Origin of the sequence: Tistrella mobilis KA081020-065, from assembly GCF_000264455.2 — a bacterium.
GTDB lineage: Bacteria > Pseudomonadota > Alphaproteobacteria > Tistrellales > Tistrellaceae > Tistrella > Tistrella mobilis.
The window spans coordinates 417,501-475,171 of sequence record NC_017956.1 but is presented as its reverse complement, the minus strand read 5'-3'; the positions used below and the strand labels follow the sequence as shown (position 1 = coordinate 475,171).

45 protein-coding genes (2 of these 45 cut by a window edge) are annotated in these 57,671 nt (G+C 69.0%); 14 read left to right on the top strand and 31 right to left on the bottom strand.

Going from position 1 to position 57,671, the window contains the following annotated elements; translation table 11 throughout:
* On the bottom strand, positions 1-358 hold the 5' portion of the coding sequence (locus tag TMO_RS02205; RefSeq protein ID WP_014743948.1) for a GntR family transcriptional regulator. The gene continues 284 nt to the left of window position 1, outside the view; only the first 358 of its 642 coding nucleotides appear in the window; the start codon lies at positions 356-358; its stop codon lies off the left edge, out of view.
* Between the two features lie 152 nt (positions 359-510).
* Between TMO_RS02205 and bioB the strand changes: the two genes are divergently transcribed.
* The 4 genes from bioB to TMO_RS02185 are packed head-to-tail and all read left to right on the top strand — an operon-like array spanning position 511 to position 4,596.
* Positions 511-1,497, top strand: a complete 987-nt coding sequence (bioB, locus tag TMO_RS02200) for a biotin synthase BioB (RefSeq protein ID WP_051045289.1) — start codon at positions 511-513, stop codon at positions 1,495-1,497.
* On the top strand, positions 1,494-2,630 hold the full coding sequence (locus TMO_RS02195; protein ID WP_014743946.1) for an 8-amino-7-oxononanoate synthase: 1,137 nt from the start codon (positions 1,494-1,496) through the stop codon (positions 2,628-2,630). Before bioB ends, TMO_RS02195 begins: the two co-directional genes overlap by 4 nt.
* Positions 2,627-3,265, top strand: a complete 639-nt coding sequence (gene bioD / locus TMO_RS02190; RefSeq protein WP_014743945.1) for a dethiobiotin synthase — start codon at positions 2,627-2,629, stop codon at positions 3,263-3,265. The genes TMO_RS02195 and bioD overlap by 4 nt, the downstream gene beginning before the upstream one ends.
* A complete protein-coding gene (locus TMO_RS02185; RefSeq protein WP_014743944.1) occupies positions 3,262-4,596 on the top strand; it encodes an adenosylmethionine--8-amino-7-oxononanoate transaminase in 1,335 nt (444 codons plus the stop codon). The genes bioD and TMO_RS02185 overlap by 4 nt, the downstream gene beginning before the upstream one ends.
* Here TMO_RS02185 and TMO_RS02180 read toward each other — a convergent pair.
* A complete protein-coding gene (locus tag TMO_RS02180) occupies positions 4,535-5,770 on the bottom strand; it encodes an MFS transporter (RefSeq protein WP_041604793.1) in 1,236 nt (411 codons plus the stop codon). The two genes, TMO_RS02185 and TMO_RS02180, sit on opposite strands and share 62 nt — an antisense overlap.
* Positions 5,770-7,839: a TonB-dependent siderophore receptor gene (locus tag TMO_RS02175; protein ID WP_014743943.1), complete on the bottom strand. Its 2,070-nt coding sequence runs from the start codon at positions 7,837-7,839 to the stop codon at positions 5,770-5,772. Before TMO_RS02175 ends, TMO_RS02180 begins: the two co-directional genes overlap by 1 nt.
* Positions 7,840-8,126: 287 nt before the next feature.
* On the opposite strand from TMO_RS02175, the gene TMO_RS02170 reads away from it, so the two are divergent.
* Positions 8,127-8,828: a cysteine hydrolase family protein gene (locus tag TMO_RS02170; RefSeq protein ID WP_041604791.1), complete on the top strand. Its 702-nt coding sequence runs from the start codon at positions 8,127-8,129 to the stop codon at positions 8,826-8,828.
* Between the two features lie 36 nt (positions 8,829-8,864).
* On the opposite strand, the gene TMO_RS02165 is transcribed toward TMO_RS02170, so the two are convergent.
* From TMO_RS02165 to ptsP, 3 genes are read right to left on the bottom strand one after another with little or no spacing between them, the layout of a single operon-like run.
* Complete coding sequence (locus TMO_RS02165) at positions 8,865-10,646, bottom strand: fructose-specific PTS transporter subunit EIIC (RefSeq protein ID WP_014743941.1); 1,782 nt, start codon at positions 10,644-10,646, stop codon at positions 8,865-8,867.
* Positions 10,647-10,680: 34 nt separating this feature from the next.
* Positions 10,681-11,661, bottom strand: coding sequence for a 1-phosphofructokinase (gene pfkB, locus TMO_RS02160; protein ID WP_014743940.1), 981 nt, complete (start codon positions 11,659-11,661; stop codon positions 10,681-10,683).
* The gene (gene ptsP / locus TMO_RS02155) at positions 11,658-14,201 is read right to left on the bottom strand and encodes a phosphoenolpyruvate--protein phosphotransferase (RefSeq protein ID WP_014743939.1); all 2,544 of its coding nucleotides are present in this window, start codon (positions 14,199-14,201) and stop codon (positions 11,658-11,660) included. The genes pfkB and ptsP overlap by 4 nt, the downstream gene beginning before the upstream one ends.
* A gap of 277 nt (positions 14,202-14,478) precedes the next feature.
* Between ptsP and TMO_RS02150 the strand changes: the two genes are divergently transcribed.
* A complete protein-coding gene (locus TMO_RS02150; RefSeq protein WP_014743938.1) occupies positions 14,479-15,489 on the top strand; it encodes a LacI family DNA-binding transcriptional regulator in 1,011 nt (336 codons plus the stop codon).
* A gap of 123 nt (positions 15,490-15,612) precedes the next feature.
* Here TMO_RS02150 and TMO_RS02145 read toward each other — a convergent pair whose 3' ends face one another.
* The 5 genes from TMO_RS02145 to ppc all read right to left on the bottom strand — a co-directional run bounded on the left by TMO_RS02145 (position 15,613) and on the right by ppc (position 23,742).
* Complete coding sequence (locus tag TMO_RS02145) at positions 15,613-15,969, bottom strand: P-II family nitrogen regulator (RefSeq protein WP_014743937.1); 357 nt, start codon at positions 15,967-15,969, stop codon at positions 15,613-15,615.
* 46 nt (positions 15,970-16,015) lie between these two features.
* On the bottom strand, positions 16,016-18,490 hold the full coding sequence (locus TMO_RS02140; RefSeq protein ID WP_014743936.1) for a DUF2309 domain-containing protein: 2,475 nt from the start codon (positions 18,488-18,490) through the stop codon (positions 16,016-16,018).
* On the bottom strand, positions 18,483-19,952 hold the full coding sequence (locus TMO_RS28945) for a proton-conducting transporter membrane subunit (protein WP_014743935.1): 1,470 nt from the start codon (positions 19,950-19,952) through the stop codon (positions 18,483-18,485). Before TMO_RS28945 ends, TMO_RS02140 begins: the two co-directional genes overlap by 8 nt.
* Before the next feature lie 92 nt (positions 19,953-20,044).
* Positions 20,045-20,944, bottom strand: a complete 900-nt coding sequence (locus tag TMO_RS02130; protein WP_041604790.1) for a LysR family transcriptional regulator — start codon at positions 20,942-20,944, stop codon at positions 20,045-20,047.
* 20 nt (positions 20,945-20,964) lie between these two features.
* Positions 20,965-23,742, bottom strand: a complete 2,778-nt coding sequence (ppc, locus tag TMO_RS02125; protein ID WP_051045436.1) for a phosphoenolpyruvate carboxylase — start codon at positions 23,740-23,742, stop codon at positions 20,965-20,967.
* 175 nt (positions 23,743-23,917) lie between these two features.
* Here ppc and TMO_RS02120 point away from each other — a divergent pair, with 175 nt between their 5' ends.
* Positions 23,918-24,391: a low molecular weight protein-tyrosine-phosphatase gene (locus TMO_RS02120; RefSeq protein ID WP_014743932.1), complete on the top strand. Its 474-nt coding sequence runs from the start codon at positions 23,918-23,920 to the stop codon at positions 24,389-24,391.
* Positions 24,392-24,518: 127 nt separating this feature from the next.
* On the top strand, positions 24,519-25,544 hold the full coding sequence (locus TMO_RS02115) for an aldo/keto reductase (RefSeq protein ID WP_014743931.1): 1,026 nt from the start codon (positions 24,519-24,521) through the stop codon (positions 25,542-25,544).
* 14 nt (positions 25,545-25,558) lie between these two features.
* Here the strand turns inward: TMO_RS02115 and TMO_RS02110 are convergent, their stop codons facing one another.
* The 5 genes from TMO_RS02110 to TMO_RS02090 form a co-directional block, all read right to left on the bottom strand.
* Complete coding sequence (locus tag TMO_RS02110; protein WP_014743930.1) at positions 25,559-26,173, bottom strand: potassium channel family protein; 615 nt, start codon at positions 26,171-26,173, stop codon at positions 25,559-25,561.
* Between the two features lie 202 nt (positions 26,174-26,375).
* Positions 26,376-26,933: a cytochrome b/b6 domain-containing protein gene (locus TMO_RS02105; RefSeq protein WP_014743929.1), complete on the bottom strand. Its 558-nt coding sequence runs from the start codon at positions 26,931-26,933 to the stop codon at positions 26,376-26,378.
* A gap of 3 nt (positions 26,934-26,936) precedes the next feature.
* Positions 26,937-27,227 carry a PepSY domain-containing protein gene (locus TMO_RS02100; RefSeq protein ID WP_014743928.1) on the bottom strand — a complete coding sequence of 97 codons (291 nt, stop codon included), beginning with the start codon at positions 27,225-27,227 and terminating at the stop codon, positions 26,937-26,939.
* A 152-nt stretch (positions 27,228-27,379) separates the two neighbouring features.
* Entirely contained in the window at positions 27,380-29,362 is a 1,983-nt protein-coding gene (locus tag TMO_RS02095) for an AsmA family protein (RefSeq protein WP_014743927.1), read from the bottom strand.
* Between the two features lie 252 nt (positions 29,363-29,614).
* Complete coding sequence (locus tag TMO_RS02090; protein WP_014743926.1) at positions 29,615-30,460, bottom strand: OmpA family protein; 846 nt, start codon at positions 30,458-30,460, stop codon at positions 29,615-29,617.
* Positions 30,461-30,978: 518 nt separating this feature from the next.
* On the opposite strand from TMO_RS02090, the gene TMO_RS02085 reads away from it, so the two are divergent.
* On the top strand, positions 30,979-31,896 hold the full coding sequence (locus TMO_RS02085) for a histone deacetylase (protein WP_041604789.1): 918 nt from the start codon (positions 30,979-30,981) through the stop codon (positions 31,894-31,896).
* Positions 31,896-32,366: an MmcB family DNA repair protein gene (locus TMO_RS02080; protein WP_051045288.1), complete on the top strand. Its 471-nt coding sequence runs from the start codon at positions 31,896-31,898 to the stop codon at positions 32,364-32,366. The genes TMO_RS02085 and TMO_RS02080 overlap by 1 nt, the downstream gene beginning before the upstream one ends.
* A 26-nt stretch (positions 32,367-32,392) precedes the next feature.
* Here the strand turns inward: TMO_RS02080 and TMO_RS02075 are convergent, their stop codons facing one another.
* The 5 genes from TMO_RS02075 to TMO_RS28940 form a co-directional block, all read right to left on the bottom strand.
* The gene (locus tag TMO_RS02075) at positions 32,393-33,034 is read right to left on the bottom strand and encodes a glutathione peroxidase (RefSeq protein WP_014743923.1); all 642 of its coding nucleotides are present in this window, start codon (positions 33,032-33,034) and stop codon (positions 32,393-32,395) included.
* A gap of 157 nt (positions 33,035-33,191) precedes the next feature.
* Entirely contained in the window at positions 33,192-35,645 is a 2,454-nt protein-coding gene (locus TMO_RS02070; RefSeq protein ID WP_014743922.1) for a DNA translocase FtsK, read from the bottom strand.
* Entirely contained in the window at positions 35,642-36,088 is a 447-nt protein-coding gene (locus tag TMO_RS02065; RefSeq protein WP_041604788.1) for a PAS domain-containing protein, read from the bottom strand. The genes TMO_RS02070 and TMO_RS02065 overlap by 4 nt, the downstream gene beginning before the upstream one ends.
* A gap of 112 nt (positions 36,089-36,200) precedes the next feature.
* Positions 36,201-36,989 (bottom strand): ABC transporter permease, encoded by a 789-nt coding sequence (locus TMO_RS02060; protein WP_014743920.1) that lies wholly within the window; start codon positions 36,987-36,989, stop codon positions 36,201-36,203.
* A gap of 154 nt (positions 36,990-37,143) precedes the next feature.
* Positions 37,144-39,747, bottom strand: a complete 2,604-nt coding sequence (locus TMO_RS28940) for a mechanosensitive ion channel domain-containing protein (RefSeq protein ID WP_051045287.1) — start codon at positions 39,745-39,747, stop codon at positions 37,144-37,146.
* Between the two features lie 354 nt (positions 39,748-40,101).
* Here TMO_RS28940 and TMO_RS02050 point away from each other — a divergent pair, with 354 nt between their 5' ends.
* Together TMO_RS02050 and TMO_RS02045 are read left to right on the top strand one after the other, a co-directional pair.
* Positions 40,102-41,169: a TAXI family TRAP transporter solute-binding subunit gene (locus TMO_RS02050; RefSeq protein ID WP_014743918.1), complete on the top strand. Its 1,068-nt coding sequence runs from the start codon at positions 40,102-40,104 to the stop codon at positions 41,167-41,169.
* Between the two features lie 135 nt (positions 41,170-41,304).
* Positions 41,305-43,266, top strand: a complete 1,962-nt coding sequence (locus TMO_RS02045) for a TRAP transporter permease (protein WP_014743917.1) — start codon at positions 41,305-41,307, stop codon at positions 43,264-43,266.
* A 54-nt stretch (positions 43,267-43,320) separates the two neighbouring features.
* Here TMO_RS02045 and TMO_RS02040 read toward each other — a convergent pair whose 3' ends face one another.
* The 4 genes from TMO_RS02040 to TMO_RS02025 form a co-directional block, all read right to left on the bottom strand.
* Positions 43,321-44,634, bottom strand: coding sequence for an NAD(P)/FAD-dependent oxidoreductase (locus tag TMO_RS02040; RefSeq protein WP_014743916.1), 1,314 nt, complete (start codon positions 44,632-44,634; stop codon positions 43,321-43,323).
* A 135-nt stretch (positions 44,635-44,769) separates the two neighbouring features.
* Positions 44,770-45,714: a DMT family transporter gene (locus TMO_RS02035; RefSeq protein ID WP_014743915.1), complete on the bottom strand. Its 945-nt coding sequence runs from the start codon at positions 45,712-45,714 to the stop codon at positions 44,770-44,772.
* Between the two features lie 80 nt (positions 45,715-45,794).
* Positions 45,795-46,703 carry a LysR family transcriptional regulator gene (locus TMO_RS02030; RefSeq protein WP_014743914.1) on the bottom strand — a complete coding sequence of 303 codons (909 nt, stop codon included), beginning with the start codon at positions 46,701-46,703 and terminating at the stop codon, positions 45,795-45,797.
* Positions 46,700-47,596: a LysR substrate-binding domain-containing protein gene (locus TMO_RS02025; protein ID WP_014743913.1), complete on the bottom strand. Its 897-nt coding sequence runs from the start codon at positions 47,594-47,596 to the stop codon at positions 46,700-46,702. The genes TMO_RS02030 and TMO_RS02025 overlap by 4 nt, the downstream gene beginning before the upstream one ends.
* A gap of 106 nt (positions 47,597-47,702) precedes the next feature.
* Here TMO_RS02025 and TMO_RS02020 point away from each other — a divergent pair, with 106 nt between their 5' ends.
* Positions 47,703-48,383 (top strand): FMN-dependent NADH-azoreductase, encoded by a 681-nt coding sequence (locus tag TMO_RS02020; RefSeq protein WP_014743912.1) that lies wholly within the window; start codon positions 47,703-47,705, stop codon positions 48,381-48,383.
* Here the strand turns inward: TMO_RS02020 and TMO_RS02015 are convergent.
* The 4 genes from TMO_RS02015 to TMO_RS02000 form a co-directional block, all read right to left on the bottom strand.
* Positions 48,358-49,452, bottom strand: coding sequence for a PepSY-associated TM helix domain-containing protein (locus TMO_RS02015; RefSeq protein WP_014743911.1), 1,095 nt, complete (start codon positions 49,450-49,452; stop codon positions 48,358-48,360). The two genes, TMO_RS02020 and TMO_RS02015, sit on opposite strands and share 26 nt — an antisense overlap.
* Positions 49,452-50,714 carry a RhtX/FptX family siderophore transporter gene (locus TMO_RS02010; protein ID WP_014743910.1) on the bottom strand — a complete coding sequence of 421 codons (1,263 nt, stop codon included), beginning with the start codon at positions 50,712-50,714 and terminating at the stop codon, positions 49,452-49,454. Before TMO_RS02010 ends, TMO_RS02015 begins: the two co-directional genes overlap by 1 nt.
* Positions 50,715-50,718: 4 nt before the next feature.
* On the bottom strand, positions 50,719-52,866 hold the full coding sequence (locus TMO_RS02005) for a TonB-dependent siderophore receptor (protein ID WP_014743909.1): 2,148 nt from the start codon (positions 52,864-52,866) through the stop codon (positions 50,719-50,721).
* A 144-nt stretch (positions 52,867-53,010) separates the two neighbouring features.
* A complete protein-coding gene (locus TMO_RS02000; RefSeq protein WP_014743908.1) occupies positions 53,011-53,823 on the bottom strand; it encodes a helix-turn-helix transcriptional regulator in 813 nt (270 codons plus the stop codon).
* A gap of 191 nt (positions 53,824-54,014) precedes the next feature.
* On the opposite strand from TMO_RS02000, the gene TMO_RS01995 reads away from it, so the two are divergent.
* The gene (locus tag TMO_RS01995; RefSeq protein WP_014743907.1) at positions 54,015-55,400 is read left to right on the top strand and encodes a multicopper oxidase family protein; all 1,386 of its coding nucleotides are present in this window, start codon (positions 54,015-54,017) and stop codon (positions 55,398-55,400) included.
* 19 nt (positions 55,401-55,419) lie between these two features.
* Here the strand turns inward: TMO_RS01995 and TMO_RS01990 are convergent, their stop codons facing one another.
* Both TMO_RS01990 and TMO_RS01985 read right to left on the bottom strand, forming a co-directional pair.
* Complete coding sequence (locus TMO_RS01990; RefSeq protein WP_014743906.1) at positions 55,420-56,199, bottom strand: DeoR/GlpR family DNA-binding transcription regulator; 780 nt, start codon at positions 56,197-56,199, stop codon at positions 55,420-55,422.
* A 107-nt stretch (positions 56,200-56,306) separates the two neighbouring features.
* A protein-coding gene (locus TMO_RS01985) for an autotransporter domain-containing protein (protein WP_014743905.1) crosses the window boundary here: on the bottom strand, positions 56,307-57,671 show its 3' end. It continues 1,995 nt past the right edge of the window; 1,365 of the gene's 3,360 nt are visible here — the last part of the coding sequence; its start codon lies beyond the right edge, outside the window; it ends in the stop codon at positions 56,307-56,309.

The window sequence follows — 57,671 nt, the reverse complement described above, 5'->3', positions numbered from 1 at the left end:
CCGCCATGGTCCGGGCCTCGTCGCCCGCGATCAGCGCCCGCTCGATCCGCTCCAGCGCTGCGGCATTCAGCTTCGACACGGCATATTTCAGCGCCAGCACCTCCAGCGAGGCCCGGATCTCGGTCATTTCCTGCACCGCAGCCGCATCCAGCGGCGCGACCCGCATGCCGCGCCTGGGCTCCGACACCAGCAGCCCCTGGGCCTTCAGCATCTGAAAGGCCTCGCGCGCCGGCACATGGCTCGCCTCGAATTCCTCGGCGATCCGGTCCTGCCGCACCGGCGTGCCGGGCGCCAGCTCGCCGGACACGATCCTGTCTCCCAGCACCCGGGCAATGCGTTCTGCGGTGGTCTCAGCCATGACCCCCCCTCATAGATTATCTATGATAATAACGGATGCCTCCGCTGATCCGGTTGATATAGTAATTCCAGAGACGCATCAATAATAGATTATCTATGATTTGGCCTTTTAGGCGTCCATACCAGTCTTTGGGCCGGATCAAGGAGGATGCCATGCCCGCCGAAGTCATCCCTGCCCCCACAACGCCCGCCCTGAGTCCGGCCCGCTGGACGCACGAGGCCGCAAGCGAGATCCACGACATGGGTTTTGCAGATCTGATGTTCCGGGCCCAATCGGTGCATCGGGCGCATTTCGATCCGAACCGGCTGCAACTCAGCCGGCTGCTCAACATCAAGACCGGGGGCTGCCCCGAAGATTGCGGCTATTGCAGCCAGTCGTCTCGCAATGCCACGGGCCTCAAGGCCGGGCGGTTGATGGCCGTAGAGCAGGTGGTCCGCGAAGCGCGCAAGGCCCGCGATGGCGGCGCCACCCGCTATTGCATGGGGGCCGCCTGGCGGAGCCCCAAGGATCGCGACATGGACACCCTGGTCGCGATGGTACAGGCGGTGAAGGCGCTGGGGCTGGAGACCTGCATGACGCTCGGCATGCTCTCCGACGATCAGGCCGACACCCTCGCCGCCGCCGGGCTCGACTACTACAACCATAATCTCGACACCTCCGAGCGCTTCTATCCCGAAATCGTGACCACCCGCAGCTATGCCGACCGGCTGGACACCCTGGCGCGGGTGCGTGCCGCCGGCATCAGGGTCTGCGCCGGGGGGATTCTGGGCCTGGGGGAAAGCGCGGCCGACCGCATCGACATGATCGTGACGCTCGCCAACCTGCCCGAGCCGCCGGAAAGCGTGCCGATCAACATGCTGATCCGCATGCCGGGAACCGAGCTCGCCGATGCCGATCCGGTCGACCCGTTCGATTTCGTGCGCAGCATCGCGCTCACCCGGATTCTGATGCCGCGATCCCATGTCCGGCTGACGGCGGGACGCAGCATGATGAGCGACGAGCTTCAGGCGCTGTGCTTCCTGGCCGGGGCCAATTCGATCTTCGTGGGCGATACCCTGCTCACCGCCGCCAATCCGGGCGAAGACCGCGATGCCGCCCTGCTGCGCCGGCTGGGCATGACCGCGGAGACGGCGGGATGATCCTCGCCCGCCATGCCGACCGGCTGGCGCAGCTGACAGAGGGCAGCCGCCGCCGGACGCTGATGCCCCGCGGGGGGCTCGACTTCACCTCCAACGACTATCTTGGCCTTGCCGCCTCGGAACGGATGGCAGCCGCGGTCGCCGAGGCCCTGGCCCGGGGCGTGCCGGTCGGCGCCGGCGGCTCGCGCCTGCTGCGCGGCAATCATGCCGAGCATGAGGCGCTCGAAGCCGAGGCCGCGCGGTTTTTCGGCGCCGACCGGATGCTGTTCTTCGGTGCCGGCTATGCCGCCAATCAGGCGGTGCTCGCCACCCTGCCGCAGGATGGCGACCTGGTGGTGCATGACAGGCTGATCCATGCCAGCGCCCATAGCGGCCTGCGGCTGGGCCGGGCCGCATCCGTCGCCGTCCCGCATAACGATGCCGGGGCGGTGGACGACGCCATCCGCAGCTGGCGCCGGGCCGGCGGCACCGGCCATCCCTGGATCGTGGCCGAAAGCCTCTATTCGATGGATGGCGATACCGCACCACTCGCCGATCTGGCAGCGATCGCCCGCGCCCATGACGGTTTCCTGTTCATCGACGAGGCCCATGCGACCGGCGTCCACGGCCCGGACGGGCGCGGTCTCGCCGCCGGGCTGGAGGGCCGGCCCGAGGTGATCGTGCTGCACACCTGCGGCAAGGCGTTGGGGGCGGCCGGTGCCCTGGTCGGCGCCGATGCCGTCCTCTGCGACTATCTGATCAACCGGGCGAAGCCGTTCATCTATGCAACCGCGCCCTCTCCGCTTCAGGCGGCCGCGGTGCGGGCGGCCCTCCGGATCCTGGCCGGCGAGCCGGAACGCCGCAGTCGCCTGCATGGCCTGATCGCCACCGCCCATGCCGCCGCCGCCCGGCACGGCTTCAGCGCCGGCACCACCCAGATCCTGCCGGTGATCCTGGGCGATGATGCCCGCACGGTCCGCGTCGCCCGACGGATGCAGACCGCCGGCTTCGACATCCGCGCCATCCGCCCGCCGACCGTGCCCCCGGGCACCGCCCGGCTGCGGATCTCGATCACCCTCAACATCGATGACGCCCTGATCGAGGCGCTGTTCGCCACCCTTGCCGTCGCGGTGGCAGAGGAGGCCACGCCATGACCCGACATCTGGTCGTGACCGGCACCGACACCGGCATCGGCAAGACCGTGGTCGCAGCCGGCCTCGCCGCCGCCCTCGGCGCCGGCTATTGGAAACCGGTCCAGTCGGGGCTGGACGGCGAGACCGATTCCGAGGTGGCGGCCCGGCTCGGCCAGCTGCCGCCCGAGCGGGTTCTGCCCGAAACCTGGCGGCTGACCACCCCGGCCTCGCCGCATCTGGCGGCCGATGTCGACGGCGTGGCCATCGACCCGGCCGCCATCGACCCGCCGCCGGCGGCCGGTCCGCTGGTGATCGAAGGGGCGGGCGGCGTGCTGGTGCCGCTGACCCGGCAGGTCGTGTTCGCCGACCTCTTCGCCCGCTGGCAATGGCCGGTGGTGCTCTGTGCCCGCACGAGCCTCGGCACCATCAATCACAGCCTGCTCTCGCTCGAAGCCTTGAAAGCCCGGGCCGTGCCGGTCGCCGGGGTCGTCTTCATCGGCGAGGCGCAGCCCGACAGCGAAGCCATCATCACGACCCGCGGACGGGTCCCGCATCTGGGCCGCCTGCCCCAGCTTGATCCGCTCGACGCAGACACACTGGCGGCAGCCATCCGCCGCGGGATCGATCTCGCCCGGATTGAAAGGATCAGAGAATGAGCGCGCCTGCCCCCACCGCGCCTGCCACCACCTCTCCTGTCTGGCATCCGTTCCGCCAGCACCTGACCGAACCCGTCACCCGCGCTATCGCCCGCACCGAGGGCGCCCGGCTGATCGACGCCGAGGGCCGGTCGATCTTCGATGCGATCTCGTCCTGGTGGGTGATCACCCATGGCCATCGTCCGCCGGCGATCATGGCCGCGATCCGCGACGCCACCCTTCGGCTCGACCAGGTGATCTTCGCCGAATTCACCCACCAGCCGGCCGAGGATCTGGCCCGTGGGCTGATCGACCTCGCCCCGCCCGGCCTTGCCCATGTCTTCTATTCCGACAGCGGATCGACATCGGTCGAAGTGGCGCTGAAGATGGCACTGGGCTGGTTCCACAACCGCGGCGCGCCGCGATCGCGGATCGTGGTCATGGACCACGGCTATCACGGCGATACCATCGGCACCATGTCGGCAGGGGCCCGCGGCGTGTTCAATGCCGCTTATTCGCCGCTGCTGTTCGATGTCGACACCATCCCCTTCCCCGAACCCGGCCGGGAACAGGCGACGCTGGATGCGCTGGAGGGCTTCTGCCGGACCGGCCGGGCGGCGGCGCTGCTGATCGAGCCGCTGGTTCTGGGGGCAGGCGGCATGAAAATGTATCCGCCGCATCTGTTGGCCGAGTTCCGCCGGATCACCGAACGCCACGGCACGCTGATGATCGCCGACGAGGTGATGACCGGCTGGGGACGGACCGGCACGCTCTTCGCCTGCGACCAGGCCGGCATCACCCCGGACATCATGTGTGTGTCCAAGGGCATCACCGGCGGCACCCTGCCGCTGGCGGCGACGCTGTGCACGGGGCCCGTCTTCGAGGCGCATCTGTCCACCGACCGCGCCCGGACCTTCTTCCACTCCAGTTCCTACACCGCCAACCCGATCGCCTGTGCGGCAGCCCTCGCCAATCTCCGGATCTGGCAGGAGGAACCGGTGGTGGCCCGCATCGCTGCCCTCGCCCGCCGGCAGGAGGCCTGGGTCACCCGCTTCCGCCAGAACCCGCGCTTCCGCAATGTCCGCCGGACGGGCACCATCGCAGCCCTCGACCTCGACGTGGCGGAAGCCGGCTACCTCTCGGAGGTCGGGCCAAGGCTGCGCGCCTTCTTCCGCGATCGCGACCTGCTGATCCGGCCGCTCGGCAATGTGATCTATCTGATGCCGCCCTATTGCAGCACGGCGGAAGACATCGACCGCGCCTGGGAGGCGATCGCCGAGGCGGCGGAGGTCATTCTGCCCCGGATCCCACAGGCCCGGACCGCAGGGGCGCACGCCCGAGCCGCCGGATGAGCGGCAGGGCACCGAGCGCCAGGGCCGCCGCCAGCGCAAAGAAGACGCCATAGCCCAGATGCTGCGCCACCACCCCCGCCGTCAGGCCGGCGAGCATGCTGACCGACGCGTCCATGCACTGGAACAGGGTGAAATCGACCCCCGCCTGACGGGGATCGGACCAGCGCATGAACTGGGCATAGAGGGCCACGAAGCCGATCGGCATCACGAAGGAGGCACCGGCCAGCGCCAGCCCCATCGCCGCCTCGCGCGGCAGAAGGCCGGTGGCCGCCTGGACGGCGAACCCCGCCAGCACCAGAGCCTGGAGGAGAACCGTCAGGATCATCACCCGACCGATACCCAGCCAGCGGACCAGCGCGCCGCCGGCCAGTGCGCCGGTGAAGCCCAGGGTCAAACTGCCCAGCCCGTTGAGCACGCCCACCTCGTCGAGGCCGATGCCCTGGTCGATCAGGAAGGGGCCGACCATGCCCATCGCCGTCTTCTGGGCGATGACGAACAAGGCGGTCAGCGCCAGCCCGCGCCGCACCTCCGGCCGCCGGAGCGTGGCGCGAAGCGAGGGTATATGGCCGGTGCCGGATGGCCTGTGTCCCGCCCGACGGCGGGCATGGGCAAGGAAGGGCAGGCCGAGCAGGGCCACCAGGGCCGCCATGGTCCAGATCCCCGCCTGCCAGCCGGCCCGGTCGACGATCACCAGCAGCAGCCCGCCCCCCAGAGCCGCGCCCACATAGGCGCCGCCGACCTGGGCGGCATTGCCCCAGCCGAGTTCGGCCTCGCGCAGGCTTTCGACCGCATAGCCGTCGCAGGCGATATCGACGGTGGCGGTCGCGAAGGCGACCGCCAGCAGCACAGCCAGAACCGGCAGCACGGGGGCCGGCCCGATCGCCCCGACCAATGCCAGCCCCGCCACCGAAAAGCCGCCACCGGCAGCGACCATCAGCGCGGACCGGTCACCGCCTCGGGCGGGCAGGCGCCAGCGCTCTGCCGCCGGGGACCACAGCACCTTCAGCGCCCAGGGCAGAACCAGCAGCGAGAGCAGCCCGACATGATCGAGCGGCAGCCCCTCTGCTCTCAGGATCGCCGGCAACCCGGTCCAGGTGACGCCGCCGATGACGCTCTGCGCGACATAGAGTCCGCCGATCGAGCCGATCAGCGACCAGAGGCCGCGGCGCGCCATCAGAAGCGATAGCGCAGCGAGGTGGTGACGACGCGGCCCTCGTCGCGATAGCAATAACCGGCACTGCAGCTCTGGTCGTCGGAGTCGAAAAGATTGCGGGCGTTGAGCTGGATCTCTGCCCCCGGCTGGCCCAGGCTGGCGAGATTGTAGGAGATGGCGGCATCCAGGAAGGCGCGGTCGTCGTTCTTGAAGCTGTTGACGTCGTCGCCCCAGCTCTTGCCGAAATAGCGCAGGCCCGCCCCCAGGCCCAGCCCGTCCAGAGCCCCGCCTGCAATGTCGTAATGCACCCAGAGCGAGGCGATATCGTTGGGGGTTGCCGACAGCTCCTTGCCTTCAGCGCCGACGATGCCCTTCTCGATCTTCACCCGCTGATGGGTATAGGCGGCGACCAGGCTCCAGCCGTCGTCCAGCGAGACCACGGCTTCAAGCTCGATGCCGCGAGAATTCATGTCGAGCTGACGCTGCCTGTTCACGCCGGTGGTGGCGTCGAAGACCACCCCGTCCTCCTGGTCGATATCGAACAGCGCCGCCGAGAGCAGGCTGTTGGTGCCGGGGATCTGGTATTTGACGCCGATTTCCTTCTGCAGCGCCCGGGTCGGCTCCGCCGCCCGGCCGGTGCCGGTATAGGGGTCGTCATAGACCAGGCCGATATTGGGCGAGAACGAGCTCGAGACATTGGCATAGGGGGTAAGGCCGTTCTCGAAGGCATAGGACACCCCCAGCCGGCCCGAGAAGGCCTGGTCGTCCTGGTCCGAGCTGCTGCGGTCGGCTGCCACGACCCTGGTATCGACCCGGTCATATCGGCCGCTGGCGAAAACGGTCCAGCCGCCGAACACCATCTGGTCGTGCAGATAAAGGCCGTACTGGTCGGTTTCCTGACCGCCGCCATAGCCGAGCCGCGCCGCGGCCGCGGCGGCAGACGAAACGGTACTGCCGGCAGACCAGGCGTCATAGCTCGCCCGGGTATAGTCGAACCCGGTGACCAGTTCATGGGTCACGCGGCCGGTGTCGAACACCATCTTGGCCAGGGTGTCGACGGTCACCGCATCCATGGCCTCGCGGTAATGTCCCCAATAGGGAAAGGCGAGCCCGCCCACCTGATAGCTGCGATATTCGAGGTCGGAGGAGACGTCGGTGTAGCGCAGCTTCTGCTCCAGGGTCAGCACGTCGTCGACCCGATGGCTGAACTCATAGCCGGCCCGCCACTGGATCTGGTCGAAATCATTGTAGTCGGGATCGCCGGCATAGCGGTGAGAGGCGACCCCGTAGCTGGGATTGTAGAAGACCGCGGTCCCGCCCACCGTCGCATCCGCGTATTCCCCCAGAAGGGTGAGCTGCGTGTCCTCGTCGAAGCGGATGGTCGCGGCCGGCGCAATCAGGGTCTTGTCGTCGGGATAGCCGTCGAGCGTGGTGTCGCTTGCGCGGGCAAGCCCGGTCAGGCGGTAGAGCACCCGCCCCTCGTCATCGACGGGGCCCGACAGGTCGAAGGCCGCCTGGCGCCGGTCATCTGTACCGCCCAGCAGTTCGATCTCGTGGAAGGGCTGATCCTTCGGGCGCTTGGTGACCAGATTGACCAGCCCGCCCGGGCCGCTGACGCCATAGAGCGACGAGGCCGGCCCCTTGAGGATGGCGATGCCCTCGACCGTATAGGGATCGTTGCGGAACCAGGCCGAGGGGCCGTTATACTGCCGCAGCCCGTCCCGGAACATGCCGGTATAATGGGCGGGGAAGCCGCGCAGCTTGAAGGCGTCATAGCGCGTGTCGAAACCGAAGGTGCCGGTATCGACGCCGGCGGAATAGCTGATCGCCTCGTTCAGCGTCCGCGGCTTCTGATCCTCCATCTGCGCCTGGGTAACGGTCGAGACCGCCTGTGGAATCCGGGCGATCGGCGCATCGACCTTGGTCGCCTGCTGCCCCTGGATCGCGACATAGCCGTCCTGCTGCAGCGTCTCACCGCTTTCGGATTCGACCATCAGCGGCCCCAGCATGGTGGCACCGTCTTCCGCAGCGAAGGACAGAGACGGGGCGATGAGTGAAAGCGCGGTGGAGGCGAGGAGGAGGCGGCGCATGGTCAGATCCCGATCAATTGCATGACCTGCCCCGCAAACGGGGCGTCATCCTGGCCCTTGAATGCCATCGCATCGGCTTATGTTGCAATTCATTTTCATTCGCAAAATATGTGACCCCATATATCCCAACACTGCGCAGTCTTTGGCGTGCACTGCGCATTCTCAGGTACGACGGTGCAGCTGGGGGCTGGATCGTCCCGCCCCACCCCATCTACCATCGTCGGCACCCCTGCGCATGCTGGCGCGACGATCCGGATCGTCGCGCCGACCAGGAGAATCTGCGCGTGATGCATGTCTATATCGATGGTGCCCGGCAGCCGCTGGGCGCCGGGTTCGACGACTATCTGAACCCTGGCCGCACGGCGGTGGTGTCGATCGATCTGCATCGGGGCCATCTGGAGGATGATCCCGACTGCCCCTGCCCCGCCCCCAGGGCGCGGGCGATCGTCGGGGGCGTGAACCGGTTTCACGCCGCGGCGCGCGCGGCCGGCGTGCCGGTGATCCATGTCCGCAGCACGCTGCGCAAGGGCGGCGTCGACGACATCGCCGGCATTCCCTCGGCCTGGCGGCGGGTGTTCCCGCTTCATGTCGGCCCGATCCCCAATTCCGACGGCCATGCGATCGAAGGCTCGCACTGGACTGAGTTCGTGACCGAGGTCGACGATCGCGATCTGGTGGTTTCGGGCAAGAAGCGGCTTTCGGCCTTCTACCCCACCGATCTCGACTTCCTGCTGCGCAATATGGGCGTCGAGGCGCTGATCCTGAACGGCTGCCTGGCCGATTGCTGCGTGCTCAACACCGCCTTCGACGGCTCCAATATGGGCTATCGGGTCACGGTGCTGCGCGATCTGGTGGCGGGCACGACCGGGGACCTGGAAGCCGCATCGCTGAAGATCGTCGCCATGCATCTGGGGCTGGTCGCCGATGCGGAGGATCTGCTCGGCGCCTGGCAGGAGCGGCAGCCCGCTGCAAAAAAGCGGGCGGGATGATCGCCATCCCGCCCGCGAGCCCAAAGGCAGACCGGCTTAAACCGCGGCCGGTGCCGCGGGTTTGGCCAGCGGCTTTTTCAGGATGCGCAGCATGATCGCGGTCACCACCGTGCCCGCGATCAGCGCGACCAGATAGCCGCCGAGCGAGACCACGGCATTGGGGATCGGCAGCACGAAGATGCCGCCATGGGGCACTTTGAGCTGGGCGCCCACCGCCATCGAGATGGCGCCGGCAAGGCCCGAGCCGACCATCAGCGACGGGATCACCCGGAACGGATCGCGCGCGGCGAAGGGGATGGCCCCCTCACTGATGAAGGCGAGGCCGAGCACCGCCGCGGCATTGCCCGCCTCGCGCTCGTCACCCGTGAACCGGCCGGGGAAGAGTTTGGTCGCGAGCGCAATGCCGAGCGGCGGGGTCATGCCGGCCGCCATGGCCGCCGCCATCGGCCCGTAGATCTCGGAGGCGATCAGGCCGGTGGAAAAGGCATAGGCGGCCTTGTTGACCGGCCCGCCCATGTCGAAGGCCATCATCAGCCCGATGATCAGGCCGAGCAGGATGGCGCTGCCGCCCTGCATGTTGCGCAGCCAGTCGCTGAGCGTCGCCAGGAGCTGGGCCACCGGCTCACCCACCACAAACAGCATCAGCAGCCCGGTGAGCAGCGAGCCCAGGATCGGCAGGATCAGGACCGGCTTCAGCCCCTCCAGATTCTTGTGCAGGCGGATGTTGCGATTGAGCCAGGCGGTGCCGTAGCCGGCGATGAAGCCGGCCACGATGCCGCCCAGGAAGCCAGCGCCGATCTGGGTGGCGATCATGCCGCCGATCATGCCCGGGGCGATGCCCGGCCGGTCGGCGACCGAATAGGCGATATAGCCGGCGAGCGCCGGCACCATCAGGGCGAAGGCGCCCTTGGCGCCGATCTGGAACAGGGCATAGGCGAGCGTACCCTGATTGGCGTCCTCATAGGCATAGATGCCGCCCAGCGCGAAGGCGATCGCGATCAGCAGGCCGCCCGTGGTGACGAAGGGCAGCATGAAGGAGACGCCGGTCATCAGATGACGATAGGGACCCGTGCGGCCGGATCCCTGTCCGGCGGCCGCCTTCGCCGCAGCCGGCGCCGCATCATCCGGGGCCGCAGCGCCCTTGCCCTGAAGCTTCGCCTCGGCGAAGGCGCGGTTGATCAACCCCTGACCGTCATTGATCGCAGGCTTGGTGCCGGAGAGATAGACCCGCTTGCCGTCGAAACGCGACAGGTCGACCTGCGTGTCAGCCGCGATGATCACCAGATCCGCCGCACGGATTTCTTCGGCCGTCAGGCCGTCGCGCGCGCCAACCGAGCCTTGCGTCTCCACCCGCGCCTCGTGCCCCAGCGCCTTCGCCGCCTGGAGGATGCCCTCCGCAGCCATGAAGGTGTGGGCAATACCGGTCGGGCAGGAGGTGATGGCGACGATCCGCCGGCCGCCGGCCTGTGGCGCAGCAGTGGCCGCCGCCGGGGCGGGTGCCGCCTGCCCCGCCAGGGCACGGGTGAGCACCGCCGCCGGGTCGCGCAGCACATCGTCGACGCCTGCAGTCGTCACGGCCTTACCGGCGAAGCGCGGATCACCGCCGCTGCCGCCGATGGCCAGCACCGCATCGGCATCGGCGATGGCGGCGGCGGTCAGCACATCGCGGGCGGTCTCGCCGTCGTGGAATTCGATCGCGATCGCATGACCGCCGTCATGGGCATGCTTGCGCAGCGCTTCGGCCGCCAGCACCGCCCGTGTGCCGAGCCGTTCGGTCCCGGCCTCTTCGGCCGTGATCACAGCCACCAGTTTCGACATGTTTCCCCCTTCTGCCGGATGATGCGGCAGCGGATCAGTTCCGGACCTGAAGACGGTCGGCGATATCGGCCTCGGCCAGATGCACGCGGGCCATGGCCGCCTCGACCACGCCCCGCGCCGGCAGATGCGGCCCCACAAGGCCAAGCTTGGTCGCGGCGAAAGCGGTGCCGGCGCGGGCGATCCGCTCCAGATCCCCCCCCTCCGCATGGGCAGCGACGATACCGGCAACCATGGCATCGCCCGCCCCCACCGTGCTCAGCACGCGCTCGGGCGGCAGGCCGGCATGGATCGCGCGGGTGGCGGTCACAAACAGGGCCCCCTCTGCCCCCATCGAGACCACCACCAACGCTATGCCCCGCGCCACCAGTCCCTGCGCCGCCGCCAGCAGATCGGCCCTGGTTTCGAGCCGCCGGCCGGCCCAGGCGGCAAGCTCGTCCCGGTTGGGTTTCACGCAGTCGGGCAGCGCATCCTCGTCGGCACCCAGGGCGGTGGCGAGCGGCGCACCGCTCGTATCCAGCACCACCCGGGCGCCGCGGGCGCGGAGCCTGCGGCAGAGATCGGGATAGATCCCGACCGCCACCCCAGAAGGCAGGCTGCCGGCCAGCACCACCACCGATCCGGCCCCAGCCACCTCGTCGAGCACGGTGCGCAACCGGCCGAGATCGGCGGCCCCGACTGCCAGGCCGGGCAGGTTGATATCGGTGGTGTCGGCTGCGGCCAGATCGGCCAGTTTCACATTGACCCGGGTTTCTCCGGGCACCCTGAGAAAGCGGTCGGCGATGCGGCCGGCGGCGAAGATCTCGTCGAAGGCAGCGGCATTGTCGCGCCCCAGAATGCCGGTCGCGGTGACCCGAAGCCCCCAATCGGCCAGGCAGCTTGCGACATTGACGCCCTTGCCGCCGGGGCTGCGTTCCACCCGCTTCGCCCGATGAACCTCTCCCGGCACCAGATGGTCGATCACGATCGTCTGGTCGATCGCCGGGTTGAGGGTGACGGTGATGATCGCGGCCGTCATGCCCCGAGCCTCGCCTCCAGCGCCCGGACATCGGCCGCGGTGCCGGCGGCAAGGGCCTCTTCGGCCAGCGCCTTCAGCGCCCCGTGGTCCAGGCCGCGCAGCCGGGCCTTCACCGCCGGAATATCGCGCGGCGTCATCGACAGCTCGCGCACACCAAGACCGGCCAGCAGCGCCGCGCCGAACGGATCGCCGGCGATGCCGCCGCACACACCGACCCAGCGGCCGGCACGGGCGGCGCCTTCGACCGTCATCCGGATCAGGCGCAGCACGGCCGGATGCAGGCTGTCCGCCTCGGCGGCCAGGTCCGGATGCTGACGGTCGATCGCCAGGCCGTACTGGGTGAGATCGTTGGTGCCGATCGAGAAGAAGTCGACATGGGGGGCGAAGACATCCGCCTGCACGGCGGTCGACGGCACCTCGACCATGATGCCGAGCGGCACTTGCGGCGCATCGAGATCGGCGCGGATGCTGTCGGCGATCCGGCGCAGCTCCAGCACCTCGCCCAGCGAGGTGATCATCGGGAACATGATCGAAAGCTTCGCGCCCTCGCGGGCGGCGCGATAGAGCGCACGCAGCTGGGGTTCCAGCAGATCGGGCCGGCGCAGCAGCAGCCGGGCGCCGCGCACGCCGAGGAACGGGTTCTCCTCATGCGGCAGATGCAGATGCGCCACCTGCTTGTCGCCGCCGATATCGAGCGCCCGCACGATCAGCGGCCGGCCGTCGAGCGCCGCCGCCATGTCGCGGTAGAAGGCGTACTGCTCGTCCTCATCCGGCGTGCGGTCGCGTTCCAGGAACAGGAATTCCGTCCGCATCAGGCCGACGCCCTCGGCCCCCTGATCGAGTGCCAGCGGCACCTGATCGGGCCGGTTGACATTGGCCCCGATCTCGACGGTATGGCCGTCGGTGGTCCGGGCCGGCAGACCCCGTTCCTCCGCCGCCCGCGCCCGCAGGGCCGCCTGCTCGTCGGCCCAGGCGCGGGCGGAGGCGAGCGCCGCATCCGACGGCTCGACATAGAGCCGCCCGGCCTGACCATCCAGGATCACCTGGGTGCCGGGGGTAATGTCGAGCAGCGCACCGCCTCCGGCCACCATCGCCGGCAGCCCCAGCGTGCGCGCCAGAATCGCGGTATGAGAGGTGGGGCCGCCCTGGGCGGTGGCGAGGCCGATCACTTTCCCCGTATCCAGCCCGGCCGTGTCGGAGGGCGACAGATCGGTGGCCAGCAGGATCACAGGCCCCTCGGGCAGGTCACCGATGCCGCCCTGGGCGAGGCCCGGCTCGATCCGCAGCAGCACCCGCCGGCCGACATCGCGCAGATCCGCGGCCCGGGCGGCGAGGACCGGATTGTCGGAGGCCGCCAGCCGCCCGGCCAGCCGCTCCACCGCCTCGTGCCACGACCAGGCGACGCCATGGCCTTCGACCATCAGCTGGCAGGCAAGGGTCACCAGATCGGCATCGTTCAGCAGCTCAGCCTGGGCCTCGAAGATCTTCGCTTCCGCAGCCCCCAGCCGGCGGGAGGTATCGTCGGCCAGAACCTTGAGCTGCTCGCGGGTCAGCTGCAATGCACCGTGGAGGGCATCGCCGCCCTCGATCAGCGAAACCGGCCGATCCGGGACCGTGATCGGCCCGGACGCCAGCACATGGACCCGGCCGATGGCGATGCCGGGCGCAGCAGGCAGGCCGGCCACCGGCACCAGCCCGGCATCGGCGGGCGGGGTCCAGCCGGCGACCGGCGCGGCGGCCCGCTCGGCCGCTCGGCCGGCTGCCGCCCGCTCCTCCTGCCCCAGGCGATCCATCACCGCCTTCATCTGCTGCAGCGCCCGGGCGGCATCGGCCCCTTCGGCAGAAACCCGGACGCTGTCGCCCTGCTTCAGACCAAGCTGGAGCAGCGGGATCATGTTTTTGGCGTCCGCCGCCTCGCCGCCATGGCGGATACGGATCCGGGCCTGGAACCGCCGGGCCGTATCGGCCCAGACAGAGGCGGGACGGGCATGAAGGCCGGTCGGGTAGTCGACCGCCCAGTCGAAGCCTTCGGCGAAATCGGTCGCCTCTCCCGCCGCAGCCGCGGGCAGATCTTCGCCCGACAGCGCCCGGATGATGTCTTCGGCACGGCTGGTGCGGGTGAGTTCGGCCAGCCGCGCCTCGTCGTTCAGCAGCCGGGTCAGGCGACGGAGGATCGCGATATGGGCATCGGATCTGGCGGCGATCGCCACCACCAGGCGGGCGGTCTGGCCGTCATTCCAGGTCACGCCCGCCGGCACCTGCAGCACCGCCACCGCATTGCCATGGACCAGCGCGCGGTCGTCGACCATGCCATGGGGGATGGCCACGCCGGCGCCGAGGAAGGTGTTCGCCACCGCCTCGCGCTTCAACATGCTGTCGACATAGGCCGGTGCGCAGACGCCGGCGGCCACCAGCATCTGCGCCGCCTCGCGGATGGCTGTCGCCTTGTCGGCAGGGACGGCCCCCAGCCGGATGAGATCGCGGCGGATGGCGGCGGCGCCGTCGGCCGGCGGCGCGAAGAGCTCGGGGGCTGGCGTCATCGTCTGGTCTTCCTCCCCTGCCCGGCCGTCTGGGTCCGCCCCTGTTGTCGGGGCCACCGGGCGTGTCGACAGGCACGCCCCCGGGCGGCCCGCGGGGCCGGCTTGGGGCGTGCGGAATTTTCGTGCCGAACGGCACCTCGGGGTGAATTGAAATCGATTACACAAACACTGTCAAGACAGCACCCTTTCACACATATGCTGCACCGCAGCAAATGCTTGCATTCCGCCAGCCGATGGGCGAAAATCCGATCTACGGAACTGAAAACGATTTCAGGCTATGTCCACGCTCAAGGCCAGAATTAAGGATGTCGCCCGCGAAGCCGGGGTCTCGGTCGCAACCGTCTCCCGGGCATTGACCGGCGGCCCGGTCAGCGCACAGCTGCGCGACAAGGTCGATGCGGCGATCCGCGCCACCGGCTATCGCCCCAATCTGTCGGCCCGACGGCTGCGATCGCAGCACAGCCGGACGATCGGACTGATCGTGTCCGACATCCGCAACCCCTTCTTCACCGCGGTCAGCCGGGCGGTGGAAGATGCCGCCTACGAGGCCGGCATGCGGGTCATCCTGTGCAACACCGACGAGAACCCTGAGAAAGAGGCGATGTATCTGCGCCTCATGCAGGAGGAACGGGTGACCGGGCTGATCTTCGCACCCACCCGCACCTCGGCCGAGGCCCTGTCGCAGACCGCGCTCGACTTCCCGGCGGTGCTGATCGATCGCGTCGGCCCCCCGGGCCTGCACGATGCCGTGGTGCTCGACAATGCCGCCGCCGCCCACACCCTGGTCTCGCATCTGATGGAACAGGGCTATCGCCGCATCGGCGGCCTGTTCGGCAACACCAGCACCACCGGCATCGAACGCCATGCCGGTTTCGCCGCGGCCCTCGCCACCCGCGGTCTGCCCGCCCCCGCCCGTTTCGTTCCGCCCACCGCGGATGCGGGCGAGGCGGAGCTGCTGGACTGGATGCAGTCGGCCGATCGCCCCGATGCGCTGATCGCCAGCAACGGCCAGCTTCTCCTGGGCGTCGCCCGTGCCGTCCGCCGGCTGGGGCTCAGCATGCCCCACGATCTGGCGGTTGCCGGTTTCGACAACGAGACCTGGACCGGCCTGGTCGGCCCCGGCCTGACCGTCATCGAACAGCCGGTGCACGAAATCGGCACCACGGCGATGTCGCTGCTCTTCGACCGGCTGCAGCGTCCGGGGGGCCCCGCCCGCAAGATGGTGCTCTCGGGCCGGCCGATCCTGCGCGGCTCAACCGGGGCACGGCTGCGCGCCGTCGCCAACTGACCCTGCCGCGACCGATACCGACAGATCGGCCCACGACGAACGCACACGTGCACGTGGCCCGGGGGCCACGTGCACGTCCATGCTTTGGCTGTCGACCGGCCTCATCGCCGCTGGTCGCGAGAATCATCCGGCCTCGGGCCGGGTGAAGTGCTCCAGGCGCACCACCTGCACATCCGAGATGAACATCACCCCCGACTGTTTGCGGAAGAGCGGCGCCAGGCCGGCGGCGATCCGACGGATGGCATTCTCAGGCGCCACGGCGAGCAGCATCACCAGGCTGGCCTGGTCGTTGAACAGCAGCCGCCCCTCCTGGAAGCGGTGATGCCCCTTGCCGGCGACGTCGCGGATGAGGGTGTAGCCGGAGACGCCCGAGTCGTCGAGCAGGCGCCGGACAAAGGGCTCGGTCTCACCGATGACGATGATCTCGATCTTCTTGAGCGGGTGGAACAGGATCTGATCGGAAGCGGCTGCGTCGGTCATGGGTACGTCTCCTCGGGATCGGATCGGGGCCGGATCAGAAATCGGTTCAGGCCGGAATCGGGGTTGCGGAGGCAAGGGCACCGGTCTCGGACATCACCTCGGGCGCCTGTTCGGGCAGCGCCTCAATCCAGGTGCCGCTGCGGTCGCGCCGCCAGCTGCATCCGGTTTCGGGATCGAGCACCGCGAGCGCGACCCAGCCATTGTCGAACAGGGTGGAGAGCACGGCATGGCGTTCGATGGCCGCCTCCACCCGGGTACGCGGCGCCTGGACCACGGCCATCAACCGAAGCGGCTCGTGCCGGATCTGGCCGTCCGCCACCATCACCGACTGGAGCGGCAGACCGACGGCGAGATCGGGACCATTGCCCTTCAGCACGCCGAGACCCGCCACCGGATCGTGGATGGTCTTCGACCCTGCCCCCCAGGTGTCGTTGTCGAGCGTCGAGAACAGATACTGGGTGTTGATCCACTCCGCGACCACCATCGGTGCGGTCAGGATCACTTCCAGGAGCCGGCCGTCGGCATCCGCCTGCCAGTCATAAGAATGCAGGAAGGTCCGCCCGCCAAGGTCGAGATGGCGGGTGAGCGCCCGATCGCCGACGATGAAGGCGGCATTGCCGGCCAGCGCCCATTCGGGCCGCACTTCGGACCAGTCGGCAGCCCGCTTTTCCACCGCCCGGACCGGATCGACCGCATCGGCACCGGTCAGGTGCGACACCCGCTCGGCAGCCGCCGCCCGCCGCGCCCGGTCCAGATCGGCCTGGAGCCGCCGGAAGCTCTGCCGGGACGCCGCCACCGGATCGGGATCGAGCGCGACCCGATCGGTGGTGGTGTCGTGCTCTGCCGACAGGAAGCGGGTGATCTCGGGGATCACGATGCCCCGCTCCGCCAGCGCCGCCCGCACCGCCGGCGCATTCAGCAGCGCCGCCAGGATCCGGGCGTTGGGCCCGCCCCGATTGCCGCCGCAGGCACCGCAATCGAGGCCCGAGGCGAAGACGTTGTTGACCGTATGACCGCCATGACCGCAGAAGACCACCAGCTCGGCGAAGCCCTTGGTCAGGCCCATCACCCGCAGTGCCCCCTCGGCGAAGAAGGCCTGCTCGGCGGGCGACAGCCCCAGGATCAGATCCTCCGCGTCGCCATGGTGGTGGTGATGATCATGGTCGTGATCATGATCGTGATGCAGATCCAGGCCCGGCGCCACCGGCACCTCGGGCATGACGGCCCGGCCGAAGCCGGTCGACAGCCGCTCCGCCAGCCGGGGGGTCAGCGTGCGCAGCATCATGGCCGCACCATGGACAAGGCCCGTCGCCTCGATATAGCCGAAGCTGCCGGCAACGCCCGCCTTCAGCTCCTTGACCAGGGACTTCAGCCCGCCCAGCCGCCGCCGGCCGGCAAGGTGCCGCACCGCCAGATCCGCCGCCTCGGGCAGCGGGTGTTCGTCGACCAGATGACGGGGCCGGAGCAGCACCGGGCAGGAGGCATGGGGGTCATCCTCGCCGAAGGGCCGCACCGCGACCGGGACGCCGAAGAAGCCGGCGAAGCCGAGCGTCGCCCAGGGGCCCGTCGCCTCCAGATGCCGCCGCAGCACTTCCGAGCGCACGTCGATGCAGAGAACGATCTGACCGAGGGGCTGCGCCGAACCGCCAGCATCCGCGGCGGGCGGGGTGGAGGTCAGCATCGTCAGCAGCCGCTGGCGATGGCTTTCCTCCCAGGCTTCCAGCGCCACCAGACCGGCCGGTGCGCGCAGCCGCCTGTCCGCGGGCCCGGCCGGTGCCGCGACCGGCGGCAGGGTCACCCCCAGCAGATCCGCGAGCGCCAGCCGCACGGCCACATAGTCGAGCAGAGAGGCAGGGGCGACGGCGTTCCAGGGATGATGCCCCCCTTCGGCCACCCGCCAGCGCAGATGCGCAACCCAGCCCGGCAGGGCGACCAGATGGGCCCGGATGATGTCTTCCCGGGTGGCTGCGTCCAGCCCGCCCAGCCGCTGGTGAACCAGCACCGCCGGATCGTCCGGCAGCCGGTCGATCCGGCGCCGGTCGGGGATCGCCCGATCATGGCGCGCCAGCCGCCGCCAGGCCCGGTAGAAGCCCAGCTCCCGATCCGGCATCGCCCATGTCGCCTGCCCCTGGTCGAGGAAGGCAGCAAGCCAGAAGCCGGTCAGCCGGTCGAGGTCTGCGGCGGCGCCGATGGCCGCCTGCCGGCCGGGCACGACCTCGTGCCGCAGGGCCTTGATCAACCGGTCGGGATCGGCCAGCTCGGGCCGGCCGTGGCGCAATGCCGCAACCGTCAGCATGGTGGTGGAGATGCGGCCATCCGCCAGGGCCGGGGCCACCATCCCGGCATCGGGCCAGGGCCGGCCGCCGAACAGCCGGGCCGCCTCGGCGGTCGCCGCCTCGAAGGGCAGATCCTCAAGCCCCTGAAGGGGGTTGATGGCAATCATGGTGTGGAGGGGCCGCCAGGGAGCGATGCAGGCGGCAGCGGCTTCGATCTCGGCCAGGAGCCGTGCGGTCTCAGGCATGGGAAGCACCCTTCGTGACGGAGGAGGTGGTGGCAGCGGCGGGCCGTGCCGCCGTGGCGAAGAAGGTCCAGGCAGCGGCGGCCCGGCGATCGAGGCCGAGGGCGATTCCGCCCCAGCCCATGAGCAGCGCCACCGGCAGCAGAAGGTGATACAGGGCGAGCGGCTGCGGTGCCGCCGCGACGCCCGTCAGGGCATCGACGATCAGAATGACGGCGCCGTAGAGACCGCCGGCGATCAGGGCCGCCACCGGCAGCGCCAGCAGCACCACCATGGTCCGGGCGCCGGTGCGCAGCACACCGGTTGCAAGCTGCAGCCCGGCCAGGCCCGCGATCGCCACCAGGATGGCGCCGGTATCGACCCGGCCCCCAAGCGTGGCGTCGAGCTTGCCGGTCACCAGGGCGAAGCCGGCGCCTGCGGCGATGGCCGCAGGCCAGGCGAACATCAGGCGGGACGCCGTCACCGGCACCGACGCCCGGGGTGCATGGGCACCGGCCAGCGCCGAGCCCGCCCCCAGGAAGAGGCTCGCCTTGTAGAGCCCGTGCAGAACCAGATGGGCAAGAGCGGCGCCGGGGAAGCCCAGTGCGGCCTGGACCGTCATATAGCCCATCTGCGCGCTGGTAGAGGCAGCCAGCCCCCGCTTCACACCCGCCTGTGCCCGGGACGCGGCAGTCCCGATCAACATCGCGAGGCTGCCCATGGCGAAGGCCGCGACGGTTGCCGCCGGCACCGCTTCAAAGACCGGCAGGGTCCGCAGCATCAGGATGCCGCCGGCATTGACCAGGCCCGCATGCATGAAGGCGGAGACGGGGGTGGGCGCGGTCATCGAGGCCATCAGCCAGCCATGGGCGGGCGGCAGGGCGCACTGCACCACGACCACGGCCACGAATCCGAGAGCCGCAAGGGTGACCATCATCGGATCCGCCGCCGGCAGCCCCGCCGCAAGCGCCGAGAAGCGGTCTGCACCGGTGGCCAGCCAGAGCAGAAGCAGGCCGCCCCCCAGAAGCACCGTGCCGCCGATCAGGCTGCGGCGCGCAAGGGAGGCGGCGGCATCGGCGGCCGCCCAGCCCCGGACATGGCCGATTGCCCGCGGCAGCACCAGTGCCACGACCGACCAGGCGACCAGGAAGGCGAGCATATGGTCCGAGGCGGCCAGGGCCAGAGCGGCAAGCGTCAGGATGCCGAGCCGGAGATCGAAGCCGCGACGGTCGCGATCACCGTCCATGTAGCGCCAGGCGAAGCCCTGTACCAGGGCGGACAGGCCCAGCACGGCCGTGGCCAGGAAGAGCGCCGCCCTGTCGATGGTGAGCGGGCCGAGGGTAATGCCGTCGCCGACCGGCAGCGCCACAAGCGCAGCCGCTGCCGCCAGCGCGGCCGCGCCGGTCAGATGGCGAAGCCCCGGGCGACGGCCGGAAGCCTGCGGCAGGGGCTGAGCGCTGCGGATCGCTGTCTGAAAACCGGTCATCTGCGGACACCTCCGTTGCGTGGGGACGTGGCCGCTTTTCGCATATGCAGAAAAATCCGTGAAACGGATTTATCTAATCAATCTTATCACTTTTATCGATAAGTCTGGACCCGATCGCGGATGAAACCGGCAAGGGCATCGGTGGCGGGATCCGGCCGCGGCACCGACAGCAGGCAGATCTCGGCATCGCTGAGCGCCGGCCAGCCACGGCGGGCATCGAACCCGACCAGCCCTTCAGGCACCATGGTCCGGGGCAGCACGGTGAAGCCCAGCCCGGCCTTCACCGCCGCAACCGCGCCTGCAAAACTCGGGCTGGAATAGGCCACCGTCCAGGGCAGGCCGATTTCGGCCAGCGCGCGGGTCGCACGCGCCCGGTAGACGCAGGGCGGCGGCGACAATACCAGCGGCAACGGGTCGGCGGATGCCGCCTCGGCCACCTCGGCAAAGGGGGTCTCGGGGCTCATCTCCGGCCCCCCGACCCAGACCAGATGTTCCCGCCAGAGCCGGATGCTGTCGGCATGCAGATCGTCCGGATCCTGCTTGATGACGATCAGGTCGTAGCGCCCGGCCTTCAGGCCGTCGATCAGATGCAGGGTCAGATCGCAGTTCACATCCAGCCGGATGCGGGGATGGGCGGCCGCGAAGGCCGCCAGGATCTCGGGCAGATAGCGCGTGGCGAAGTCTTCGGGCGAGCCGAAGCGGACCTCGCCCGCGATCTCGGGCGTGCGGAACCGGTCGAGCATCGTATCCGACAGCCGGATCATCTGGCGGGCATAGCCCAGCAGCACCTCGCCCTCGCGGGTCAGGCGGACATTGCGCTTGTCCCGGTCGAACAGGGTGCAACCGACCAGATCCTCCAGCTTGCGGATCTGGGTGCTGACGGCCGACTGCGACCGTCCGACCCGTTCGGCGGTGCGGGAAAAACTGCGCGTTTCCGCCAGAGAAACGAAACTGCGCAGCAGCGCGGTGTCGATGTCATGCACCGGAGACATGCCTCCCCGGATCTGCGGGGTCAGCCACTGTTGCGCAGCCCGGCCGAGATCCCGTTGATGGTGAGATGGATGCCGGAGAGATGGCGGTCGCTGCCCGCCTCCGACCGGTGCTGGCGCAGCATTTCGACCTGAACATGGTTCAGCGGATCCAGATAGGGGAAGCGGTCGCGGATCGACCGCGCCAGCTGCGGCGTCCGCTCCAGCACCATCGTCTGGCCGGTGATCGCCAGAAGTGCCGCCTCGGACGACTGCCATTCGGCACGGATCCGGCCGAACACCGCTTCGCGCAGCGCCTCGTCGGGCACCAGTTCGGCATAGCGGGATGCGATCGCCATACTGGTCTTGGCCAGCACCATCTCCATGTTCGACAGCAGCGTGGTGAAGAAGGGCCAGTCGCGATACATGCGCCGCAACCGGTCGAGCCCTGCCTCGCCATGACGGTCACGCCAGGCGGTCACCGCCGCCCCGAACCCGTACCAGCCGGGCAGCATCGCCCGACACTGCGACCACGAGAACACCCAGGGGATCGCCCGCAGATCCTCGATCCGCCGCGTGCGGCTGCGCGAGGCCGGACGACTGCCGATATTGAGCGAGGCGATCTCGGTGATGACGGTCGAGGCCCAGAAATAGTCTTCAAAGCCGGGCGTTTCGTAGACGAGGGCCCGATAGGCGGTAAAGGCGGTGTCGGACAGCTCTTCCATCGCCGCCATGTCGGCCTCGAGGTCGGCGCAGGCCGGCTGCGGCAGAAGGCTCGCTTCCAGCGTGGCGGCGACGAAGGTTTCGAGGTTGCGCCGGCCGAGGCCCGGATTGGCGTATTTGCTGGAGATGATCTCGCCCTGTTCGGTGACCCGGATCCGGCCGCCCACAGCGCCGGCCGGCTGGGCCAGGATCGCGTCATAGGCCGATCCGCCGCCCCGGCCGACCGAGCCGCCGCGCCCGTGGAACAGGCGCAGCGCCACCCCGGCCTCGCGGAAGCAGGCGACCAGCTCCGTCTCCGCCTTGTAGAGTTCCCAGCGCGAGGTGACGAAGCCGCCATCCTTGTTGCTGTCGGAATATCCCAGCATGACCTCCTGCATCTCGCCGCGCGAGGCGACGAGACGGCGATAGGCCGGGCAGGCAAAGACCCGCCGCATGATCTGGGGCGCGGCCCTGAGGTCGGCGATGGTTTCGAACAGCGGTACGATATTCACCGCGGCGGTTCCGTCGGGCCGCACCAGCCCGACCTCCTTCAGCAGCAGCGCCAGTTCCAGCAGGTCCGAGGCCCCGTCGGTCTTCGAGATGATCACGTTCTCGATCGCCTGGGGCCCGAGGCGACGATGGGTCGCCGCCGCCTCTGCGAAGATTGCGAATTCGGCCGTGGTCTCTTCGCAATATTTTGCGAAGGGCGACACCAGCGGCCGGGTGGTCGCAAGCTCGCGCTCCAGAACCGCGATGCGTGCCTCTTCGTCCAGCGACAGATAGTCGGTGCCGGGAGCGGCCACCTCCAGCAGTTCGGCCACCGTGCGCTCATGCACCGCCGAATTCTGGCGCAGATCGAGCACCGCCAGATGGAAGCCGAAACAGTCGACCGCCCGCCTCAGACGCCGCAGCCGGCCGCGGGCGAGCAGAACCGAGCCATTGGCCACCAGGCTCTCATGAACGACGTCGAGATCCCGGGCAAGTCCGGCCGGATCGGCATAGCGCGGCGCCGCGGGCACCGGGCGGGTCACCGCATCGGCCGCGTCGAGCGCCTCAGCCGTCGCCGCCATCCGGGCATGAATGCCGGCCACCGCCAGGCGATAGGGTTCCTGGCGCTGATGCTCGGGCGTCACCGGCGAGGCCGCAGCCAGTGCCGCCAGATCGTCGCTCACCGGCACCAGCGTCGCCGACAGCGAGAGTTCGGCCCCAAGTTCGTGCAATTCGGCAAGATAGAATTTCATCGCCTGGCGGGTGTGCAGCCGCATGGTCGTGCGCAACACGTCGGCGGTCACGAACGGGTTGCCGTCGCGGTCGCCGCCGATCCAGCTGCCCATCTTCAGGAACGAGGCGACACCCGCCCGCGCCTCGGCGGTGCTGCCGGCGCGGCGGGCGAGCATGTCTTCCACCCGGGCGTGAACGGCCGGCACCTCGGTCAGGAAGGTCTCGTCGTAATAGCTGAGCCCGTTGACCACTTCGTCGATCACGGTCAGGCGGGTGCGGCGCAGCATGGCAGTCTGCCAGAGGGTGAGCACCGCGCGGGTGACCTCTTCCTCGATCGCCGCCGCCTCTTCGCCCTGCGGCCGCTCGCGGTCGCGACGGTCGAGCAGGCGGGCGATTTCCGCCTCGCGCGTCAGCGTGCTCTTGCGGCGCACCTCGGTCGGATGGGCGGTCAGCACCGGCCCCACCCGCGCGGTGTCGAAAAAGGCCGCGAGCCGGTCGGGATCGAGCCCGTCGGTCGCCGCGCGCGCCATCGCATAGTCGAGCGTTCCGGCCGCCGGACCGTCGCCGTCGGGCATGCCGGCGCGCGACTGGCGCAACCGGTCCTGATCCTCGGCGATGTTGGCGAGATGGGAGAAATAGCTGAAGGCACGGACGATCTTCAGCCCCTGCACCGTGTCCATGCCGCCGAGCAGCGCATCGAGTTCGTCATGCGCGGCACGATCCTCGTCGCGATGGAAGCGGATCGATGTCTGGCGGATCCGCTCCACCAGATCGAAGACCTCCGCCCCCTCGTTGAGGCGGACGATGTCGCCCAGGATCCGGCCGAGGAAGCGGATATCGTCCTTCAGAGCTGCATCGGACCCGTTGCCGTTGGCCGCCCTGGCGGGACCGCGCGTCATGCCGTCGTCGTCGCTCACACCCTGCTCCCTGCTCTTCCGCGGGGTCGTGCCATCCGCCACCGCCTCCATCTATTGGTAAGGCTGCGGGCGCGGCATCACAAGGCGGAGACTTGCTCCTTTCGCCGCAATGCGGCAGAGAAAGCCTCATGCCAGCCACCGTCACCGGAATCCGATCATGGCCACCACGCCGCCCGCCATTCTGTTTGTCTGCCTGGGGAATATCTGCCGCTCCCCCCTTGCCGAAGCCGCGATGCGCCGGGCGGCCGCGGCGGCGGAGCTGGAGGTGGTGATCGACTCAGCCGGCATCGGCGGCTGGCATGCGGGCGAGATGCCCGACGGACGGGCCCGGGCCGTGGCCGCCCGTCACGGCATCGATATCAGCGGCTATCGTGCCCGTCAGGTGAAGGGATCCGACTTCACCCGCTTCACCCATCTGGTCGCCATGGATCACGAGAATCTGGAGGCGCTGCGCCGACTGGCCCCCGCCGGGGCCACGGCAGAGCTGTCGCTGATGCTGGATCATGTCCCCGGCCGGCTGGGGCAGGCGGTGGCCGATCCCTATTACGGCGCCGATGCAGGCTTCGACCTCACCTGGGCCCAGGTCACGGCCGGGGCCGAGGGGCTGGTGGCGCGGCTGCGCCAGGGCTGATCGCCCACCAGGTTGAATTCCGCTCAGGCTGCCCCCCGGCCGATTTGGGGGTGACCCGACCGTCCGCTTCCGCTCTGCTGCGGGTCTGCCGCCTTGCGCGGCAGACCGCAACCGGGGAGGACGATCCATGGAATACCGCACGCTCGGCGGTTCGGGGCTGAAGGTCCCGGCGCTGATCCTGGGCACCGCCACCTTCGGCGGCGGCACCGATTTCTTCCGCAAATGGGGGGAGACGGGGGTGGCGGAGGCCACCCGGCTGGTCGATCTGGCGCTGGATGCCGGCTGCACCATGTTCGACACCGCCGACAGCTACTCGCTCGGCCGGTCGGAAGAAATCCTGGGGCAGGCGATCCGCGGCAGGCGCGACCAGCTGCTGATCGCGACCAAGACCGGCATGGCGCTGGGGCCCGGCCCCAATGATCTCGGCACCTCGCGCAGCCGGATCATCGCCTCCTGCGAGGCGAGCCTGAAGCGGCTCGGCACTGACCGGATCGACCTCTACCAGCTTCACGCTTTCGATGCGGTGACACCGGTCGACGAGATGCTGCATGCGCTGGACACGCTGATCCGCGACGGCAAGATCCGCTATGCCGGGGTCTCGAACTATTCCGGCTGGCACCTGATGAAGATGCTGGCGGCGGCCGACCGCCTGGGTCTGCCACGGCCGGTGGCGCACCAGGTCTACTATTCCCTCGTCGCCCGGGATGCCGAATGGGAGCTGATGCCGCTCGGGCTCGACCAGAAGGTCGGCACCCTGGTCTGGAGCCCCCTCGGCGGGGCCCGGCTCTCGGGCCGTGTCGGCCGCAACCGCCCGGCACCGGCCGACAGCCGGGCCGCGACCGATGCCAGCTGGCAGGTACCGGACGAACGGCTCTATGCGATCACCGATGTGCTCGAGGCCCTGGCAGCCGAGACGGGGCACAGCATTCCCCGCCTCGCCCTCGCCTGGCTGCTGGGCCGGCCGGGAATTTCCGGGCTGGTGATCGGCGCCCGCACGCCGGAACAGCTGGCGGCCAATCTGACGGCCGGTGAGATCATGCTCGACACCGACCAGATCGCCCGCCTCGACGCCGCCAGCGCCGTCAGCCCACCCTATCCCTATTGGCATCAGCAGCGGACCATGGCCGCCCGCAACCCGCCGCCGGTACCCTGAGCGCGGGGTCCCGATCAGTCGCCCGCGCCGGCGTTATGATCTGAGATATGGTCGGCGCGGTGGCGCACCTCCTGAATATGCGGCCGCCACGGGGCATGCGGATGCCAGGGCTGCCAGGCATGATGCCCCTCGGGCTGGCCCTCTCGCGCCTTGCGCGCCGACCGGCGCTCGTCATGGCGCTCGATCGCGCTGGTCAGCACCGCCACCACCACGGCGGTGGTCCAGCCGAACAGGATGATACCGTTGACCGAGGCCATCGCCCCCAGCAGCCGCCACTGGTGGTCGAGCACGATATCGCCATAGCCAAGCGTGCTGAAGGTCACCACCGAGAAATAGAGTGCGGATTCGAGGTTCGAGAACTCGCCCAGCCAGAGCAGCATCACCGCCCAACCCCAGATCTCGATGGTATGGGCGACCAGCATGCCGAGGGTGGCGGCCGCAACCATCATCGGAACCGCAATAAAGGCATCGCCCAGAAGTTTCGACATCGTCGGCTCGAAGCGCCGGAGCCCGGCGATCACTGCAACGGTCGCAATTGTATGCAGTGCGATATTGCCGAGGATCGCTGCGGTCGCAACCACGAGCTGGAGGCTGACGCCAATATCAGGGGCGATGTCGACTTCGGTCATGAAGGGCGGCTCCGGGCACGGGCGATCTGCCACCGGCAAGGGTGGGCCGACAGCCTAGCGCCGTCGCCACCGGCCGCAAAGTGCCGCTGACGGCAGTGCATGCGATCCCGCCTTTCCAGACGCCCCCTGCCGAAAAAACCGCACCGCCGCGCGAGGCGCGGCGGTGCGGCGACAGCAGATAGGGGCAGCCGGGCGGAGCGGCTCAGCGTCGCCAGCGCTTGCGGCCGGTGACCATGGCTGCGACCAGATTGACCCGGCCGAACAGGCTCTCCAGGATCGCAACCGCCGCATGGACCAGGGCGAGCGGGATGATCGCCTCGGCCGCGGCCTCATGCAGCCCTTCCACCCACTCGACGCCCCAGAAGGTATCGGTGGTCGTCATGATGCCCGTCACCGTGACCACGACCAGCAGGGCCATCAGCGCCAGCATCATGACCGCACCCGCCGGATTGTGCCCGACATAGTCTCGGGCTCGGCCAGCCAGAAGGTCGCGAAAATAGCCGGTCAACCGGCGCGGCGCGGGGATGAAGTCGGCGAAGCGCGCATGACGCGTGCCCACGAACCCCCAGAGGATCCGTATGGCCAGCACCGCCGCCAGCACATAGCCGACCAGACGATGCGGACCTTCGCCTTCTTCAAGCAGACCCAGATCGAGCACGCAGCCCACGACCGTAATCCAGTGGAAGGCACGCACGACCGGATCCCAGACCCGGACCCCGGGCCCGCCCGGCCGCGCGGCCGCCTCGATCCCCGCAGCCATGGCTCAATCGATCTCCTGCTTCACGATATGGCCGTCGGTCGGGTCGAAATAGACCTCGGCCTTCCGGCCTTCCTTGTCGTGGCCGTAGATCTCGTAGCAATTGCCCTTGGTGGTCTTGAAGGTGCGGATATCCTTGTAGCCCATTTCGGCGATCTTCGCCTTCATCTGGTCTTCGGACATCCACTTATCCTTGGGGGCGCTGGTGCAGGTCGTGCTGGCCAGGGCCGGCGCGGCCAGGACGGTCAGAACGGCGGCGGGGGCCGCGACGGCGGCAAACAGACGGGCAAACGACATGGGGAGAGGCTCCAGAGGGCAGTGGGGAAGCTGATCCGATGTGGCGGCACGGACGGCACCGTCCCGCGCCACGTCATCAGCCTACCCATGCGGGCTTTCACCCCACTTACCCACGGCTTGCGCGATCCTTACGGCCCGCGCCCGGGACGATCTCAGCGCCCCAGAAGCCCCTTCAGCGCATCGCCGAAATTGCCCGAGCGGACGTCGTCGAGCGCCTTGCGCGTGGCGTCGGGATCTTCGAGCGTGCGCTTGACCGTCCCTTCCAGATCGGGCCGGAACGACAGGTTGTCCCAGGGGCCCTGAACCAGAACCGGCACCATCACGCCGGAGAGCCCGGTCTGTCCGCCCTGGCCTTCCAGATTGGCCACGGCCTTGGGCTCGATGCGATAATCGACCCGCCGCGCCGGCAGATCGACCGTCCCCTGCCCGCCGACCCGCAGCAGCGGCGCCTGCATTTCGGCGTCGCGATTGGTCAGGATGCCCTTGTCGAGGGTGTAGGTTCCGGCAAGGCGGGCGAAATCGGTCTTGCGCGCATCAGCCGTATCACCGCGCAGGGCGCCGGTCGGATCACGGATCAGCGCCGCGATGTTGATGCCGCGGATCGCGCCGTCGGTGAATTCGAACAGCCCCTTGCCGCCGAGCGACCCGATCAGGGCACGCTGGCTGTTGCCGCGCGCCGTCAGATCGGCCTCCAGCCGGCCCTTGCCTTCCAGACGGTCGAAATCGGCTGCCGCCTTCAGCAGCGGCAGCATGTCGAGACCGCTGAAGGTCGCCTTGACGCTCATCGACGCAGGCGCCGCCCGGCCATCAAGGCCGATCGTCGCCGAACCGCTGCCGCCATAAAGCGTGGTCTTCGGCACCTCGATCCGCGCCCGCCGGTCATCGATGGCCAGGCGGAGTTCGGTCGCCCCCAGCTTCGTATCGCCGAGGCTGACCGAGGTCGCATTCAGCGTGACATCGGCATCGAGCAGCCCCAGGGCGGAGAGATCGATCGGATCGTCGCTCCAGCCGCCCGCGGCCTTGTCCGTCCCGGCCGCGCCGTTCCCGGCACCGGGCTCCGATCCGCCTGCGATATAGCGATCAAGCACCAGATCGCCGGTGGTCAGGCCGGCGGTGATCTTCGGGCGCGGCCCTGCGATATCGGCCGAGAGGGAGCCCGTGGCCTCGATATCGTCGACGCCCAGTTTCATGTCGGTGAATGCGACCCGCGTCGCCGTGGCGTCGATCCGGCCGTCGAGGTTCAACCGGGTGGCGACGCCATCCGGCAGGGCCGGCCCGGGGGCCGCGGCAGCAATGATCGACCGGAGATCCGGCAGCGACAGCCCGGCCGTCCCGTTGAAGCCCGGCGAGGCACCAAGATTGGCATCGCCGGCGAGATGGATCTTGCCCTCACCCAGGCCGAGATCCAGGCTGACGGGGGTTTTGCCGCCTTCAAGCACCGCCCGGGTCTGCCCCGCTTCGGCCGAGATCGTCACCGGCTGATCCCGCCAGCTGGCATCGCCCGCAAGCGTCAGGCTGCTCTCGAGATCGGGGGCGGCAAGGGTCAGGTTCACATCGTCGAGCCGCTCGTCGGTGCCGCTCATGGCATCGGTATAGATGACCGTGCCGTTGGTGATCTTCACCTCGCCGAGACTGAGACCCGAGAGCCCGCCACCGGAAGACGGCGTTGCAGCCGGCGCAGCCGGGGCCGACCCGCCGGCCGCGGGTGCCGCCGGCGTCAGGGTGCCCGTGCTCGTCTGTCCGCCCGCATGGATCTGCCAGTTGGCCGCGCCATCGGCGTTACGCTCCAGCCGGATCACCGGCTCGTCCAGCACGAAACGCCGCACCTGAACATCGCCCGACAGCAGCGGCCAGAGGGCGAGTTCAACCTGCAACTGGCCGATACGCGCCATGTCGCCGGCATCCGACCAGGGGGCATTGGCGAAGCGGGCGCCGTCCACCCGGACCGCAAGATCGGGCAGAACGTTCAGCCCGACATCTCCCTCGATCACCAGCTTGCGCCCGGTGCGGGCCTCCACCTCGGCGGTGACCCGCTGCACGATCGCCTCAGTCGGGATCAGGAAGGGGGCCGCGATCGCGGCGCCGGCCAGCACGACCACCAGCGCCCCAGCTGCAATCAGGATCTTCTTCATCATCCGCGCCTCTCTCCCCGGGGACCAGGATACGGTCTGTCAGATGTTCCGAGCCCACCATGCCTCATCCCGGCCCGGTTGTCCGGTGACAGAACATGTCACGGCCCGAATGGCTGCACCCGCACCGTGAAACCCGCAGGCCTACGTCACCCGACGAAAAAAGGGTGGACCCGCCGGAGCGGATCCACCCTTTCTGTCGTCTTCGCGATCTCCGGCCCGGTCACCCGGGCCGGCGTCGGTCAGGATCCGCCGGGATCACTGCGCCAGACGGATGATCACGACGCGGTTGCGCTGCTCGCGCACGCCGTCGGCGGTCGGCACCGGCACGTCACGCTCGCCATGGGCGACGGCGGTGATCGCGTTGCGCGGCACGCCCAGCTTCACCAGCTCGGCGGTCACCGACTCGGCGCGGCGGGTCGACAGGCGGTCGTTGTACGGGATCGGGCCCGAACGGTCGGTGTGCGCGTCGAGACGCAGCGCGACCGACTTGCGCTCCTTATAGGCCTGGGCGGCATCACGGATGATGTCATAGGCCTGGCCGTGCAGCTGGGCGCTGTCCCACGGGAAGAAGATCTGGAACTCGACCGGCTTCACGACGGCGACCGGCTGCGGCGCCGGGGCGGCCTTGGCCTCGAGCTCGGCCATCGCATCCTCGAACATCTTGCGGCAGGCCGCGATGTCCTCGGGCTGATGGTTCTCTTCCTGCTCCTGGACCCAGCAGTCGAAGCCGGCCTGGGCCTTGGCGGCCGCAACCGGCTTGGCCGAGGTGGCGCCGCCGTTCAGCTGAGTCATCAGACGCTGACGGGCCGAGGACAGGGCCGGAACCGAGGCGGCCGGCAGGTACCAGTCGGAGAGCTGCTCCGGCGGCACCATGGTGCCCTCGCGGGCCCACTCGCCCTTCTGCGCGAAGACGTCGCCGTCGACCCAGTCGAACTCGGCGCGCTCGGCGCGGGCCAGCGCCAGATACTCGTCCGACAGCGCCGCCAGGAACGGATCGGCCGGGGCGGGGGTCTGCGCGATGCTGTCGGGGTCGATCAGACCGCAGGCAGAGATGCTGCCGGCAACGAGGCCGACCACGGCAATGCGGTTCAGCGCGTTCATTATGGATTACCCTCCTTGGTGAAGCCGTTGGGGTGGTTGCCGGGCATCCTATCGAATACGGCAGATGATGCCCGAGTCATCGTCGTGGCTTTTTCGTCACCCTTGATGCCCACCATAGAACACGGCCTGCATCAGGGCTTCTGGCGCGTGATTTCCGGTATCCGGCCGGATTTCAGACGGTCGGGCACCGCAGCTCACGCTGCCATTCGGAGATCATGCAACCCCCGCTGTGCTTCGCGAGCCTGCACCTTCTCCACGCCGCCCGGCGAGGGGAATGGCGGCAGGCTTCGCACGAAGGCGCGGCTTCGAGAATACTCCCGAAACCGGCCGGGAAAAACAGGCAACCGGCGCCGTTCCGGCCGATCGGGCTTCGCGACGGGCGGCCTCGGGCGTGCCTTCCGTCGCTCAACTCCTGCGGCCGTTTTACGATCCATGATGGGCGGACCGGATTGACGCCACATATTGTCACAGCATCCTTAATGTTTCGCGACACGGGGTCAGGTCAAGGGTTGCGTCGAATGAGTCTGAGCTTGGTGCATCATTCCTGCTACACTGTGCCCTTCCCGCCACGGCATCGTTTCCCGATCGGCAAGTTCGCGGCCCTGAAGGCGCATCTGGACCGCGGGCCGTTCGCCGACAGGTTTCGCCATGTCGTGCCCGAGCCTGCGGATGCTGCCCTGCTGGAGCGGGCCCATACGCCCGATTACGTCGCCGACGTACTGGCCTGCCGGCTGGATCCGACGGCGATCCGCCGCATCGGCGTGCCCGTCACCCCGCCGGTGGTGATGCGGGCGACGGCCTCGGTGGGCGGCACGGTGGCAGCGGTCGAGGCAGCCCTGGACCGCGGCATCGCCAGCAACACCGCCGGCGGCAGTCATCATGCCCATGCGGGCTTCGGTGCCGGGTTCTGCGTGTTCAACGACGTCGCCGTGGCCGCCTGTCACGCGCATGCCACGGGTCGGGCCGGGCGGGTGGTGATCATCGACCTGGATGTTCATCAGGGCGACGGCACCGCCCGCATTCTGGAGGATCAGCCCTGGGCGGTGACCTTCTCCATGCACGGGGCCCGCAACTTCCCGGTCCGCAAGGCCCGCAGCACCATCGATATCGAGCTGCCGGACGGCACCGGCGACGCGGCCTATCTCGATCAGCTGGAAGACGCCCTGCCCGGGCTTCTGGACGCGCCCCGGCCGGATCTGGTCATCTATCTGGCGGGGGTCGATCCGCATCGGGACGACCGGTTGGGCCGGCTGGCGCTGACCGATCGCGGCCTGGCCGCCCGAGAACATCTCGTGCTCGACCGGTGTCTCGCCCGTGGCATTCCGGTGGCCACGGTGCTGGGTGGCGGCTATGACGAGGATGTCGAGGCCCTGGCACGCCGCCATGCGCTCGCGATCGAAACCGCCGTCAGACTTGCAGAGGCCTACAGATTGTGATGGACGACGAGGCGAAGCCCCCCGCTGCCGGCAATTCGGTCGCGGGCATCGCGGCCATGGTGGCCGCCGGAACCAGGCGGATGCTGGAAGAGGCGATGGATATGGCCGTGCTCGCCGAATTTCCGCTCGCCTCAGGTCGGCGGGCCGATCTGATGGCGCTCGACGCCAGAGGGCAGTTCACGCTGATCGAGATCAAGAGCGGCGCCGCGGATTTTCGCACCGACCGGAAATGGCCGGAATATGCCGACTGGGCCGACCGTTTCCTGTTCGCCGTCGCCCCGGATTTTCCGCAGCAGATCCTGCCCGAAGACGAGGGGCTGATCCTGGCCGACGCCTTCGAGGCGGCGATCCTGCGCGAGGCGAAACCACGCCCGCCGCTCGCCCCTGCCCGCCGCAAGGCGCTGACCCTGCGCTTCGCGCGGATTGCGGCGCGGCGACTTTCGGGCGGCACGATGCCCAGGGACGCCTGAAGGGGACCCGGCCTCCCGAACGGGGGTCAGTTCAGTCTGGCCTGCCGCTGAGGCAGGACGGCTTCGATCGCCGAGACGATCTCACGATCGGTCGGCTCCACCCGCGAGGGCCAGCTCTTCACCGCCCGCCCCTGGGCATCGATCAGGTATTTGTGGAAATTCCAGCGCGGCGCCGCGTCCTCGCCGAGCGAGGCGGTCAGCCAGCGAAACAGCGGATGCGCCTCGCTGCCGCGCACCGTCTGCTTTTCAGCCAGCGGGAAATCGACGCCATAGGTGACGGTGCAGAATTCTTTGGTGCGACCGGCCTCGTCGTATTCCTGGCCGCCGAAATCACCCGAGGGGACACCGACCACCACCAGGCCACGGTCGCGATAGTCCTGCCAGAGCTTCACCAGCCCCTCATACTGCCGGGTGAAGCCGCAGAGCGAGGCGGTGTTGACGATCAGCAGCGGCTGGCCGCGCCAGGCCGCCATGTCGATGGTGCCGCCATCGATGGCCGGCAGGGAAAAATCATAGGCCGTCATACCGGTCGCCTCCGCCGTCGCATGTTTCGATGCCTCGCCGCCGGTGCTGCGCGGCAGCGCAGAGGCCGGTAGCACTGCGACCGCCGCGATCGTCGCCGCTGCCGTCACCGCGATCCCTGCCGCCAGGATCCTGGCGATGGTCATGATGCGCACCTTTCCGGCTGAGACACCGTGCCTGACACGTCGGATATGCCTGAAACGTCAAGGACCGTCCTGCCCTCTCCCGTCAGGGGAGAGATTAGGACGGTCCATCGGTCGTTCAAGCCCGGAACCGGGGGGCTACCCCGCAAAGCCCTGAATCTCAGCTCTGCTGGCGACGCTCGGCGAAGTAGTTGCGGGCATTGACCAGGATCTGGCGCCGGCCGACATGGTCGGGCGGGCTGATCATGCCTTCGGACTCCATCCGCTCCACCAGCCGGGCGGCACGATTGTAGCCGATCTGCAGATGGCGCTGGATGAAGCTGACCGAGACCTTGTCTTCGCGCAGGATCAGCGAAACCGCCTGGGCGAAGATGTCGCCGTCATCCTCCCCCTCAGGGGTGACGTCATCCGACGGCAGACCCTCGACCGGACCATCGCCGTCATCCTCTTCGGTGACGCTGTAGACATAGTCGGGCCGGCCCTGGCCGCGCAGATGCTCGACCACCTCCTCGACCTCGCGATCGCTCACGAAGGGCCCGTGGACGCGGGTGATGCGCCCGCCGGCCGCCATGAACAGCATGTCGCCCTGGCCCAGAAGCTGCTCGGCCCCCGCTTCGCCCAGGATGGTGCGGCTGTCGATGCGGCTGGTGACCTGGAAGGAAATCCGGGTCGGGAAATTGGCCTTGATGGTGCCGGTGATCACGTCCACCGAGGGCCGCTGGGTGGCCATGATCAGATGGATGCCGGCGGCGCGGGCCATTTGGGCCAGCCGCTGGATCAGGGTCTCGATCTCCTTGCCCGCCACCAGCATCAGGTCGGCCATCTCGTCGACGACCACCACGATATAGGGCAGGTGTTCAAGGTCGACGATCTGCTCCTCGAAGATCGGCTCCTGCTTCGCCTTGTCGTAGCCGACCTGCACCCGGCGGGTCACCTGCTCGCCGCGCTCGGCAAGCTCGGCCACCCGGCCGTTATAGCCTTCGATGTTGCGCACGCCCAAAAGCGACATGGAGCGGTAGCGGCTCTCCATCTCGCGCACGACCCATTTCAGCGCGGCGACCGCCTTGTTGGGGTCGGTGACGACCGGGGTCAGCAGATGCGGGATCTCGTCATAGACCGACAGTTCCAGCATCTTGGGGTCGACCATGATCAGCCGGCACTGTTCCGGCGGCAACCGGTAGAGCAGCGACAGGATCATGGCATTGATGCCGACCGACTTGCCCGAGCCGGTGGTGCCGGCGATCAGCAGATGCGGCATGCGGGTCAGATCGACCACCACCGGCTCGCCGCCGATATTCTTGCCCAGCGCCAGCGGCAGGCGGTGATGCGCCTGGGTATAGGCGGGCGAGGCCAGGATTTCGCGGAGATAGACGGTCGCACGCGACTCGTTGGGCAGTTCGATACCGATCACGCTGCGTCCGGGCACCACGGCGATACGCGCGGTGATGGCGCTCATCGACCGGGCGATGTCGTCGGCGAGATTGATCACGGTCGAGGATTTGGTGCCGGGCACCGGCTCCAGCTCGAACAGGGTCACCAGCGGCCCGCGCCGGACCTCCATGATCTCGCCCCGCACCCGGAAGTTCCTGAGCACGGTTTCAAGCTTGCGGGTCTTGTCGGCCAGCACACCCTCGTCGAGCGCGGGGTCGTCCTCGGCTTCCGATGTCGCCAGCAGAGCGAGGGCGGGCAGGACATAGCCGGCATCCTGTTCCGTGTCGTCCCAGCTCGCCGGCTCGTCGTCGCCTGCACCGTCCTCAGCTGCCTCGTCCTCGCCGGCCCCTTCATCGGCGGCCGCTACGTCATCCGCCTCGTTCTCGTCGACAGCCTCGGCCTCGACGGCATCATCGGCGTCCGCGTCGTCGAGATCCTCATCGAGGATGTCGTCGAGGGGATCCGCCTCTGCATCCTCGTCGGCAAAGGCGTCGTCGAGCTGCGGATCGGCGTGGACCGGCGCTTCGGAGACATCCCCCGCCGCATCTTCGTCCGCTGTGGCGTCGGCAGGCCCCACCGCATCCGCGTCGGAATCATCCTCGCCGGCGTCGTCTGTGACGGGTGCCGCCTCAGACTCTTCGGTGACGGACTCTTCGGTGACGGGCCCGGCCATATCGACGACCTCTGCCTCGGCATCGGCTTCATTGGCGGCGGCCAGCGCCTGGAAGTCGAACACCGGCTCTTCGCCCGGGATCACCTCGGCCGTCAGCAACTCGCCTTCCATCAGCGGCGGCGGCAGAACCAGGGGCACGGACAAAGCCAGGGCGAGGGCTTCCGCCTCGTCGGGCCAGTCTTCGCCATCCTCGGGCTCCAGCGCCGGGGCAAGGGCCGCTTCCGACCATTCCACCCCCGCCAGGAAGCCATAGGCAACCGCCAGCGCCTGCGCCTCGTCGACGGTGCCGGTGGCATAGATGACGGCCGCCTGCTCGGTGCCGGGATGGGCTTCGATCGCCCATTCCGGTTGGCCGCTATCGTCCAGCGCCAGCTTGATCAGACGGAAGGGGCGGTCGGTCATCGCGCACCACAGGCCGAATTCCTCGGCACGCGGTGGCATGGCGTTGTCCTGCTCGGGCTCGCGGCGCGGGTCCAGATCGGGCAGCGTATAGGGGCGCCGTGCGGTCATGCGTCCACCCTGTAGGCGGCGACGAGGAGCTTGCTCACCTCGCCGTCGAGATCGAAGAAGGGCAGCACCAGACGTTCCCAGGTCTGCTGCTCGCCGTCGAACATCGCCGTGTACACCCGCGAGACCGGCAGCCGGTCGGCACGCACCGCGTCGTATTCGGCGGCAAGCACGGCTGCCCGATCGGCCGCGATCCGGGCCAGGGTGCAGCCGGTCAGGTCGCCGCCGAAGGCGGATGCATAAGCAGGGCTGTAATAGCGATAGACGTAACCACCGGTTTCGTCCAGACCCAGGATGGCCATGTTGTCGAGCCAGGGCCTGAGGTCGGCCGGCGACATGCCGTCGAGGGCGGGAAAGCTGCCGCCGGCGCACAGCCGCAGCCAGAGGCCATAGAGGGCCTTCAGCTTGGGATGCCGCACGACGAGCGCCAGAGTGGATGAGGACATCGCGGAACCGATTACGGTTGGAGAGACGGAACGGAACGAGGCCGACGCAACGCCGAAGACGGCCGCATCCGGCAGGCCTGCCGGCCACGACCGTCGCGGACGATCCGCCGGATCAGGCCTTGAGCTTCCAGCCGCGGGCCAGTGCCCGCCAGCAGGCGATGCCAAGCACCAGGTCGACGCCGGCCAGCACGGCCATGCCCGCCAGCACAGAGCCATCGGCATGGCCGGTGATGCCATAGCGGAACCCGTCGATCATATAGAAAAACGGGTTGAGATGCGCCGCAAAGCTCCAGCCTTCGGGCAGGCGCGCGACCGAATAGAAGGTGCCCGACAGGAAGGAAAGCGGGGTGATCACGAAGTTGGTGATCGCCGCCATCTGGTCGAACTTGTCGGCCCAGACGCCCACCAGAATACCGATCAGCGCCATCATCGCCGAGGCGGCGACCAGGTGATAGATCACGAAGCCCGGATGGGCGAATTCGAAATGCACGAAGGGGCTCATCGCCGCGATGAGGACGATGCCCACGGTCACACCGCGGGTCACCGCCCCCAGCGCATAGCCCAGCGTCATCTCGACGGCTGAAAGCGGCGCCATCAGCACGTCGACGATATTGCCCTGTACCTTCGAAATCATCAGCGACGAAGACGAGTTCGCGAAGGCGTTCTGGACCACCTGCATCATGATCAGGCCGGGCGCCAGGAATTCCAGATAGGGCACGTCGCCCACCGTCTCGACTGCCCGGCCGAGGGCGAGCGAGAAGATCGCGAGGAACAGCAGACCCGTCACCACCGGTGCGGTCAGGGTCTGGCCCGCCACCTTCACGAAGCGGCGCACCTCGCGCAAGTAGAGGGTCGCGAAGCCCCGCCAGTTGACCGCCCCCATCTGTCGCGGTTCGCCCATGTCGTCACCTCGCTTCCACCGGACCCGACGGCACGCGCCGCCGCCCCCGCCTCAGGCCGTTCACGAGCCGGATGGGGCCGCCGGAGGATAAGCGCCATGGGCCGGAGGGGCAAGAGCGGGGCGGGAACGCCTGTCGTACACGCCGGCCCAGGCCTCAACGTGAGGGCTGGGAGTCGCCACCCGCTTCGCCCGACTCCTCGTCGATCCGCGGCGGGCGACGGCTGTCTTCGTCGCCGGGTACCGCACGAACGTCGCGCCGGTCCTCGGGATCCTCTGCCGCTGGTGCCACCGCCGGCAGCTTGGGGGCCGCATGTCCCGTCGCACCCGAGCGCCAGGAGCCTTCGGCCTTGAGCACCTGCACCGGCGCAGCCGGCGCCTTGCCATCCTTGCCCACGCCGAAATAGAGCGTGGTGTGCGGGAAGGGGATCTCGATGCCGCGCTCGTCGAAGACCTGCTTGATGCGGGCAAAGAAGGCGCGCTTGATCCCCCATTGCTGGCCGGGCTTCGTCATGATCCGGCCGCGGACGACCACGTCGCTGGCACCGAAGCGGTCGAGGCCGAAAATCTCGATCGGCTGAAGGATCAGATCCCGGAACTCCGGATCGTGCCCCATGGCCAGCCCGACCTCGCGCATCATCTCGGCCACCTCGCCCACATTCTCGCGATAGGCGACGCTGATATCCAGCAGGGCGTAGGAGAAGTCCTTGGTCAGGTTCTGGACGATGTCGACGGCGCTGAACGGCACGGTCCGCACCACACCCTCCACGTCGCGCAGGCGGATGGTGCGCACGGTCATGCGTTCCACCGCCCCGGTCTGGCCGGCGACGGTGACCACGTCGCCAACCGAGATCGTGTCTTCGAACAGGATGAAGGCGCCGGTGATGAAGTCCTTGACCAGCGTCTGGGCACCGAAACCGATGGCGAGGCCGACGACGCCGGCACCGGCCAGCAGCGGCGCGATGTCGATGCCGATTTCCGAGAAGACGGTCAGCACCACCACCAGGGTCAGGATGATCATGACCACGTTGCGCAGCATCGGCAGCAGGGTCTTGGCGCGCGTGGTGGGCGCGCGATCGCCATCGGATTGCAGGCGCCGCGAAATGGCCCCATCGACCATTTCCCAGATCACCGCGGCACCGACCACGAAGACCACGATCTTGACCAGCGCCCCCACCACCCGGGCGCCGGCGTCGGAGGCGAGCCAGGCCAGACCGCCCAGCCCCCAGACTTCGAGCAGCGCCAGCACCGCAAAGACATGGATGAAGCCGACGATGGCGGTACGGGTGATGGACAGATAGCGGTTCACCCGGGTTTCGATGCCGGGATGGCGCAGGATGAACTCGTCCGAGACCGAGAACAGCCGCTCCAGCATCCGTTCCGCCGCCATCACCGCCACCCGGTCCAGCAGCAGGATCAGGACGGTGGCGCCGGTCGCCTGCGCCAGGAAGGTGAAACCGCCATCGACCCCCAGCAGCCAGATCCCGGCCGCAATGGCGACATAGGCCAGCGCCAGCACATGCCAGACATCGGCGAGACGCGCGCGCAGGGTCGCCATGCCCGCACGCGTCACCTCGCGCGCCCGGTCGGCGGCGGCGGCGGCAAGATCGGGCGGAACGTCGTCGTCGGCGGTCCGGACATCCGCCTCTGCCGGCGTCACCCCGAGCGGTGCCGACCCGTCGCCGGGATCGGCCATCGCCGCCTCGGTGCCCGGCACGTCGTCGGCACCGAACTGGAGCGGCCGGCGGCCGGCGATCACATCGGCGACCTCGCGGCGGTTCTGCAGCACCACCACCGCCGCCAGGCTGGCCACGAACAGGCCGAAGACCTTGGACGCGACCAGCAGCACCGGCGGCGAGACCCCGAGCGTCCGGGCGACGTCGTACAGGAACCAGCCATAGACGGTGATGCGCGCAAAGCGCTTCAGCCAGATGTAGAGATAGGCGGCGGTTTCGTCAGAGAAGGGCAGCGGCCGAAGCCGGCGCACCTGCGGACGAAGCGCCATGCGCCCGGCCGCCAGTATCGCGCGCACGGCGATATTGGCCTGCACGACGGCGATCGCGATCATCGCAGCGTCGCCCGTCGGGCGCACCAGGGCGGTGGCCGCGGCGGCACCGCCCGCAAAGCCGGCAATACCCAGAAGATCGATCAGCAGCAGGCAGATACCGCGTGCAGCCCGGCGCCAGCGCGAGGCCGGCGGGTTGGTCCCGAGCCGGCGACGGGGGCGCGACAGCAGCGCTTTTACAATCCATTCCAGCAGAAAGCCCGCAGCAACCACCGCCGCCAGACGGCCGATCAGCTCAATCCACTGCTCCCGCTTCCTGTCGTTGGCAAGGCCGCGGCCGATACGCTCCAGCTCGTCGGGCGTATGCGACAGCGCGACCGCCGCCTTCTGCAGATCACGCCCCAGCGCATCCAGGCGGTTGGCGATCACCGTCGCCGGACCGTCAAGGAAAGGCATCACCAGTTCGGCTGCAAGTTCCTCGCCCTCGGCGGGCTCCGCCGGGGTTTCCGCCGCCTTCAGGCGCTCGATCAGCTTCTCCCGGCCCTCCGGGTTCTCGAGCAGCTTGATCAGCGCATCGACCTCCGCCTGACCGTCGCTGGTGGCGGTATCGGCGGAGCCGGAACCTGTGGAGGGCAGTCCGGGCAGGGTCTGGGCCTGCAGCGGGGCGACGGCGATCGTCGTCAGAAGAAGCAGGCAGACCAGAAGAGCCGGAACAATCCGGAGCAGGCGGGCGAAGGCGGTAAGGCGCAGCATCATCGTCTCGCTCGACACGAATGGAACCGTGCCTGAACCGGCACGACCGGGACTGTGGAGACCGTATTTAGCCCGCATCCCTGCGTCAATCACTGCACCACTGGCCCCCGAATCGTCACGGTGTTCACGGCATGCGACGGTGCCGTGCCGCGGGGCAGACAGCCGCATTGCGCCACCCGGATTCGCGTAATTCGGGATGGATATGCGCAACGGATTCAATTAAAGATATAAAAACAACGTATAAGGCGATTTATAAGAAGTATCATATACCGATACGAGAAACGCCAAGGCGAGCCGGACCCGCATCCGCATCGACGCGCTCCGTGGGATGGAGCGAAGAGGGGAGAACAGGGGCAGATGACGACGAGCACGGGCCGCGCATGGCGCGGCGGACTGGCAGCCGCCCTGAAAGCGGCTGCCGGAACGATGGCCTTTTGCGTCTGGGTGGCAGCCGGCCTGTCACCGATCGGGCCGGCCGCAGCCGCAGACCCGGTCGAGGTCAAATTCGCGACCATCAGCAATACGTCGGATGAATACGCGTTGGGGGTCACCTGGTCCACCCTGCTCGACAAGACCCGGTCGGGCATCACCATGGAAGTGGTGGCCCATGGCGGCACGCCGAAGCTGCTGCGCGGCGTCGTCGACAAAGATTGGGATATCGGCATCATCGCCTCACCGCATCTGCTCTATGCCCGTGACGGGCTGTTCATGTTCAAGGGCAGGGCCGAGGACGGGAAATACTATGACGACGTCCGCGTACTGCTGACGCTGGAAAGCGGTGTCGCACATTATCTGACGCGCGCCGGATCAGGCATCCGCACCCTGGCCGATCTTCGGGACAAGTCCATTGCGGTCGGCACGCCGGGCGGCTTCTCGGGCACGGTTAATCTCGCCCTTCTGGCCGCCCATGGGCTGGATCCGGCCAAGGGTCAGGTTAAGGCGCAATACCTTGAATACTCGACCGCCATGGACGAGCTGCGCAACGGCATGATCGATGCGGTCTATCTCTGGGGCGGCCTGCCGCAGGGGGCCGTCGCCTCGGCGGCGCTGCAGAGCGACCTCGCCTATGTGGGCCTGGATCCGGTCGCCATGGACAGCTGGCGCAAGACCTTTCCGGCCGCGGATTATTACGATCTGGTCACGCTTGCCCCGGAGCGTATCTCGGCGGCCTATGACGGCCATCTGAAGCCCGAGGCGCCGGTGGTGAGCTGGACGACGCGCATGCAGATCATCGTCCATCGCGACATGCCTGACGATGTCGCCTACCGGCTGGTCAAGACGCTGTGGGAGAACATCGACGAGGTGCGGCATGCCTCGCGCGAACTCTCGATCATGTCGCTCGACGAGGCCGTGCGGAGCGCCAGCGGCATCATTCATCCCGGCGCCAAGCGCTTCTATGTCGAAGCCGGCGTCATGAAGCCCTGATTTCCCGGGCGCCCCCGCCGCCCGCCACAGACGCATCCCGAAGAAGCTCGACCGACCGGCCGGCGGCCTGACCAGGCGCATGGCGGGCCGGCACGGGTCGTTGCGTCTTCCCGACCAGAATCGAGGACACATCCGATGAGCGTCATTACCGACGGCCCCGGCCTCAGGCCGGCGGCCCGTTCCGACGGCTGGACGCGGACCACCCGCGGCCTTGCCGATGCCTGCGGCCTCGCCCTCATGATCTTCATCCTGGCGACGATCGCGTTGGGGGAGCTGCCACTGCCCGTGCAGCGCGGTGCGGTGCTGCTGCTCGGCGCCGCGGCCATCCTGTTTTCCACCCCCACACTGCCCGCCACCTGGCGCAGCGGCCGGGCCGGTCGCCTGGCCGATCGCGCCCTGACCCTCGCTTTTCTGACCGCGATTCTGGCGGCGATGGTCTATGTGTTCATCGACTGGTTCGAGATGTTCTCGTACCGCATGGGCTTTCCGCTGCCTGAAGACGTGATGGTGTTCTGCGCCACGCTGATCGTGACGCTGGAAATCACCCGCCGGGCCTGCGGCATGGGCATGGCCCTGCTGGTGGTCGGCTTCATGGGCTTCGTCTGGGCGGGCCCCTGGCTGCCGGGCGTGCTGCACCATTCCAGCGTCCGGCTGGAAGTGGCACTTGAAGAGATGTTCGGCCAGGGCGGCATCCTGGGCTCGTCGCTCGGCCTGATGGCGTCGATGATCTATGTCTTCGTGCTTTACGGTGCCGTCCTGCGGGCCAGCGGTGCCGGCGACTCGATCATCCGTCTTGCCGGTCGCGCCACCCGGCGCGTTCCCGGCGGGCCCGCCCAGGCCGCCGTCGTCGCCAGCATGGGCTTCGGGTCCCTGTCCGGCTCGGGCCCGGCAAACGTGCTCGCCACGGGCTCGTTCACCATTCCCTTCATGATCCGGGCCGGCTATCGCCCCGCCTTTGCCGGCGCGGTCGAAGCCTGCGCCTCGACCATCGGCCAGATCACCCCGCCTGTCATGGGCATCGTGGCCTTCCTGATGGCCGACATCACCGGCATCCCCTACGTCACTATCGTGATCGCCTCGATCCTGCCCTGCCTGCTGTTCTATGCCAGCATCTCGCTCAGGGTCCTGTTCGCGGCCCGGGCCGGCGGCATGGAAGCGGCCGATGCCCGTGCCGCCGCCGAACTGCCCCCGGTCGACCGGGGGGATGTGATCCAGGGCCTGACGGTCGCCGCATCGGCAGGCAGCATCGTCGCCCTGCTCGCCTCGGGCTATTCACCCGCCTATGCCTGTCTTGCCGGTATCGCGGTGATCTTCCTCGGCGGCATCTGGCATGCGCCGATGCGCATGGGGCCGCGGGTCGTCATGCGCGTCCTGATCGAAGCGGCCCGCGACGGGCTGGGCCTGCTCGCCATGTGCGCCGCCGTCGGCATCATCCTGGCCGTGGTCAACATGACCGGCATCGGCCTCGCCTTCAGCAAGCTGGTTCTGGCGGTCGGCGGCGACGACCTGTTCATGGCGCTTCTGGCCACCATGGCCGCCTCTCTGGTGCTCGGCACCGGCCTGCCCACGACACCCGCCTATCTGCTGCTCGCCTTCACCGTGGTGCCAGCCCTCACCCAGCTCGGGCTGTCGGTGATCACGGCGCATCTGTTCATCTTCTATTTCGGCATCATGTCGGCGATCACACCGCCCGTGGCGCTGTCGGCCTTCTCGGCCGCCTCGATCTCGCGCGTTCATCCCATGCGGCAGGCCATGGCGGCGGTCCGGCTGGGGGCGACCGGTTTCATCATCCCCTTCCTGATGGTCTACCATCCGGGGGTGCTGATCGTGGACCAGGCGCCGCTCACCATCCTCTCTTCCACCCTCGCCTGCCTGGTGGCGGTGACGGCGCTGGCGGCGGCCGATCAGGGCTGGCTGATCCGCCGGCTCCATCCGGGCTGGCGGTTGCTGCTGGCAGCCGCGGCCTTCGGGCTGATCCTGCCCGAGCCCCTGTCCACGGTTGCGGCCGTGGCGGCGCTGGCCCTGGTGATGACGGTCCAGATCGTCCTGGCCCGGCGCGAACGGGCAACGCGGCCCGCCGTGCTTGCCGCAGAGTGAAGTGCCCCGAATCCCGGGTCCCAAATCCCGGGTCACGGGTTCCGGCGCCGCGGCCTACAGCATGTCGCGGAGCCGGAACCATGCCATGGTCGCGACCAGCAGGGGGGTGCGCGCCCAACCGCCGGGAAAATCGATGTGGCGCAGGCCGTGGAACAGATCGAAACGGCTGCGATCACCGGTCACGGCCTCGGCCGCCAGACGCCCGGCCAGCGCCGTGGCGGCCAGGCCGTGGCCTGAAAACCCCTGCAGCACCAGGATCTCGGGCGTCACCGCGGCGAAATGCGGCGTGCGGTCATGGGTGATGTCGACGAACCCGCCCCAGACCTCGGCGGTCGGCACATCGGCCAGATCGGGGAAGATGCCGATCATGGTCCGGCGCATCGCGGTGTCCAGGTTCAGCGGCTCCAGAGTCGAATAGCTGACCCGGCCGCCGAACAGCATCCGGCGGTCGCCGGCCAGGCGGAAATAGTTGAGCGCGAACTTGCAGTCGGACACCGCCACCCGGCCGGGCAGCAGCCGCTCGGCCAATGCCGGATCCAGCGGTTCGGTCGCCAGTACATAGGTGCCGACCGGCATCACCTTCCAGCGCACCTCGGGGATCAGCCGCCCGTTCTCGTGATTGGCGGCGGCGACCACCGCATCGGCGGTGATGCTGCCATGCGGCGTCTCCACCCGGGGCGGCGCGCCCCGGTGAAGGGCGGTGGCCGATGTCTCCTCGAAGATCCGGACCCCCGCCTCTTCGGCCACGCGCGCCAGACCGAGCGCATAGGCCAGCGGATCGAGATGGCCGGCGCCGCGGTCCAGCATGCCGCCGATATAGCGCGGGCTGCCGACATGCTCGCCGATACGGGCGGCGGGGATCAGCTCCGACCGGTCATAGCCCCAGGCGCGCTCGCGGGCCAGCTCCGCTTCCAGCCCCCGCATATGGCGGGGCTTCAGCGCGGCCATCAGAACACCCTCGGCAAAATCACAGTCGATTTCATGACGAGAGATGCGATCGCGGACCAGGTCCAGCGCCTCGACGCTCATCCGCCACATGGTGCGGGCCTTGTCTTCCCCCACCTTGGCGATCAGCCGGTCGGTGCCGGCCGCGAAGCCGTTCAGCAGCTGGCCGCCATTGCGCCCTGAGGCCCCCCAGCCGATTCGCCGCGCCTCCACGACCGCCACGCTGAGCCCGCGCTCCGCCGCCTCGATCGCCGTCGACAGCCCCGCCAGTCCGCCGCCGATGACACAGAGATCGACCCTGAGATCACCCTCCAGCGGCGGCCGCCGGCGCATGCGCCCCAGATTGTCTGCGGCATAGCGCGACCGGACATGCGGTTCGGGCGCAAGCGCCGGGACAGGGGCGGTGGTGACGTCGGCGCACATCGGGGCAGAACCTTCCTTCTGGCAGCACGAGGGCGCCCCCTCTCCGCAGGGAGGGGAGAAAATGCCCGGCGAGAGTAGCCCGGCCAGAGTATCGGGCGCCCCCGCAGGACGGTCAAGGAAGCCGCAAGCCGCAGGTCAACCCAGCCGGCGGCACCCGCGCAGGACGGTCAGCAGCAGCACGCCCGCGGTGATCAGAAGCGCCGCCACCAGATCGATCGGACCCGGCACCTCCCCCAGCAGAGGGGCCGCAAGCGCCATGGTGACCACCGGGATCAACGCACTCAGCGCGGCACCTCCGGCCGCCCCCAGACGCCGGACCGCCTGGTTGAAGGCGTAAAGCCCGAAAACGGTCGCCCCCACCCCCTGATAGATCGCCTGGATTGCCATGTCGGCGACCGGCGCGGTGCCGAACGCCGAGGGCAGGAACAAAGCGTAGACCGGCAGGTAGCAGACGGCCGAGACCACGGCGGCAATCGCCGTGGCGTGCAGACCATCAATGGCGGAACGCCGCAGCACCATCACATAACCCGTCCAGACCAGGGCTGCACACAGGAAGATCGCATGACCCGGGGTCTGGCCCGGCCCCGCGGAAACCGCAGCGATGGTGATACTGCCCGCCAGAACCGCCGCGACGCCGGCCATACGCGGCCGGGTCAGCGGTTCCCCCAGCGCCCTGATGCCGATCAGGGCCACGGCGGCGGTCATCAGCCCCGGGATCAGCGCCGCAGCCTGCCCCGCCGGCGCATATTGCAGCCCGGCGGCCGAAAGCAGGGCATAAGGCGCGCCCCCGCCCAAGACGAGCAGTCCGAGCCCGAGCGGCCCGAGCCGCCGCCAGGCCAGCCCGCGGCGCAGGATCACCGGCGCCAGCAACAGGCCGGCCACCATGAAACGGAGCGCGATGATGTCGAAGGGGCCCAGGCTCGTGCGGACCCCGAAACGGGTCAGGATGAAGGAACCGGACCACACCAGCACCCCCAACAGCCCCCAGGCGAGGCCGATGATGACGGCAGAACCGGACGGCGCGGCGGAGGCCGGGGTCCGACGGATGGACCCGGTCATGGTGGTGTCACGCAGGGGCATGGGAGCGGGCCTTTCTTCGATACCGCATCATCCCACCCAGCCGCCGCGCCGACGTCATGGAATGCACGCATGAGCGGCCATCAGTCCGGCTTATGACCTGCAGCCCGCCATCCCTCGTCTTCCAGCACCCTGAGCAGCAGGTCGACGACGCCCCCCTCCGCGGTCTCGGCGCGAAACACCAGATGCAGCGTGCGGGTGACCGGAGGATCCAAGGGTCGGATGGTCAGCCCGTCCATGTCACCGCGGGGGAAGGACGTCTCCGCGAACAGGGTCAACCCCTGTCCCTGGCGTACCATTTCCAGCGCGGTCGCGAGGCCGGCCGTGGTGATATCGCCGGTCCGCGGCACGGCGCCGCCGCCAAGCAGCGGTTCCACCACCGGCTCGCAGCCCCCCGCCAGCACGAGCGGCCGGCGGGCCAGGAGGGCAACAGGCAGCGATGCCGGCCACAGATCCGGATCGTCTCGGCGCCCCACCACCAGCAGCGCCTCGGGCCGGAGTGCGACCGAAGGCAGCCCCTCGGGCACCACCGAGGTGACGGCGATGTCGGCGAGACCGCGGGCAACCCAATCTCCCACCTCGCCATGGCCACCTTCGAAGGCGCCGGTGACCAGGGTAGGGGCAAGCTGTCGCAACCGCCGGCACCAGCCGGGCAGTGCCCGCTCGGCAATGCTCGGGATTGCGGCGATGCGCAAGGGACGCTCAGGGCGTCCCGAGGCTGCCCGGGCCCGAGCCGCGATGCGGTCGACGGCGGCAACCGCATCGGCAGCATCGGCCAGCAGGGCCTCTGCGATGGCGGTTGCAGTCACCCCGCCACGGGTTCGGACCAGCAGCTCGACGCCGAGCCCCTTTTCGAGTGCCGCAAGCGCCTGCGACGCGCCCGACTGGGTCAGTCCCAGCCGCCGGGCCGCGGCACCGACGCTGCCGGTCTCCACCGCCGCCAGCAGCAACCGCAGCTGGCCAAGAGTGAGCTTCGGCCATGATGCGGTCATGCGGCGCTCCCGGCGGCGATCTCCCGCAGCCAGTCGCGCACCGCGATCACATCCGGTGCCGACCGTTCCGCTTCCGGGATCAGCAGGTGATAGCCGTCCCCCGGCAATTCCGGGCCGAAGGGCGCCGTCAACAGGCCGGCGGCAAGGTCGTCGGCGACCAGGGTCAGGCTGGCGATCAGCGCCCCATGGCCGGCGATCGCCGCCTGGATGGCATGGGCATCGTCGGTGAAGGTGAGCACCGCCGTGCCTGCAGGTTCCAGCCGGCCGGCGGCGCCGGCCCAGGCCCGCCAGTCGGGTACGCGTTCCTGCCGCCGCCAGTCGACCCTGAGCAGCGGCACCTTCTCCAGATCCTCGGGCGACCGCAGGCCCAGCCGCGGGCTTGCCACCACGCCGAAGCGATCGGTGATCAGGGTTTCGGCCACGAGCCCCGGGAACGGCCCCCGGCCGTAGCGCACCGCCAGATCGGCAATGCCGGTGCCAAGCTCGACCACATCATCCGAGGCGTGCAGGCGAAGCTCGTGATCGGGGAACCGCGCCCGGAACCGGCCGAGTGCCGGGATCAGCCGCTTCGCAGTGAACAGGCCGAGTGCGGTCAGTGTCACCGCCCGCCGCGGCGCCGGGGGGCGAAGCGCCGCCACCGCCGCCGCCATGGCGTCGAAGCCGTCGCGCAGTACGGGAAACAGCCGGTCGCCGGCGGGGGTGGTGACCACCTGCCGTACCCGCCGTTCGAACAGGGGCAGGCCCAGCGTCTCTTCCAGCAGGCGGATCTGATGGCTGACGGCGGTGGGGGTGACACCAAGCTCGGCCGCGGCCAGCCGGAAGCTCTGATGGCGGGCCGCCGCCTCGAAGGTCTTGAGCGCCTGGAGTGGTGGCAGCCTGCGGGAAGGGGGCATGGATGAATCCATCTTCATTATCGGCTGAGGGATACGATTTTGTCAGCCGCTGAAATTCAGGGCAATCCTCATGTCATTCACACTCCACAGATGAAGGAGATGCATCATGATCCGGCTGCTGCAAATCGATGCCAGCGCCCGCCCCGGCCGCTCGGGCACAGACCCTCATGGCTCTCACACCCGCCGGCTGACCGCGCGTTTCGCAGACCGGTGGCGGCAGCATCGCCCCGGCGATGAAATCACCTGCCGCGATGTCGGCCTCGCGCCACCGGCCCCCGTCGATGCCGACTGGGTCAGGGCTGCCTTCACCCGGCCTGAGGCGCGCGACGACGCCATGCGGGCCCGGCTTGCCGAAAGCGACCGGCTGACGGCGGAACTCCTTGCCGCCGACATCGTGGTCTTCGGGGCGCCGATGTACAATTTCGGCCTGCCGTCAGCGCTGAAGGCCTGGATCGACAATATCGTGCGGGTCGGTGTCACCTTCGGCTTCGACCGCGCCCGCGGCGACACGCCCTATTGGCCGATGCTGCCGGCGGGCAAGCGGGCGGTGGTCCTGACGGCGCGCGGCGACCTGGGATATGAGCCGGGCGGCATTCAGGCCCATAACGAGCTGGTGGTGCCCGGTCTCGCCGCCCCGTTGCGCTATATCGGCATGGGCGCGGTGGATGTGGTGGCGATCGAGGGCGACGAATTCGGCGACGACCGCCTTGCAACTTCGATCGTCGCGGCGGAGGCGGCAGTGGACCGCCTGGTCGACCGCCTCACCGTCGGCGGCGCAGCCAGATGACGAGACCTGTGACATAGAACACGGGCAGGGCGAGCCCGGCCAGAAAGGCCACCACCTGCCCGGGCCATCCCAGCATCAGCCGGCCGTGCAGCGCGTTCATGACCCCGTGCAGATCCGGACCGCGGGGCATCGCCGTCACGGTGCCACAGCCCGGATCGAGCATACCCGGGTCGACCATGAGCATGCCGGTGGTCGTCGTGACCATCCAGCCCGACCCGGCCGCCATCACACCCAGGAAGGTACCGCTTTGCGATGCGGCGAGCCCCAGGCGCACCGCGGTGGCAGCATCCGGCACGGCTACGCAGGCATCGTCCGGCGCTGGTGGGGCCGCAGCGGCGAGCGGCAGACCACGCCGCGCGGCGCCAATCAGATCGGGGCGCGCAAGCAGCGTGCCGGTCACCGCCACCACCGCCAGCGGCAGCAGCAGCCAGATGCCTGCGGTCACGTGCAGCACCCTGATCTGCCGATGCCAGGGCCCAGCGAGCGACGGCAGCAGCCGGCGGCGCCAGGCACCCGGCCGCCGCCCGCCTTCCGGTCGCCGTGGCCACCAGAGACAGGCCCCCGTCGCAAGCGACAGGCAGAGCACCACCCCGACCACCGCCACCAGCCCGGCGCCGGTCGGGCCGCCAGCCAACGCCCGATGCAGATCCAGCACCTGCGCGAAGGCGAGATCCCCGAACGGGCGGATGCCGAGCAGGTCGCCGCGCGCGGGATCGAAGGTCGCGACAAGAAAGCGCGGACCACCTTCGCCGGCCGGTTCGGTCAACAGGGCAAGCACGGTGGCGACCGGCATCGGCCCGCTGCCGGGGGCCGTGACAGACAGCAGGCGACGCGGCCCGGTTGCGATCGCCTGGGCCGCCTGTACCTGAAGATCGGGCGGCAGGGGCGCCGCGGCAGGATCGACCGGTCTTGCCATCGCCCCCAGTTCCAGGCGGAGCCACGGCTCCTTCACCACAAGGGCGGCACCGGTCACCCCCAGCAGGGCCGCCACCGCCCCGATGGTCAGCCCCAGCCAGAGATGCAGCTGCAGCCAGATCTTCCTCCAGGATGGCCGGACAGGGCGGGGCATCACGGCGCCTCCCTGAGCCCGGCCTCGGCCAGGCGCAGCGCCGCCGACCGCCGGGCATGCAGCACGGCCGCGATCGTGAGACCGGCCGCAACGGCCACCGCCAGGAAGGCAGCACCATAGCCAGCGGCGGCGGCAAAGGCGGTGATCGCCGACGAGGTGCCGATCTCACCCAGATCCCGGGTGCTTTGCACCGAGGTCATGTCGGTACCGGCCTGGCCGGCGGCGGCGGCGAAGCGCATGGCCAGGGCCATGGCCGCGACCGAGGCCGCCCCGGCCCCGAAGGCACCGAGCGAGGCGGCGAGAAAAGGCAGCGACAGAAGCGACGGTCCGGGCGTGAGGGGCAGAAGACCCGCCGCCTGCGCTGCCCAGATCAGTGCCGCCAGCCCCGATGCCCCAAGCCCGACGAACAGCGCCCGCCAGGCGCCGAGGCGCGCCACCATCCAGGCCCCGCCACCACAGCCGAGCAGAATGGTGACGGCACCGGCCGCGATGCCGAGCCGGCCGACCGCCGCGATCGTCCAGCCGGCATCGATCAGGAACAGCTTCCACAGACCAAAGCCGGCGCTGGCGGTGACGGCGGAAAGCAGCGCCACCGCCAGCAGGGGCAGCGCGCCGGGCCGCGCCGCGAACCCCCTGAGACTGGCCCGCATGTACGGCGCAGCCCCAGGCTGCGGGGGTACCCCCTCCCGCCAGAACAGGGCCAGCACCAGCCCGGCCGCAACCACCCCGGCCACCACCAGAAGCGCCCCGGTCAGGCCGATCATGCCGGCCATCACCAGCGTGCCGGAGCCGCCGAAGAAGAAGCCGATCATGGTCCCGCCCACCTGAATGCCGTTGGCTCGGGCCAGATCGCGGCCCTGGAAGTGTTCGGCCGCAAGCCCGTCGGTGGCGGTGTCCTGGGTGGCGCTGGCAAGCGAGGCAAGCGCAAAACCCGCCACCAGCCAGCCCGAGACGGTCTCGGACACCCCCGTCGCCACCACGGCCAGCAGGGTTGCCAGCACCAGCGACTGCATCGGCAGCACCCAGCTCCGCCGACGGCCGAGGCGCGGCGACCACCGGTCGTCGACCAGCGGCGCCCAGAGGAATTTCAGCACCCAGGGCAGCCCGACCAGCGGCAGGAAGGCGAGCCTGTCAAGGGCCGCTCCCTGCTGGCGCAGCAAGCCCGGCAGCGCCTCCATCGCCAGGCCCAGCGGAATGCCCTGGGTCATGTAGAGGACGGCGATCATCAGGAAGGCGAAGGGACGACCGGTTCCGAGGGTCATGGCGTCACCAGCTGTAGCGCAGGCTGGCCACGACCGTGCGCTCATAGCCCAGGCTGCAATTGGCCTCGGACGAGCAGCCGGCGACGTAATAGCGGTCGAAGAGATTGCTGGCATTCACCGCCACCCGCCAGTCGCCCGCCTGATAGCGCACCCCAAGATCGACGAGCGTGACATCGGGCACGGTGAAGCTGTTGCGGGCATCGCCGGCGCTTTCGCCCACATAGCGGACACCGGCCCCCAGCCCCAGCCCGGCCAGCGGCCCGGACTGAACCGTATAGTCGCCCCAGAGCGACGCCATATGATCGGGGATGCCGGTGGGCTTCTTATGCAGATCGGCGCCCAGGCTGCGGGTCACTTCGGGATCCTGCCAGGTGTAGGCGCCGATCAGGCTGACCCCCCTGCCCAGCTCGGCCACCGCCTGCACTTCGATACCACGGCTGCGAATCTCGCCGATCTGGTAACGGGCAGCCGGGTTGGTGGCGCTCGCCGTGACGACATTGGTCTGGGTCAGATCGAACCAGGCCAGGGTGAAAAAGCTGTCGAAACCGTCGGGCTGGAATTTGGCCCCGACTTCCAGCTGCTCCGCCTCCGACGGCCGGAACGCCCGGCCATCGACATCCGTGCCCGAGACCGGCGAGAACGAGGTCGACCAGGAGACATAAGGGGTCAGGCCCGCCTCGAAGGCCCAGGCCGCCCCCGCCCGCCAGGTGAAGGCATCATCTGACTGGCTGGTGCGGGCGTCATCGTCCATATGGTTGGTGACCCGGCTGCGGGCCCAGTCCTGCCTGCCACCCAGGCTCAGCACCAGCCCCTGGGGCAGGCGGATCTGCTGGTGGGTATAGACGCCGATCTGGTCGATCCGGGTGGTGTTGTCCGTGACCTTCAGCGACGGGTTGGCGATCGCCTGACCATAGACCGGGTCATAGAGGTCGATCGGCGTTGCCGCACCCATGAACTGGTAGAAATCCTCGGCGTTGTAGCGGTAATCGAGGCCAAAGAGCGAGGTGACGGACGCCGGCCCCGCCTGCCAGTCCGCCTGGAGCTGGGTGTCGGTGTTGAAGAGATCCGCATCGACACCGAAGCGATAGGCGCCCCGGTTGACCATGGTGCCGTCGGTCGCAAGCGGGGTGTAGGCGTAGACATTGGCCTGATCGAAATCGAGCCGGTCATAGCGGGTGTTCTGACGCAGCTGCCAGCGGTCGTCGAAACGATGCTCGAAAGCCCAACCGAAAGCGGTCTGGGTACGGTCGAATTCGTTGAGCGACGGATCACCGGAATAGCGGGTCATCGGGATCCGCCCGTGCATGTTGGGCAGCACCGTGCCCGAGGCGGGCAGCGGGCCCGGAGTTCCCGCCTCGTCCTGCTGACGGCTGGCGAGCAAAGTGAGGCTGGTATCCTCGCCAAGCGACAGGGTCAGCGCCGGGGCGACATAGATCCGGTCGTCGCGGTTATGGTCGATCTGGGCATCGGCGTCGCGGGCAAGGGCCGTCAGCCGGAACAGGGCGCGGCCGTCATCCACCAGCCGCCCGCTCAGATCCACGGCCGCCTGCAGCCGATCGTGGCTCCCGCCCGAGATTTCCACCATGTGCAGCGGATCGGCGGTCGGGCGCTTGGTGATCGCATTGACCAGCCCGCCCGGTGCCGCCTGACCATAGAGCACCGAGGCCGGGCCGCGCAGCACCTCGATCCGCTCCAGGCCGAAGGGCTCGATCCGGGTGGTCATCTGGTTCGACATCTGCCGGAGCCCGTCGCGATAGAGGCCGAGCGTGGTGGCATTGAAGCCGCGGATGGTGAGCTGGTCGTATCGATTGTCGGCATTGGCGAGGCCGGTGACGATGCCCGGCGTGTAGCGCAGTGCCTCCCCCAGGCTCTGGGCCTGCTGCATCTCCATCTGTTCGCGGGTCACCACCGACACCGATTGCGGCGTCTCGGACAGCGGGGCATCGGTCTTTGTGCCGATGGTCGCGGTCTGGGCGACCACACCGCCGGCCGGCCTCCACGACGCGGGGCGCGTCTCCTGCACCTGAAGGGCGGGCAGGGTCTCGGCATCCTCTGCATCGGCGGCAAAAACCGGCGAGGCCTGGGAAAGCAGCCCGGCAGCAATCAGGAGCGTGGGCGACAGCCGGGCGGAGCCGGAACGGGAGAGCGGCATGAGAGAGGCCTCTGATATCGGCAGGAACGGAGACGGACGGCGCGCGTCATGTTGCGAATGAATCGCATCTGTGGCCGGTCTCCGAAATGCCGGAGGCCTACGATGGCAGGAGTCAGATCTCCGCGGACGGGCGGCGGGACCGGATCAGCGCAGCCGCCCGGGCGAGATGCCGAAACGGCGGCGGAAGGCGGTGGACAGATGATTGGGGCTGTAGCCGACCCGATAGGCCGCCTCGGCGACCCCCATCTCGCCGGTCGATATCAGGCGATAAGCCAGATGTAACCGTTCCTCGGCGACGAAATCGGCGATGCTGGTGCCGAACTGGCGACGGAAGCCGTCGGTCAGCTTGCGCACATTCATCCCCACCCGCCTTGCCAGCACCGGCAGCGTCGGCGCATCGGCCGGCGCGGTCTTCAGGATGTGATATGCCTCTCGCAACCGTTCCAGATCGCGGCTGGTCAGGCGCGCACCCCGGCCATCGGTCTCAAGGAAGCCGGCTGCAACCGTCGCGACCAGTTCCAGCCCTTTGGCCGCTCGCCAGGCCCGGCCGACACCGCCCGAGAACGGGCAGGTCGCGATCTGCAGGGCCAAAGCGCAGGCCGTCCGCCCGGCCCGGGCCTGGTGAATGCCGGGTGCGCCGGATCCGGCGCCCAGCCGTTCAGCATCGCTGCCGAGCAGATCATCGCGAGAGGTGGGATCGAGGGCGATGGTCACGTAGCGCACACCATCCTGCGCCGTCATGCCGTGGCGGGTCTCGAAGGCCCGCTCGGCCACCAGCAGGCAGATGGCCGGCCCGGCGATGTCGAGATCCCTGCCGCCGTCGACCGTCAGGCCGAAACGACCGCTCATGACAAGACCCAGCTTCAGACCGGGCAGCACCGTCTCTGTCGGCAAGGCCGACGGATCAGCGCGGAAGACACCATCCGCAACCGCGATGCTGAACGAGGAGACCGACATGCGCACACCTCCAGCCCCCGTCGACGGGGCAGGACAGGAATCACTTGCCGCGACCCTAGCATTTATTGAGAATCAGTCGCAACAAAGCCCGACCCGGCAGCTGCGGCGATTTGCGCGGGGCTGGCGGCTTGAAACTCGCGCAGGTCCTGCCAGGATCGGCCCGGTAGTTCCATGACAAAGGGCAGTCGACAATGGCCGTGACCCGCCGCGAACTCCTGCTCGGCAGCGCCGCCGGCCTCGCCATCGCCGCCGGCACCAGCCTGATCACCCGCCGGGGCATGGCTGCCGCCGACCTGACCCTGCCGGTGAGCGGGCTCGACCATCCGATCGTGCCGGGCACGGTCACCCGCGACATGATGAGCTTCGCCACCGACGGCCCGCCGCCGGTGCTGCGCATGCGCCGCGGCCGGCCGTTCACCGTCGATGTGGTCAACAACCTGGCCGAGACGACCGTGGTCCACTGGCATGGCCTGCGGATCGACAACGCCATGGACGGCGTGCCCTATCTGACCCAGGCCCCGATCGATCCGGGGCAGAGCTTCCGCTACACCCTGACGCCGCCGGATGCCGGCACCTTCTGGTACCATCCCCATTGCAACACGCTGGAACAGATGGGCCGCGGCCTGACCGGGCTGCTGGTGGTGGAAGAGGACGAAGATCCCGGCTTCGACCGGGATCTGCCGCTCAACATCCGTGATTTCCGCCTGGGTCAGGACGGCCAGTTCATCGAATTCTTCCGCGCCCGTGCCGCCGCCCGTGGCGGCACGCTGGGCACGGTGTCGACCGTGAACTGGCAGGTGGAGCCGGTCTACGATCTGCCGGCGGGCGGGCTGATCCGCCTCAGGCTGGCGGTCACCGACGTCACCCGGGTCGGCCTCTACGAGGTGACCGGCGGCGAGGCGCAGGTGATCGCACTCGATTCCAACCCCCTGGCCCGGCCGCTGCCGCCCCGGGGCGTGCTGCTGGCCCCCGGCCAGCGCGCCGATATTGCGCTACGCATGCCCGACAGCGCGGACGAGATCGTCACCCTGGCCCTGCGCCTGCCCCAGGGGCCCCAGCCCATCGCCCGCTTCCGGCCGGCCGGCAAGAGCGCCCGGCGCAGCTTGATGGAGCTGAAGCCGCTGGTGGCGAACCCGGTTGCGGAGCCCGATCTGGCCCGGGCGGAGATCCTGGAATTCGTCTTCGGCTGGTCGCCCGGCGGCAAGCCGCCGGTCGCCAGCATCTGCGGCACGCTGGGCTACACTTTCTGGTCGATCAACCGCATCGCCTGGGAAGGCGATACCCCCGACCCGATGGCGCCGCTCGCGGTTCTGAAACAGGGGAAGCCCTATGTGCTGCGGCTGCGGAACGAATCGCCCAACGACCATCCGATCCATCTTCACGGGCTGACCTTCCGGCTGTTGCGGTCGGACAAGCGCGAGATCCTGCCGCTGCTCACCGACACCGCCCTGCTGCAATCCGGCGAGACCATGGACGTGGCCCTGGTCGCCGACAATCCCGGCGACTGGGCCTTCCACTGCCACGTCATCGAACATCAGAAGACCGGGCTGACCGGCTATCTGCGCGTCGAGGCCTGAGGTCCGCCATAAGCCGCGGTCAGCCGCCCGCCAGTTCCACCCCCACCCCGGCCACGGCGAGCAGGGCCGTGATCGCGGGCGGCGGCGGGGTATCGGTCACCACCAGGTCGACCTCGGTGATCACCGCCAGCGAGACCAGACCACGGCGGAAGAACTTGCTGCCGTCGACCGCCAGAATGGTGCGCTTCGCCTGCTGCATGGCCGCGCGCACCGCCTGCACCTCGCCATGATCGTCATCGCCCATGATGCCGTGCTCGTCGATGCCGCTGACCGAGATCACCGCGGTGTCGAAGCGGAAGGCGCCGATGAAATCGACGGTCTCGTGGCTGAAGACGCCGGCATCGACATGGCGGACGAACCCGCCCGGAACCGCGACGGTGGCGCTTTCCACCTCGCTCAACAGGGCTGCGCTGCGCAGGCTGTAGGTCACGACCCGCAGGTTCTGCCGCCCGGTCAGCGCCTGCGCCACCGCTTCGCAGGTGGTGCCGGTGTCGAGGAAGACCGCTGATCCGTCCCCGACCAGCTCTGCCACCCGCGCACCGATCCGGGCCTTGCCGTCGGCATTCTCGACCCGGCGCTGACGATAGGTCGGCGGGTCTATGGGCGGCGCCGCAAGCGTGCCGCCGCCGTGGAGCCGGCGGACCAGCCCCGCCTCTTCCAGATCGATGAGATCGCGGCGGGCCGTCTGGGTGGTCACCCCGAAGCGGGTCGAAATCTCGTCGAGCGAGATGAAGCGATGTTGCTGAAGATGCGCGACGAGTTGCGCCTGCCGTCGGCTCTTCTTGTCCGTGTCGTCCATTCGTCCCCCGAAACCGGATGAGGTCTCGCGTCGATAAGACCTCACTATATACGCGGACGGGGAGGGGGTGTCCCCCTCCCCGTCCGTTCTGACGACGGTGACTGCGATCAGAACTGAATGCGCAGCTTCGCGGTGACCGAGTGGTCGGTGACGTCGCCGCCGAACTGGCCGCCATAGCCGACCGACAGGGCGGTGTCGTCGGTGAGCCCGACCTCGAGACCGGTGCGCAGGACGGCGGTGTTCTCCGCAATCGCGGCACCGGTCACGCCAAAGCCCGAGCCGCCGACGGCGAAGCGCAGATCCGCATCGGGGTCGACATCGCCGAAGGCATGACGCCAGCCCAGTTCCGCCCGGAAGGCCGCCGGGGTCTCACCCAGGCCGAATTCCTGCACGGTGCGCAGGCCGAGGGTCGTGAAGGTGGTGCGCATGTCGACGCCATCGCCCGCGAGGGCCGCAGCACCGCCGGTCTCGGTGAAGTCGTCGCCCGACAGGCTGATATGGGCCACGCCGGCGAAAGGCTCGAAAGCGCCATGGCTGGTGTCGAAGCGATAGTTCACCTCGCCGAAGACCTGGGCGGCATTGACGTCGTAATCCGCGGTCAGGGTTTCAGTGGTGCCGGCATAGGCGACATGGCGGGTGGTCTCGGCGTCGTTCAGGCTGTAGGCCGCACCCAGATGCGCGCCGAAGCCGCCCATGCGGGTCGCGGCATAAAGACCGACATGATAGCTGTCGGCATCGAGCTTGCTCCCCGTGCCGTCCTGCTTGACCGAAGCCTGACCGAAGCCGGCGAAGGCACCGATCCGCCAGTTTTCGCCGACCGCGGCATCCAGGCCGAACAGCGTGCCCGAGGTGTTGCGGTCGATCGAGGTGACGTCGTCGCCATCATTCGAGCCCCAGGCACCATAGGCCTGCAGCCACATCCGCCCGGCGCCGAAGGCCGCCGAAGCCGGGGCCTCGATGCCGGCACTGCCGGCGCTGAGCGCGCCCTGGGCGGCGACCACGTCGCCGACCGCCATCGCACCCTGCATCAGCGCACCGGCCGCCGAGGCATGCAGCTCGCCCGACAGGCTGTCGAAGGCGGCACTCGCCGTCCCGGTGTCGGTCAGCACCACCGCATCATAGACGGCATTGCCCATGGCGAGGCTTTCGACCGCGGCGGCCGTGGCGCGCTGATTGGCCGTGCCGGCCACGCTCCTGAACGAGGTGTCGTTGCGCTCCAGGCGGAGCGTGACGTCCTTCGCCCCATAGCGGAGCGTCGGGTCGAGGAAGGCCAGAGAACTGGTCACGGTGCCGAAGCTGCCGGTCACACCCTCTTCCGCGGTCAGGATGGTGTAGTCGGTCAGCGGCGCATAATTGCCGCCCGCCGCCATCGCCAGCACCGACCCCGCAAGGGAGGCGCTGCCGGTGACATCGACCCGATCCGCCTTGCCGTCGGCATCCACCTCGACCTCGTAAACCGAGCCCTCGGCCAT

Excerpts from the sequence above, each read along its gene's own strand:
- bioB (WP_051045289.1), top strand. The coding sequence starts at position 511 with ATGCCCGCCGAAGTCATCCCTGCCCCCACAACGCCCGCCCTGAGTCCG.
- TMO_RS02195 (WP_014743946.1), top strand. The coding sequence starts at position 1,494 with ATGATCCTCGCCCGCCATGCCGACCGGCTGGCGCAGCTGACAGAGGGC.
- bioD (WP_014743945.1), top strand. The coding sequence starts at position 2,627 with ATGACCCGACATCTGGTCGTGACCGGCACCGACACCGGCATCGGCAAG.
- TMO_RS02185 (WP_014743944.1), top strand. The coding sequence starts at position 3,262 with ATGAGCGCGCCTGCCCCCACCGCGCCTGCCACCACCTCTCCTGTCTGG.
- TMO_RS02180 (WP_041604793.1), bottom strand. The coding sequence starts at position 5,770 with ATGGCGCGCCGCGGCCTCTGGTCGCTGATCGGCTCGATCGGCGGACTC.
- TMO_RS02175 (WP_014743943.1), bottom strand. The coding sequence starts at position 7,839 with ATGCGCCGCCTCCTCCTCGCCTCCACCGCGCTTTCACTCATCGCCCCG.
- TMO_RS02170 (WP_041604791.1), top strand. The coding sequence starts at position 8,127 with ATGCATGTCTATATCGATGGTGCCCGGCAGCCGCTGGGCGCCGGGTTC.
- TMO_RS02165 (WP_014743941.1), bottom strand. The coding sequence starts at position 10,646 with ATGTCGAAACTGGTGGCTGTGATCACGGCCGAAGAGGCCGGGACCGAA.
- pfkB (WP_014743940.1), bottom strand. The coding sequence starts at position 11,661 with ATGACGGCCGCGATCATCACCGTCACCCTCAACCCGGCGATCGACCAG.
- ptsP (WP_014743939.1), bottom strand. The coding sequence starts at position 14,201 with ATGACGCCAGCCCCCGAGCTCTTCGCGCCGCCGGCCGACGGCGCCGCC.
- TMO_RS02150 (WP_014743938.1), top strand. The coding sequence starts at position 14,479 with ATGTCCACGCTCAAGGCCAGAATTAAGGATGTCGCCCGCGAAGCCGGG.
- TMO_RS02145 (WP_014743937.1), bottom strand. The coding sequence starts at position 15,969 with ATGACCGACGCAGCCGCTTCCGATCAGATCCTGTTCCACCCGCTCAAG.
- TMO_RS02140 (WP_014743936.1), bottom strand. The coding sequence starts at position 18,490 with ATGCCTGAGACCGCACGGCTCCTGGCCGAGATCGAAGCCGCTGCCGCC.
- TMO_RS28945 (WP_014743935.1), bottom strand. The coding sequence starts at position 19,952 with ATGACCGGTTTTCAGACAGCGATCCGCAGCGCTCAGCCCCTGCCGCAG.
- TMO_RS02130 (WP_041604790.1), bottom strand. The coding sequence starts at position 20,944 with ATGTCTCCGGTGCATGACATCGACACCGCGCTGCTGCGCAGTTTCGTT.
- ppc (WP_051045436.1), bottom strand. The coding sequence starts at position 23,742 with ATGACGCGCGGTCCCGCCAGGGCGGCCAACGGCAACGGGTCCGATGCA.
- TMO_RS02120 (WP_014743932.1), top strand. The coding sequence starts at position 23,918 with ATGGCCACCACGCCGCCCGCCATTCTGTTTGTCTGCCTGGGGAATATC.
- TMO_RS02115 (WP_014743931.1), top strand. The coding sequence starts at position 24,519 with ATGGAATACCGCACGCTCGGCGGTTCGGGGCTGAAGGTCCCGGCGCTG.
- TMO_RS02110 (WP_014743930.1), bottom strand. The coding sequence starts at position 26,173 with ATGACCGAAGTCGACATCGCCCCTGATATTGGCGTCAGCCTCCAGCTC.
- TMO_RS02105 (WP_014743929.1), bottom strand. The coding sequence starts at position 26,933 with ATGGCTGCGGGGATCGAGGCGGCCGCGCGGCCGGGCGGGCCCGGGGTC.
- TMO_RS02100 (WP_014743928.1), bottom strand. The coding sequence starts at position 27,227 with ATGTCGTTTGCCCGTCTGTTTGCCGCCGTCGCGGCCCCCGCCGCCGTT.
- TMO_RS02095 (WP_014743927.1), bottom strand. The coding sequence starts at position 29,362 with ATGATGAAGAAGATCCTGATTGCAGCTGGGGCGCTGGTGGTCGTGCTG.
- TMO_RS02090 (WP_014743926.1), bottom strand. The coding sequence starts at position 30,460 with ATGAACGCGCTGAACCGCATTGCCGTGGTCGGCCTCGTTGCCGGCAGC.
- TMO_RS02085 (WP_041604789.1), top strand. The coding sequence starts at position 30,979 with ATGAGTCTGAGCTTGGTGCATCATTCCTGCTACACTGTGCCCTTCCCG.
- TMO_RS02080 (WP_051045288.1), top strand. The coding sequence starts at position 31,896 with ATGGACGACGAGGCGAAGCCCCCCGCTGCCGGCAATTCGGTCGCGGGC.
- TMO_RS02075 (WP_014743923.1), bottom strand. The coding sequence starts at position 33,034 with ATGACCATCGCCAGGATCCTGGCGGCAGGGATCGCGGTGACGGCAGCG.
- TMO_RS02070 (WP_014743922.1), bottom strand. The coding sequence starts at position 35,645 with ATGACCGCACGGCGCCCCTATACGCTGCCCGATCTGGACCCGCGCCGC.
- TMO_RS02065 (WP_041604788.1), bottom strand. The coding sequence starts at position 36,088 with ATGTCCTCATCCACTCTGGCGCTCGTCGTGCGGCATCCCAAGCTGAAG.
- TMO_RS02060 (WP_014743920.1), bottom strand. The coding sequence starts at position 36,989 with ATGGGCGAACCGCGACAGATGGGGGCGGTCAACTGGCGGGGCTTCGCG.
- TMO_RS28940 (WP_051045287.1), bottom strand. The coding sequence starts at position 39,747 with ATGATGCTGCGCCTTACCGCCTTCGCCCGCCTGCTCCGGATTGTTCCG.
- TMO_RS02050 (WP_014743918.1), top strand. The coding sequence starts at position 40,102 with ATGACGACGAGCACGGGCCGCGCATGGCGCGGCGGACTGGCAGCCGCC.
- TMO_RS02045 (WP_014743917.1), top strand. The coding sequence starts at position 41,305 with ATGAGCGTCATTACCGACGGCCCCGGCCTCAGGCCGGCGGCCCGTTCC.
- TMO_RS02040 (WP_014743916.1), bottom strand. The coding sequence starts at position 44,634 with ATGTGCGCCGACGTCACCACCGCCCCTGTCCCGGCGCTTGCGCCCGAA.
- TMO_RS02035 (WP_014743915.1), bottom strand. The coding sequence starts at position 45,714 with ATGCCCCTGCGTGACACCACCATGACCGGGTCCATCCGTCGGACCCCG.
- TMO_RS02030 (WP_014743914.1), bottom strand. The coding sequence starts at position 46,703 with ATGACCGCATCATGGCCGAAGCTCACTCTTGGCCAGCTGCGGTTGCTG.
- TMO_RS02025 (WP_014743913.1), bottom strand. The coding sequence starts at position 47,596 with ATGCCCCCTTCCCGCAGGCTGCCACCACTCCAGGCGCTCAAGACCTTC.
- TMO_RS02020 (WP_014743912.1), top strand. The coding sequence starts at position 47,703 with ATGATCCGGCTGCTGCAAATCGATGCCAGCGCCCGCCCCGGCCGCTCG.
- TMO_RS02015 (WP_014743911.1), bottom strand. The coding sequence starts at position 49,452 with ATGCCCCGCCCTGTCCGGCCATCCTGGAGGAAGATCTGGCTGCAGCTG.
- TMO_RS02010 (WP_014743910.1), bottom strand. The coding sequence starts at position 50,714 with ATGACCCTCGGAACCGGTCGTCCCTTCGCCTTCCTGATGATCGCCGTC.
- TMO_RS02005 (WP_014743909.1), bottom strand. The coding sequence starts at position 52,866 with ATGCCGCTCTCCCGTTCCGGCTCCGCCCGGCTGTCGCCCACGCTCCTG.
- TMO_RS02000 (WP_014743908.1), bottom strand. The coding sequence starts at position 53,823 with ATGTCGGTCTCCTCGTTCAGCATCGCGGTTGCGGATGGTGTCTTCCGC.
- TMO_RS01995 (WP_014743907.1), top strand. The coding sequence starts at position 54,015 with ATGGCCGTGACCCGCCGCGAACTCCTGCTCGGCAGCGCCGCCGGCCTC.
- TMO_RS01990 (WP_014743906.1), bottom strand. The coding sequence starts at position 56,199 with ATGGACGACACGGACAAGAAGAGCCGACGGCAGGCGCAACTCGTCGCG.